Here is a 53161-nt window from a genome sequence, read left to right as displayed (position 1 = left end):
GCTGTATTAATGGTTATACCGCGCGCACGCTCTTCCGGTGCAGAATCAATTTGAGCATAACTCTTCGCTTCTCCACCAAACTTCTTCGTCAGTATCGTCGTAATTGCCGCAGTAAGCGTTGTCTTACCATGATCCACATGCCCTATCGTTCCAACATTTACATGTGGCTTAGACCGCTCAAATTTACTCTTTGCCATGTCTTGTTTCCCCTTTACGTGCTTTAACCATACAATCCATCATACTATGGAGCCCATGGCCAGAATTGAACTGGCGACCTCTCCCTTACCAAGGGAGTGCTCTACCACTGAGCTACATGGGCAAGCATATACACAAACAACCAATAACTATATAAATTAATACCACCCAAACCTGGAGCGGGTGAAGGGAATCGAACCCTCGTCGTAAGCTTGGAAGGCTTCTGCTCTACCATTGAGCTACACCCGCGCTACAAACCTTGTAAGAAAGCGCAAAATCGATCCGCCAAAGCAGAACATCCATTCCCTAAAGCCAATTTACTACCATACTATACTTCCTAACTTGGTGGAGGGGGAAGGATTCGAACCTTCGAAGGCAGAGCCGTCAGATTTACAGTCTGATCCCTTTGACCGCTCGGGAACCCCTCCGAACGAAACGGGGGATTATGAATATATTACCCCCATAAGTCAATCTTGTTTTATATTGAGGTAATATAAAAGGGCAATAATGTTTCAAAAATCACTTCTGCAAGCCAGAAATTCGCGACTTAACGAATTCTATCCCCAAAAAATCACACCTAAGTAAGTCGTATTCTTGGATCAACAAGCGTATAAGAAATATCGGTTAGGATCAGCCCCACAATATAAAGCATTGAGCCCAGAAAAACCATTGCCCTGACAATCGCGAAGTCCTGTGAATTAATCGCATCGATGGTATAACTGCCAAGTCCCGGAATACCGAAAAAAGATTCGACCAGCAAACTCCCCAGAAACAACAGAGGCACGACAACAACCGCGCCGGTTAGAATTGGAATTAATGCATTTTTGAGTACATGCCTGAATAAAACAATACGTTCCGATAACCCTTTTGCTCTAGCTGTACGCACATATTCTTTGTTCATCTCCTCTAAAAATATTGTACGATACCAACGAATGTGAGATCCAGCACTACTAATAACGCCAATCAAGACAGGCAACAACAAAAACTTTGTTGCGTCTAATCCAGTTCCATAACCCGATATTGGAACCCAATGCCATAATTTACTTACCAAAAACTGTCCAACAATAATATAAAATAAACTCGAAATCGACATCAGCGCCACACATATAACCACCCCCCAGAAATCGATATAAGTGGCACGAAAAAAAACTATCAGCAACGCAAAAGTAATATAAACAAGCAACCCTAATACAAATACAGGCAGCGCAATTGCAAGGCTTGGCATCATGCGTGACTTAATTTCTCGCGCAATATCCCGCCCATCATCCGAACGTCCAAATTCAAAAACAAACATTGAAATTGATTTCTCAAAGAAAATTGTATTCGTCAGTTTTTCCAGCTTCTCGACTTCGGAATTAAACAATAGAGGCTTATCGTAACCTCGCTCAACTTTCCATTTTTCAATTGCTTCTGGCGTAACATACTTAATACCCAATTGCATGCGCGCCATATCATCAGGTGTATTCACTACAAAAAATAACGTAAATGTAAGTAAATTGACCCCGATAAGTATCGGTATCGCATAAAACAAACGTCTAACAATATAACTTAGCATTATCAGTAGATTGCTGTGAATTTAGGCTTTACGTACTGCAGTACTACTTTCGTGACGACGGAACGCTCCTACAGCGGGAACAAAACTAATCATCAAAATAATTGGTATCAATGCAATAGGCCAAAATACCGGCTCATTCCATTCGCGACGCTTAGCCTCTCTTAAATTGGCATCAATTTTAAAATATTTGATATTATTATTTGATATTCTGTTTGGTTTAACATTCTGATACCAAGAATGATACAAACCATAATCTTTTGGATGATATCCCCACAACCAGGGCGCATCGTAACGCAATATCTCCACCATGCGATCTATAATCAGTTGTCGCTCCGGCCCATTCTCCATATTTTTCATCTGCTCAAACAACTGATTATATTCAGTATTGTCATAATTCACAGCATTCTCACCACTATTTCCGACCTTGCGTTGAGGTCCATATAGTAAAAACAAGAAATTCTCCGGATCAGGGTAGTCTGCATTCCAACCCCACTCGAAAATTTGTGCATTGCCTTTTCGAATCTTATCTTGAAAACGATTGTAATCTGTGCTCCTAACTACCAATTGTATATTTAATTTTTGGAATTGTTTCCGCATCCAATCAAGCTTTGATCTATCTTCAGAACTGCGCGCCGTCACATCAAAATACAGAATTAATGGCGCTCCCGTTTTTCGATCAATCCCATTTGGATATCCCGCCTCCGCAAGCAAAGCTTTTGCAGTTTGGATTGATTTTCTCTGCGGCTGACCACCAATCCAGTCATATACTATCGAGTTTATACCTTCTCGACCATCACGATAGCCTACAATACCCGGCGAGATCGGGCTTTGTGCGGGTATTCCTCGACCATTCGCAAAAATTGAAATAAATTCTTCATAATCAACAGCAATCGAAATCGCTTGCCGAAGCTTTCTAGCCGATTCACGCTCACGCTCATTCCTCCCCCCCACCACAGGATCCAACATATTAAAACCCATGTAGTAAGTTGACACCGCCACAGTTGTTTCCAACCTGATCCCTTGCTCTTCCATTTCTTCGGTAACTGTCGCCTCCCCTTGTCCGACTAGCTGAACCGCCTGATCAAAACTGTCTGAACCAATGCCGCTGGCATCATAATAACCTTGCATAAATTTATTCCATCTTGGAATACTTTCTTTTTCCCGGGTATAAATAACTTTGTCGATAAATGGCAATTTTTTTCCCGCATCCTTTAGTAATCCACTCTCATCATCTCCGAGCATACCCTTTGTCGGATAGTATTCGTCATGGAAGTTCGGATTTTTTTCTAATACCATGCGCAGATTGGGATCGTTTTCAGTGAGCATATATGGACCTGTACCAACAGGATACCAATCTAGTGTTATGTTTTTTTGCATTAATCCCAACTGCGAATAAAAACGATCTGCTTCCCAAGGAATCGGCGCAAAAAAAGGCATCGCCAACCAATAGAGAAATTGAGGATACTTCCCATGTATTTTTATGCGATAAGTATATTTATCGATTACTTGAACCCCCTCTAATCGATGCTTCCTCAAGTCTAAGTATTTTTCTCCCTCTGGTAAATTTAGTTCTGCATTTTTCAATGCAGCTGCATACTCCTTCAGTCCCACTATATAATCCGCCATGAGCCCATATATTGGAGAATGCAATCTTGGGTGAGCCAGACGCTTAACCTGATACACATAATCTTCAGCCTCCAACTCCCTAGTATCTGTATAAGCAAAATCGGATAGCTTAAATATCGATGCTAATGTTTGCTCGTTCAGTGCATGATATAACCAATTATCCTGCTCATCCATCACAAAAGCTGGATGAGGTTGATAGAAAATCTCAGGTTTAATCGAGATCTCATAAACACTATAAACAATATCATTAGAATGCGCCTCATCCGACAATTGGATACCTTCAGCGTCGAAATATTTCACTATGGGCATTTCTTCCGCAGTTGCTGGAATTAAAACAAAAGGCCTTTTCAAATAATGATATTGCAGTGGAGGTTCGTAAATCTGGGCAGTAAACTGGATTTCATTGGAACTGTAGGATTGCACTGGGTCAAGATGCTTTGGACGTTCAGTAAACACACTATAAAGAATATTCTCCCCTGTCTCCGAAGCGGCATAAGGATTATTCCAATTATTCTCACCACATGCAGTTAGTTGTACAGTAGTAACAATCAGTAACCAGAACTTAATTAATAAAAATTTCATTGCAAACCCGGCTTTCTAGAATCTGTTCAAAGTCAATAATGATACTCGCATCTTCAACTTATTCTTGTGTTTAACGCCACCTTACTCAACCCTTCGGCTATAATTTGTCAAAATGCTCAATTTTACAAGGAAAATTTATGGGATTTCTCGCCAATAAGCGTGTACTCATTACAGGACTACTCAGTAACCGCTCAATAGCTTACGGTATCGCGAAGGTCATGAAACGAGAAGGTGCGTCATTAGCCTTTACTTATCAAAGCGAAGAACTTCATGGGCGAGTTGAAAAGTTAGCCGCTGAGTTTGACAGCAGTTTACTATTTCCCTGCAATGTTGCAAGCGACGATGAAATCTCAATGTGCTTTGAGCAACTGCAAAAGCATTGGGATGGATTGGATTGTATTATCCATTCGATTGCCTTTGCACCCCGTGAAGCCCTAAGTGGAGATTACCTGGAAAGTGTTGATAGAGAGGCTTTTCGAATTGCACACGATATCAGCGCCTATAGTTTCTCAGCCCTTGCAAAAGCTGCTCAACCATTAATGCAAGATAGAAATGGCGCTCTTTTAACGCTAAGCTATTTAGGTGCTGTTCGTGTCATGCCCAACTACAATGTAATGGGGCTAGCCAAAGCCAGCCTTGAAGCGAATGTTCGCTTCATGGCTTCCAGCTTGGGCCCAAAAGGGATACGTGTTAATGCTATTTCTGCCGGACCCATTAGAACTCTGGCAGCCTCCGGTATCGGAAATTTTGGAAAATTATTAGGATATACTGAGAAGGTCGCTCCGCTCCGACGTAATGTCACTATCGAAGAAGTTGGCAATGTTGCCGCTTTCTTATGCAGTGACCTGGCCAGTGGCATTACCGGGGAAATCACTTATGTAGATGCAGGTTTTAATACAGTCGCATTTAATCTCGGCGATTAACCACAATTAGAGTACTAAAATAACAATCAAAAACTATTTTGTTTAATTTTGACTTCATACCGCTGCCTGATTGCAGTCAGATAAGACGACATTTCTTCTTGCGTTATCATCTGCTGCAATTGCTTAGTAAAATTTTCAAGCGTAGTTTTTTCATCTGGTACAGGCTCTATTACCCTGCTAATTTGTATTAAATTAAACCCGCCCTCTGGATTAACCACGCCGACATAAACAGGAAGCTCATCAACTTCTGCTCTAAAAATAGCCCGCAAAGCCTCATGATCTAATCCTTGCGGCTGCATATAAGAAATCGATTGCGTATCATCCCAAGCAATATCATCAAGAACCTCTCCCGCCTGTAATCGAGTAAGCTTTTCTCGTCCCTCTGCAACAGCCATTGATGCAGCCATCTCCCGCTTAAGTTTATCCACGATTTCATCTCTTACAACTGCCAATGACTGTGCAGTAGCCGGTCTATATTCAATAACACGAGCAGAAACGAATGTATCAGGATCTACTTCGATAGCTTCCGTATTACGGCCATTTGAAATGACATCATCTGAAAAAATTGCTTTCAGCATTTTTTCATTGGAAAGAATCTCGGGCTCTATTGAGTCTCTTGTAATCCAATCACTCTTTTCTATGGTTAACTCAAACTTTTCAGCCGCTGCTTGCAGACTTTCACCCTGCTCATAAACAACATTACTAAAGTCCTCGGCAATCTCACCAAAAACACTTTCTACCATTCCTATCTTAAGCGTATTCTCAATTTGCTCACGAACCTCCTCTAGATCTGGGTGCCTCTCTTCCTTGATTGCTGTTAATTTAATTATATGCAGACCAAAATCTGTTTCTACTATGTTGCTGATTTCATCCAGTTGCATCGAAAAAATTTTATTTTCAAAAGATTTAACCATGACACCACGGCCAAAGAAGCCAAGATCTCCTCCCCGCACTGCTGAACCGGGGTCATCTGAATGCTCTCTTGCAATTTCTGCAAACTGATCTGGATCCTGCTTAACCTGTTCCAAAATTTTCTCTGCCTTATCCCACGCTATTTGTTTTTCTTCCTCTGATGCGTCCGCAGACACACTGATTAATATATGACTAGCCTTGCGTTCCTCAGATTGACCAAACTCCGATTGATGCTCTGAAAAATAAGTATTGACCGCCTCATCACTCACGAATTCGTTTTTTGCTACAGCATCCAAAGATAAAACCAGATATTCAACTTTGGCTCGTTCCGGCAAATCAAAATCCGCTTTATGCTGTTCATAATAAGCAGAAATATCTTCTTCTCTAGGCACGGCCTGAGAGAGAAATTGGTCAGGTGCAATTTGTGATTGACTGATCTCACGCCGGACTTCACTCAGGTATTGCACTCTCTCAGCGATAGTGCTTGGCGTGATCGCATTTTCACTATATCCATCTAGTAGCTGTTGCAACAATAGTTCTTGGCGCACACGTGATTCAAATATCTCGGGGGTAAGACCTTGGTTACGCAACAATTCTTCGTATTGCTGCTTAGAAAATTTATTATTCTTTTGAAATGCCTGCACATCTTGAATTGTCTTTATTAACTGCGAGTCCAAAACAACAAAGCCATTTTTTACAGCTTCTTGCTGTAATAATCGCTGCTGAATCAGCCTTTCAAGCACAGAGTTTCTAACTTCAAAATTATCAAGCATCGCGCTATCGAAATTTGCGCCAAGCATACCCCGCAAGCGTTCATGATGATCACGTAGTGCTTGTTCATACTCGCGCCGGGAAATTTCGTCACCTTCGACGATTGCAACATAGCCTTCGCCACTATCGCTCCGATAAGATTCCACGCCCCAGAACATAAATGGCAGCACTGCCAAGCCCAGAATCACCTGAACGACACGTTTTTTTCGGTTAACTAGATCAAACACAATTAGAGTCTACGAAAATAATTTTAGTGGAAATAACCTTGGGAAATTTATAATTCATTACTGATTTTTTGGCGGAGTGGACGGGACTCGAACCCGCGACCCCCGGCGTGACAGGCCGGTATTCTAACCAACTGAACTACCACTCCCAAACTGGTCTATATTGATTGGTGGGTGCTGACGGGATCGAACCGCCGACATTCGCCTTGTAAGGGCGACGCTCTACCAGCTGAGCTAAGCACCCCAATCAGAAAGTGCGCTAGTTTACTGCATCTTTGAGTGCTTTACCAGCACTGAATTTAGGTACCTTAGCTGCTTTGATCTTAATGGCTGCGCCGGTACGAGGATTACGACCCGTACGCGCAGCTCTTGTACCTACTTTAAAAGTCCCAAATCCGACCAAAGTTACACTTTCATTCTTTTTAAGCGCTCCTTTTATTGCAGTTAATGCTCCATCCAATGCGCTTCCTGCCGAAGCTTTGGAAATTTTAGCCGAGTTTGCGATAGCTTCAATGAGTTCGGATTTGTTCATATAATTCCCCTTCTAAGTTAATGGTAATTAAATCACAAGCAAATACTGCAGTCGCACTTATATCAAGCCGTTAACGCCCGGTCAAGCAAATTCAGGCGTTCCCGTAACATCATTAATTTGATTGACCAATGTTACAAAAAACTACAATTTTTACATTAAGAGTATAAAAATACATACAAACAATGCGTTATATATAAAAACAGGAATCATTAATACCTCATCGAGTCAATTTAATATCAATAAATTTCTGATTTCTGTTCACGATTTAACAACACTTCCACAGCACTTCGCGCCGACACACCTTCATGTAAAATACTGCAAATTGCTTGTGTAATGGGCATTTCAATATTCAATCTCTTACCTAATTGCAGCACTGATAGTGCTGCATGCACACCCTCAGCTACATGTCCAAGCTCATTTAAAATATCATGCAATGTTTTCCCTGCAGCTAACATCAATCCTACTCGTCTGTTCCGTGATAGATCGCCAGTACTTGTCAAAATCAAATCACCCACACCCGCCAATCCGATAAAAGTCTCCATCTTTCCACCCAGGCTAAGCCCTAGCCTAGTTATTTCCATTAACCCTCGCGTGATTAATGCGGCACGTGCATTGTGGCCAAACCCAATACCATCAGAGATACCTGCCGCGATCGTAATTACATTCTTTATCGCGCCCCCGGTTTCCACGCCGACAATATCTCCACTGGTATAGATTCTCAATCTTGGGCTATGTAATTCTGCCGATATTCTGCTTGAAAACTCAGGTTCGTTAGAGGCAAATGTTAAAGCTGTCGGCAGTCCCTGTGCAACTTCTTCCGCAAAACTAGGTCCCGATAAAACCCCGCAATAAGAAAGTTTAACGCCATACTCTTCCTCAACGACTTGATGCGGCAGATAAGCGGTTCCTGTCTCTAAACCCTTACATCCCCAAATAAGCGGCACTCTGATATTGCTTGCAATGATAGTCCGTAAAGTTTCGCGTAAGCCTGCAATGGGAACGACAATCAAAGCGAGATCAACGCCATCGAGGGCTTCAGTAAGTTGCGAGGTAATCTTTAGCGATTTAGGTAACAAATATCCTGGCAAGAAAGATTGATTAAAGCGTCGCTTATCCATGTCAACTGCATGTTCTGGATCTTTCGTCCACAAATTTATTTGATGACGTGCAGAAAAACTAATTGCTAATGCGGAACCCCATGCACCCGCACCCAGTACTGCAATTTTCATGAACCCCAAACCTGACTGACTTTAACATAACCCATTGGACCGTCGCTATGCCGCACTTTCACCCATCCTTGGATTTCGGACTGCAGCCACTCCATAACGATATTCTCTTCAGCTTGAAATACTAATTCTGAGTTAACATCTGCGGACAAGTGAACATCAGCTAATGGTACTGTCACAATAACATAGCGTTGTTGATTCAAATCTTTCTTCTGAACCCAAGCAAGCCCCCCGCTACTATCACGAACTTTTGCCCATCCATCGACATCCACCACTACTTCAACTGGGAGATGGCGCCCTGCCACAAATAATTTATCAGCTTGTAACGACGGTGCATCATACATAACAATGGCATTTTCAGCTATCGAGAAAAACTCCATCTCAGCCATCACATAGCCTGGAAGCAAATACAAAATACTCATCACTGCAATCAGTATTTTGCATTTCAGTCTAGGCACTGAATTCTGCAATTTTCTTTTCATTGTAGGATTACGTTCAAACTTCAAGATTATTATCAATTTAGTGTGTACTAGGTTCCGTTTTTTTTTGCTGATAGATCGCTTCAAAATTTACCGGATTGAGAATTACCGGTGGGAAACCGGATCTAGTCACAATATCCGACACTACCTCACGCAAATAGGGAAAAAGAATATTGGGACACCCGATCCCCAGAACGGGTTCTATTTCCTCATTTGGAATATTTTGAATACGAAAAATACCGGCCTGTTGCGTCTCAATCAAAAACATTATCTTATCTTTAATCTTAGCGGTAACTGTTACCGTTAGCAGCACTTCGTACAATCCTGTATCAATACTTTGATGTTTAGTTCCAAGTTGCAAATTAATCTCGGGCGTATCTCTTTCCAGAAAGATATTAGGTGCATTTGGAATCTCCAGAGATAAATCCTTTACATAAATTTTTTCTATAGCAAAAACTGGTTGCGGCTGCTCACTCATATTTAATATCCGGTGGTGAATAAAAGTTAAATTCCATTTACATTATAAATCGCAATTAAACACTCTAATTCTGCGATCAAGTTGCCAGTAATGCTGCTAATTCCCCCTTACGATCAAGTTGCGTTAAATCATCGTAACCTCCCACGTACCGCTCTCCGATATAAATCTGAGGAACAGTACGGCGACCGGTTTTATCCATCATCTCAACACGCTGGTCAGGCTCTAAATCAATACGAATTTTCTCAATCTCATCAACACCTCTTGAACGCAATAAGCTTTCGGCCATTTTACAATAAGGACAAAAACCTGATGTATACATAATTACTCTGGGCATATGACTCTCTAACGCTTGGCGATAGGCAAACCAGCACGTTTCCATGCATCAATGCCACCCATTAGATTAATTACCTGAGAAAAACCATTTTTCTTCAAAACCACACTGGGATTATTCGATCGAATACCAGCCCGGTATATCACAAGAATAGGTTTTTCCTTAAACTTCTGTAGTTCTGTCCAGCGCTCCGCAATTTTCTCAGCTGGAATATGTTTAGAGTTTGGCAAATGGCCCGCTGTATACTCGCTGTCATCACGGACATCTAGCACTAACGCATCCTGGTAATTGATTAATTGAACCGCGACTCGCGTATCAACCTCTTTTATGCCCCGCTGTGTAAGCATAGGCCACAACAACAGTGATCCACTGACTAATGCTGTAATAACAAAGAGCAAATTCTCCAATCTCAGCAGAAAATGATCTTGAAATATTGATAATTCCATATAAATTTTATTCTAGTATTAAATAATGATTTTATCAGAAACTAAAAAACTACGGGGTTCCTTTATCCTCCTGCAAAGAGCAAATACTTTATCTTGATAATATCCTGATAAAGCACTGACTGAATAATCGGAAAATTAAATCTGATTAAGTTTGTGTAACAGACATGGAAACAGTATGCGCAATACATAGCAGCTGCGCTGCCTGAACCAAGATCATTTACTGACAAACACTGCAACTTCAAACTTTAGGGCGAATTATCCGCTCATCCAATAACTCAATCCAGTGTTTCACAGGTGTTAATGTACCGTTTTTCAGGTGCATCAAACACCCAATATTCGCAGTAGCAACCTGATCCGGTTTTCCGGACTCAAGCGCAATGATTTTATTTTTCAAGAGTTGTTGTGAAAGCTCCGGCTGCAAAATTGAGTACGTGCCTGCTGAACCACAACATAGATGCGCATTGGGAACAACGGTTAAATCAAAACCAGCAAGCATCAGTATTTTCTCCACTACACCACGAATTTTCATGCCATGCTGCAGGGTACAAGGAGAATGGAAAGATAATTTTGACTGATTCAGCTCTAATCGCGATTGGACCAATTGTTGCAGACTCTCGATTTCAACCAATAGCACTTCACTAATATCTTTGGTCAGAGCTGAAATATTTTCAGCTTTTTCTGCATAATCCGGATCATGACTTAATAAATGCCCATATTCTTTGACCGTTACACCACACCCACTCGCAGTCATCACAATCGCCTCGATTCCTTCTTGCTCAAGCAAAGGCCACCAAGCATCTATATTGCGCCGCATATAGTTAAGCCCATCCTGCTGGTCATTCAAATGGAAGGTGACTGCGCCACAACATCCTGCATTTTCAGCCTTGATCAATGTTATGCCCAGGCTGTTTAGCACACGTGCAGTAGCGGCATTAATATTAGGCGCCAATGACGGTTGCACGCAACCGTCAAGCACCAGCATTTTGCGCGCATGCCGCTCTGCAGGCCACGCACTGGCAGGATCAGGCTTAACCGGAATTTTTCTTTTGAGTTTCTGCGGCAAGAATGGGCGCACGACCTGACCCACTTTGAAAAACGTATTGAATAGCAATGGATTAGGCAAAATTTTCCGCAGTGTATACCGCAAAACTTCTGATCCAAGATCACGCTTTACCTGTTTCTCAACAATGCCTCGACTGATATCCACTAAGGCACCATAACGCACCCCTGATGGGCAAGTCGTTTCACAGGCACGGCATGTAAGGCATCGATCCAGATGCAATTGCGTTTTTTGCGTGACCGACTGCCCTTCCAGCATCTGTTTCATCAGATAAATACGACCGCGCGGACTATCCAGCTCATCACCCAGAATCTGATAGGTAGGGCAAGTCGCCAAACAAAAACCGCAATGCACGCAACTACGCAAAATGGCATCCGCTTCCTGCCCCTGCGGTGAGTTTTTTATAAAATCAGCAAGCTTGGTTTGCATTTAAAACTCTGAATAAAACCGGCCGGGATTAAAAATTCCCGATGGATCAAATTTTTCTTTCAGCAAGCGATGAATTTCCAGCATAGCCGGATCCAACGGATGAAACACAGCATTGCGCAACGCATTGCTACGAAACAAAGTAACATGGCCACTCGCATTTTTAGCTGTTTTACGAATTATTTCCTGGCCCACACTTGCATCACAAAGCAACCACCGTAAGCCGCCACACCACTCCAGTAATTGTTTTCCGGGCAGTAATATAGGCGCTGTTGTTGATTTGATCGATAAACGCCATAGAAGCTTATCTGATTGAAAAAAATCATGCGACTGCTCGCGTACCGATTGCCAGAAATCCTTACCTCCTGCTAACTCTTCGCCTCCCAATTTTATCTGCGCTGCACGCACTGCTGATTCAGCACCAGATAACCTGAGAAACAACACGCCCTCAACATAACAAGTTGCTGAAATCGGCAGCGGCTTACTAGCCCATTGATTCATTTTCTCGATCGCTGCAGCTTCATCCATGGGCATCTGTATCGTAATTTCAAATGGTGGTTTTGGTAAGACCTTCAGCGAAACTTCCAGCAACACACCTAAAGTGCCCATAGCTCCCACCATCAACCGGGAAACATCATAACCCGCGACATTTTTCATTACTTGTCCGCCAAAACGCAAATCCCTACCTTTTCCGTCGAGCAATCGCGTACCCAACACAAAATCACGCGCCGCGCCAGCAGCAACACGACGTGGACCTGATAAACCCGTCGCAATGCACCCACCCAAAGTCGCATCTGCACCAAAATGTGGCGGCTCGAATGGCAACATTTGCCCGTGCTGCGCCAGCAAAGCCTCCAGATCCGCCAAGCGTGTACCTGCGCACGCTGTAATCACCAACTCAGTCGGTTCGTAATCAATAATGCCGTGATACGCCGTCGTATCTAACAAGATATCTTTTTGCCCGAATGAGGAATTACCATAAAAATGCTTGGTGCCACCACCGCGTATTTGCAATGGGGATTTATTCTCTGCCGCAGCACAAATTACTGCGCTATATTGATCAATAATAACTTGCTGCATAGGCTCTAAAATCGCGGCAATTCCGCAAATTTTTCCTCGCCTCGATGCACATGCATCGCGCCCAATTCCGCACAACGATGTAAAGTAGGAACCGCTTTACCGGGATTCAGCAATCCCGTTGGATCAAATGCCGCCTTCACCGCATGAAACATTGCCAACTCACCCGTGCCAAATTGGATACACATCTGATTGATTTTCTCCATTCCCACGCCATGTTCCCCGGTAATTGTACCCCCTGCACGAATACACATCTCCAGTATCTTTCCGCCAAACTCTTCGGTCCTTTCCAATTCACCCGGCTGATTGGCATCGTATAAAATCAAGGGGTGTAAGTTACCATCCCCAGCATGAAACACATTCATGCAGCGCAACCCATATTCCAGGGATAACTTCTCAATGCCGCGCAGCACATCGGCCAGTCGTTTTCGCGGAATCGTTCCATCCATGCAGTAATAATCCGGCGAAACCCTACCGGCAGCGGGAAATGCTGCTTTCCGTCCAGCCCAAAACCTAAGGCGCTCTGCTTCATTGCGCGAGGTGCTGATTTTGGTTGCTCCGCTTTGCTGCATAATGGAATAAATTTGCTTGATCTCATCTGCCACTTCTTCATCGCTGCCATCAGATTCGCACAGCAAAATTGCCGCCGCATCCAAGTCATAGCCCGCTTGTAAAAATTCTTCCACTGCATGAATAGTAATTTTATCCATCATTTCCATACCGGCGGGAATAATGCCTGCAGCGATGACATTCGCCACCGCATTACCTGCCTTGAGTACATCATCAAATGCTGCCATCACCAACTGTGCCTTCTCCGGCATTGGAATCAGTTTCACGGTAATTTCCGTGATTATGCCCAGCATACCTTCACTACCGGTCATTAACGCGAGCAAATCATACCCCGCACTATCCAAACTCTCGCCGCCTATTTCCAGACACTCGCCATCAATCGTCAAAACCCGTAGTTTGACAATGTTGTGCACTGTTAAGCCATATTTCAAGCAGTGCACGCCACCCGAATTCTCTGCCACGTTACCGCCAATCGAGCAAGCAATCTGCGATGAAGGATCGGGTGCATAATATAAGCCATACATCGCCACTGCCTCACTAATCGCCAGATTTCTGACTCCAGGCTGCACACGCGCCATACGCGCCAACGAATCAATCGCGATAATTTGGTTCAGCTTAGCTAATGACAGCAAAACGCCTTGCACATGCGGCAGTGCACCTCCTGACAAACCAGTACCTGCACCGCGTGCCACGACAGGAATGCTCGTAGCATGGCAAAGCTGCAAAATTTTGACGATCTGCTCTTCCGTGTGCGGCAACACAACCACCAGCGGCAATTGCCGATACGCTGATAAGCCATCGCATTCATATGGCCTCAAATCTTCGGTTTCGTATAGCACCGCCTCATGCGGCAAAATCGCATGCAGTTTATTGACAAGTTCGTGTAGGGTCATGAAGTTAATTATTCCAGATGCTTCCGAATTTCGTGATCAGCCAGTTTTTCCAGTATTTTCACAATAGCGGAATTATCCCATTTTGCGCCGCCATGCGCGAGGCAAGCAGAAAATAATTCACGCACGGTTGCGGTATTCGGCAAACTCACACCCAAAGCGGACGCGCTTTCCAATGCAATATTTAAATCTTTTTGATGTAATTCAATGCGAAAACCGGGCTCAAAGCACCGGTTAATCATACGCTCCCCATGCACTTCCAACACACGCGAAGCTGCAAAACCACCTAGCAACGCCTGCCGAACTTTCTCCGGATCCACTCCTGCCTTGGATGCGAACAACAACGCCTCAGCCACAGCTTCGATCGCTGAAGATACGACGATTTGATTGGCAATTTTACACACCTGGCCCGCACCGTTTTCGCCTACAAGAGTCACGCTCTTTCCCATCAACGCAAGAATAGGTTTTACTTTCTCGAATACCGTCACGCTTGAGCCTACCATGATCGTCAGTGTCGCATTTTGCGCCCCGACATCACCGCCGGATACTGGTGCGTCCATATAATCATGTCCCAGGCCGTTGATACGTGCTGCAAATTTACGCGTTTCCAATGGCGAAATCGAACTCATATCTACAATTATCTTGGCCTGATCCGAACACAATTCAAGTCCCTCGACAATGCCATTTTCACCAAATAAAACCTTCTCCACATCAGGCGTATCTGGCAGCATAGTGATAACAATATCCGCATGCTGCGCCACTTCTTTGTGTGACAAACACTCCCCGCCACCCAAACCAATCAGGTCTGCAGGCACCCCGCTGCGCGAGTGCAAAAACAAGCTATGTCCACCCTCAATTAAATGTCTGGCCATAGGCTTCCCCATGATACCCAGACCGATAAAACCGATATTTGCCATAAAAAATTTAAACCGGATTTAAAAAAGTTAAATGGAAGAAGCTAATTACACCATACTTAGCCACTTTTTAGAAACCAATCACGCGGACAACTGCAGCGGCTCCGTTAACCCAATTTGGTTAACTAATCACCCATCAATTGCTGACAGATGAAGGGAAGAGCGTGGGAAACGCAATCAGGTCGGCACAATGACATACCCTCCTTTCCCAAAGAGATAGGGAAAATAATCCTGAGCCTTGCAGTCTATCATAATTCCAAATATCGAAAGCCCGGCTTTACGCGCTTCCAGGATCGCTCGCCGGGTATCTTCAATACCGTAACGGCCCTCATAATAATCCAGATCATTGGGTTTACCATCGCTTAATAAGAACATCAGACGATGGCGCTCAGGACGTTTGCTCAGAAGTTGACAGTTATGGCGCAATGCGGCTCCCATACGTGTGTAGTATAGCCAGGACGCAACGATGCGATGCGATGCGATGCGACGCAATATCTGACTATTAAAATCTTTGATGACTGAGACACGGACATGATGTTTTTTTCGCGAAGTAAAAGTATAAATTGCGAAGGTATCTTTACAAGTAGCAAGACCCGACGCCAATGTTACCAAAGCCTCCTTTTCGATATCCAGGATGCGTCGGTTATTCACCCAGCTATCGGTGGAAAGCGACACATCCACCAATATGGCAACAGCCAAATCGCGTGTCTGCTGGCGCGATTTTAAATAGATTTGATCAGAGCTATTTCCATTAGCAAAAAAATCACATTTCGTCCGCACCAGTGCGTCGATATCCAATTCAACCCCATCCAATTGGTTACGCAAAATCTCACGCTTGGGCGCAACGCTTCAAACTGGCGCTGGATTTTACGAAAAAGGCGCCTGGCTTGAGGATCGGGCACCAATAGGTTAATCCATATAATGCAAAAGAATAACAACCCTTTATCTAGCGTCTTTACGTATTCTTGTAAAGACAAATAAGTGATCTTCATTGAGAAAGACAAAAAAATAAGTACATGGTCAAATTTGCCATTTAGCTATTAAAAAGCCGCTTTATTATCACAAAGCAATCGTCGGCTTTGCTATATGCTCCTCTGCGTGAAAGAAAATATACATTCCTATTATTCAAGTATTGTTAGGGTTCTAGCAATAGCATCGAATAACCAAGAATCATGCGCTGCAATTGATTATTCCGGAGGAATCTATGGGAAGCATCTGTCTTGGCCGCCAGCCCATTCTAGATCGTAATCGCAATCTAGTGGCATTTGAATTACTGTTTAGGGAGGAAGGTGCTGAAGAAGCAGCTAATGTCATTAATGACTTGTCGGCATCCGCAAACGTTATCGTGAATGCCTATGGGAAGTTCGGAATCCACAACGTGCTGGGTCATCAGCGTGGCTTTATTAACGCAGATCCTGACCTCATCTTGAGTGACATTATTAGCTTACTGCCCAGTAAGCATATCGTATTAGAAGTGAAGGAATTCGCATCCATTACACCGGAGTTTCTACAGCGCTGTAAGGAACTGAAGCAAAAAGGGTATCAGTTTGCACTCGACAATATTGTGGCTATCAACCTTCAAGTTGAGCTGCTGTTACCGTTGGTCAGTGTCGTCAAAGTCGACGTTCTAGCTCTGACCAAAGATCAGCTCACCCAGCTGGTTAATCAGCTCAATCTTTGGCCTGTCTTACTCCTAGCGCTCAAAGTTGAAAACCAAGAACAGGAAACACATTGCAGGCAATTAGGTTTCCAAATGTTTCAAGGCTACTATTTTGCTAAACCTGAAGTTATGTCGGCCAAGCGTGCTGATACTGGCAGGGTTTCATTATTAAAATTGTTAGCTTTGGTGATGCGCGATAATGATCAAGATAGCGATATAAACGAAATTGAGAAGGAATTTAAAAATCAACCGAGCTTAAGTTATAACCTGTTGCGTATGGTGAATTCAAGTAACGAAGGTTTACCACTCATAATTAATTCTATTAAACAAGCCGTTCAGTTAATGGGACGCAAGCAGTTACAAAAATGGATACAGCTTTTACTTTACACCTCCAGCCAATCACCGGATACGGACAGTATCTCTGATGAAATCACACAAACTGCCGTAACACGCGGGAAATTGATGGAATTAATTGCAACGGCTGAACGTCCTCATGATAAGAACCATCAGGAACGTGCCTATATGGTCGGCATTTTGTCGCTTCTCGACGAACTACTTGGCATTGAAATGCAACAAGTCGTCAACAAATTAGGAATTTCTGATGACACAAGTCAAGCCTTATTAACTCGCCACGGGCGTTTGGGTCAGGCATTAAAATTAATCGAAGCCAAAGAAAAAGGTGAAATAACCTCTATTCACTCCCTATTATCCGAACTCGGTTTTCTCAGTCTGGATGACTTCTCAGATATTGAAATGCAAGCAATAAAATGGGTTAGTCGTTCAGAAGAAACCATGAGTTAATATATGCTTGTATGCAATATTACGCTTAACAGCCCGCGACAAGCCCACGATAAATTCTTTCCATCACACCATTATTGTATTCCTGAACTACAATCTGTGCGTTAAATAGAGCCATGAGCTCGGCTATCGTAATAGCAAGCAGTAAAAACACACCTAAAATAACCGCAGGCGTGAATAGCAAAATACCCCCCAGCAGAAAAATACTGAAATTGACTAAACCCCGAAACCACTTACCCAGATAAAAATGATGCAATCCGGCGATGAATAAAAAATTAAGCGTAGCGTAAGTATCTGGATCTTTCAGATCCTTCTCGACTTGCTGGAAAAATTGCAATCGTTTGTCATCCGGTAATTCGCGCACCAGCTTCCTAATACGCTCTTCCTCCTCCTGAATCGCCTGCTTCGTTCTCATCGCACTAGCGTGCCAACGTAATGATCACCGCTTCGCGCTTCCAGAACAGCAAGAACCGTTTCTGCTCAACAAACTGGAACACCAGCGTCCAACCATCGGCTGCCTCTTTATTCAACGTCGTTTCCAGTTGTTTGATCGGAATACCGGATGCGCCCAAGAAAATTGTTCCGACCCCGCCTTCTGTTACGTGTAACACTTTGTATTCCTTATAAGCCATTATTCGATTTCCTTTGATTTATACAATAATATTTTTAGTACCATCCTTCCAAACGCCATCCGCGCATAACAAACAGCGGAACGAATGCGGGCGGAATAAACAACCGGTCTTCTGCATTGGGAATGCGGAAATAATGCTGCGCTTGCAAGATGAAATCGTCATCGCGACTCAAATCAATCACGGCGCGATGGGGTAACTCGCGCCGTCCCAGATAGCGCACTTCAAACGCTTCGAAGCGCAGTGGATTGGCTGGATTAAAAACACCCATTCCATTCGCGCGTGCCTGACGCACAAAATCGCGGGTACGCCTTAAATCGGAACTAGCTTCAGCTGTTCTCCTTGCCATACCCGGCGAAAAAACAGCCTCCAACAACGATTCTTTCCGGAATGGAGCAATATTCGGCCAGATAAAATACGGGAGTGCCGCGCCGCTTTCCAGTTGCCGTTCGTTGTACGAATGTGGCCGTGGCCCAGGAATATTAGCGTTGGGTTGGTTGCGATTGATAAAAGCCAGAAAACGCCCGTAAGAATCAAATACCTCGAAGGAAAAAGAAAGGAAGTATCCAAACGTATCCGGGGTTTGCCCCAGTGTATCCATATCCGTTTGTACCTGCGCAATCAACGTCTGCTCAGCGTTGTCACCGTGGAAGCGATGATTAATGCCAGCACCCGGACCGATACGAGTACGCAAGTGAGCTATAAGATCAGCATCGAGGTTATAAGGATCAAACTGGGGTAGAAAAGGATCCGTCAGATAAGCGTCCCATTCCTCTGAATCAAGGCGACGATGTGCTTGTGAGCCCGGTAGTTGAAAATTCTTTTCCGGTGTGTCCACACCGAGAAAACGCATCGATCCGCTCCCGGAAAAATGAAAACCAATCGTATCACCATCTGCAATGGAAGCATCCAGCGATTGCGGATTACCACTCGCCGCGCGACGAATAGAACCAACAGCACGGATATTACTGTTTATATCAAAGAAAACATCAGCCATAACCGCTCCCTCTGCAGATCAACAGAATTAAGTTTCTGAAACAGCTTTTCTTGTTAAGACCACCAACGAACTGACATTTCATCATAACATAGCGCGTTAGATCTACCATAGAGCCCGTTGCTCGTGGGCTGGAGTGAGCCTGCGAACCCCCAATAGGTTTTAAGAGAAAAACAGGAATTCAATTCCCTGAAAGCTTTTCCATCCTTAATGTCGCTTAATTTTTCCGCAATTCCCCTATGTTCTTATACAATACAGAAAGATCCGTACAATAATTATTTTAGGAAAAAAGGATAAAAAATGTGCCAGACATCTGACGAACAAGAAAACCTAAGCCTGCAAAAAAATCAGCAAAGACGTTCATTTCTAAAAATGGCCGTGGCATCCTCGCTGGGACTGGGAATTACAGCAACGGATAGGGTAATGGCCACATCGGGCGTTATTAAGACGTCACCTCAACCTGAAAATGTACTAACACCGGAAGCAGCCTTAGAGAGATTGATGGCAGGTAATGAACGTTATGTTACGGGTCTATCCACTCCATTGAATTTTAAACTTGAACGTGCCGCTTTGGTCAGCGGCCAAAACCCCTATGCCAGCATATTAAGCTGCTCTGATTCAAGAGTGAGCCCTGAGTTCTGCTTTGATGAACAACGGGGGGATTTGTTTGTCGCGCGCGTAGCTGGGAATTATTTAACGACAGATTTTGTGGCCACACTCGAGTATGCTACCTTTGTTTTGCATACCCCTCTAATTATGGTGCTTGGCCATGAAAGCTGCGGCGCAATCCAGGCTGCTATCGATGCCGTAGATAATAGTGCCCAATTTCCTGGACATATTCAATCTATAGCCAGTGCAATAGCACCGGCGGTAAGAGCAATTGACAAGCAATCGAAAAACCGCATTGACGATGTCGTCAAAATGAATGTCATACAAAATGTGCAAGAATTGAAAAAACAAACACCCCTTCTAAATCGATTGGTAGCGGAGAAAAAGCTTCTTGTGGTTGGTGGCGTATACAACCTAAAAACAGGCAAGGTCGATATGGTTGCTTGAGTTTGCATTTGCACAACTGTTACAGTCGCAAAAAGCCTCAAAAATTTACGGCTAATACGACCGGGTCCGAAGTGCCTGCAACTCATTTATCAATCGTTTTTTTCACTCCCAAATCACCATTTTGAAACGTTCTTTGACAATGCCAAAATAATTGCATTTCCAATCGCTTTGCGCAAAAAAGTCCAAGTGGTGCCACTGATCTTTCAGTTTCAGGATACTGGCAGCGGCATCGTCCCAATCAATGGCGGCAAGCTTAGGCTCCAGCTGCCATTTGTGCGTTTCGACTTCATCAAAGTCAAAGCCATCATACTCCCAGTGCAATACTTCAAATACATTGCCGGCACGATCCACATAGTCCATGCTGAAATCCAATCCCCACTTGGGGCGCATTTTGATGATTTTGTAAACGAGTGGATTTGTTTGCGCCCATCGCTCGAGTTGTTCCAGCGCTGCACCGGCATAACCTTTACGCTCAAACAGCAAACTGTGGTTCAACACAGCCCCCTCTACTCGTTCCGGTTGCGTGAACCAGTGTGCTTTTAATGCACGCCGATGCTCCCGATGCGGTTTGGCGGGTGTCAAATTAACTTCTGCATAACGTTGCTCCAACTCAGTTAAGTCATAACCGTTCTGATCAAAAAGCGCAAGCTCATGGGCTGTCGGCGGATTCAAATTTTCCAGTGGTCGATCCCAATAACCCTTGGAGGCAAACTGATTGCTGGTTAAATCTAAGTAATTCATCGGATATATACAAAATTATTGTTGATTGGTCATCATTAGAAAACTTCTGTTATGCTTCGATGCACGGCTTGCCATACAATTCCCGTAACTCATCTTTGACCTTTTCCAGAACTCCCCGCTGCTGCGCGGATAAATGCTTTCCCACCCGGTTGATATAAAAATTCAACGTGGTCATCGCCGACACGAACGGCGCAACCTTGCGTCTCTGACTATTGTCGGCTGATCGTTTGAGCGACAATGCATTTTGTACGGATCATCCCATGAAAAAACACCGGGTTCGAGACCCAGTGCATTGCTGGTTTCGGTGACTTGTTTTGACCAGTGATGGAAAGTCTCTGGAAGCATGAAATTTATGGAAATATAGTTAATATATCTAAATCAATAACTTGTGATGAACCATTATAATTGACTACTATGATTCGCTCAAAACATAAAGGCTTAGTAATACTTTTAACAATATCAGCTTGATCTTCACTTTGCATATAATTTATATGATCGACTAACAGCAACCACCAGCGGTCATATTTAGAAAGATTAGGCATTATTTTAATTTCCTTTTCTTCGATGCAATGTCTAATCGCATCTGAACATATATTTACTACCCAGCCCCCAGCATCTAGATCGGATTCAATCCCAAGTTCTTACCCAAGCACAACTATCAGGAATTTCAATCATTTTTCTCTCACACTGGATATACAAGCCTATTATTCAATAGCTTTCCAATGTCACAATATCTAGAAAACTAGCAATTTTTTGTGTTTCCATTTTCAAATCAAACGGCAAAACTCCCAACAACGAGCTATCCAGCTGCTGTTCCAATGTCGCAATATTTTGCTCCAAAACTAGCATCTGCGGATCGATGCAATTAGCCACCCACCCCGCCAAGGTCAAACCAGCAGCCCGTATAGCTTGCGCCGTCAGCAATGCATGATTCAAGCAGCCCAGCCGCATGCCGACTACCAGTATCACCGGAAGATTCAATGTTTGAGCCAGATCCGCGCCATTTTTCTGTTGATTGATCGGCACCAGAAACCCACCCGCGCCTTCAACGATGACGATGTCTGCTTTGCTGCTGAGTTGCTGATAAAACCGATGAATTAGCGTCAAATCGATTTCCATACCCACCTGTTGTGCAGCAATGTGCGGAGAAACTGGCGCATCAAACGCATACGGATTGATTTGCTGCCGGGTAACGCTTATGTTGCTGGCGGCCAGCAATTGTTCGACATCCAACCACTTTCCATTTTCACTACCTGCGGCAACCGGTTTCATACCAACGACTTTCTTTCCTTGTGCGGCAAACGCGAGCAACAGAGCACAACTGACGGTGGTTTTTCCGATTCCGGTATCGGTGCCGGTGACAAAAAATCCAATCCCCATGACTAAGGAATTAAGCCGAGCTGTCGGCGCGTTTCCGGTGTCAGCACCGAGTGGCGATCAAATGGCCGCCAGGCGTGACCGTAGATCACTTCAAACGTAGCGGGCAGTTTGCCGTCGCGGCGCAGTTTTTCGTAGGCGTTGATGGCTTGTTCCCACTTGTTTTTGCCCATCAATCCCTGATGCCTTCCGAGCAACACGTTATGTGCGCCGATGGCTTTTAAATCGCGCATCACGCTAATGACATCAGAATACGTCAGGGTGATATATTCCATGTCCATCACCGGCGTTGAAAATCCGTTGTGTACCAGTAGATCGCCGATGTCGTGCATGTCGATGAAGCGGTTAACGTGACTGAAAGTATCGGCTTGCGCAAAAGACTGACGCAATTCCTTCAGCGTATCCGGACCAAAGGTGCTGAACATCAGCAAACCATCGGTGCGCAGAATGCGATGCATCTCAGCAAACGTGCGTTCCAGATCATTACACCACTGAAATGCGAGATTCGACCATACCATGCCAACGCTCTCATTTTTAATCGGCATTTGTTCGATATCGGCGCACACGTAGTCGGTATGTTGTTGCTGCAGCGGTAACACGCGTTGCCACCAGGTAGTATTGGGACGTGCGTGTGATAGCATCGTCCAGGCAATATCCACTGCGATCAATTGGCTTTTCGGATAGCGCTTGGCCAGTTGCTGGCTGCCATAGCCGGTGCCGCTGCCGGCATCGAGGATGACATCGGGTCGGTATTTGATATATTCCAGGCGCGACAGCATGCGGTTGCTGATTTCACGTTGCAGAACTGCCGCCTGATCGTAGCTGCGGGCGGCACGCCCAAACGCAGCGCGTAGCTGTTTCTTATCAAGTGTGTATTCGGAATTCATTGAGGCAAGTCACAAATTGTTCAGGATAGGATAAAAACGGCGCATGTCCGCAGTGCGCAAATATCACTTGCTGCGATTGCGGCAACTGTTGATGCATCCAATCGGCAGCGGCAGGATGAGTAATCACATCATTCTCACCATGCAATAATAAAACTGGTTGCTGAATCGCAGCGATAAGATCACGCAAATCACTCTGCTGCAAAATCTGCAATCCTTTCTCCAATACGCTGGCATCTGGCTCGGCGCGCTGAAAGATTTGCTTGCGCAGTTGCGACAGAATCTTGCTCGCATCGCGGTCACCACTCATCTGCAAAGTCAGAAATCGGTTAATTGTCGTAGCATAATTGAGTTTCAGATTTTCCAGGAAAAGTTGCAGCAATTTACGCTCCATGCCCAATTCCCAATCGTCACTTTTGGCAAAACACGGCGTGGTGGAAATCAGAACCAGTTTTTGCACCCGTTGCGATTCACGCAACGCCAATTCCATCGCGACCTGCCCACCCAATGACCAGCCACCCAGTATGCAGCGTTCAGGCAGAATTTCCGCAACCATCTCGACCCAATGATTCAATGTTCCCGGCTCACACGCAGGGCTAAGTCCATGCCCTGGCAAATCCACCAGATGCAAACGGAACTGTTGCGCCAGTTGATCCTGAACACCGCTCCAGATACCGCTATGCATCGCCCAGCCATGCAACAACACCAGATCGGGACCATGCCCCATGGATTCAATGTGCAGCTGCGTCATGCTTGCAATGCGATTTCTTGCAACGCTTCTGTCAAGCGCAAGACATCCTGCGGCTGATGTGCAGTGGACAACGAAATGCGCAATCGCGCCGTACCTTGCGGAACCGTCGGCGGACGAATTGCTGGCACCAGGATTCCTCGCTCGCGCAGGCGCTGACTGATGCGCACTGCTTCAGCACTTTCCCCGATCAGCAAAGGCTGGATCGGCGTACTGGAAGGCAGCAACTTCCATGGTAGCGATTGCAGCGTTTCTCTCAATTGCGCAATATTTTGTGCTAACGCATCCCGCCGCCATTCATCCTGTTGAATTAATCTTAGACTGGTTATGAGTGCTTGTGCTAACAAGGGCGGCGTCGCCGTAGTGTAAATATAACTGCGTGCGGATTGAATCAGAGTTTCGATGACTTCTGCTTGCGCCGCGACAAAAGCACCAAATACGCCTGCAGCCTTTCCTAAGGTCGCCATATAGATAATATTGGGCGAATGGATGCTGGCACAATCCGGCAAAAACAAGCTGCCGCGCCCCTGCCTGCCCAGCACGCCAAAACCGTGTGCATCGTCCAGCAATAATACTGCATGATATTTCTCGCACAGAGCTATCAGTTCAGAAATGGGTGCAATGTCCCCTTCCATACTGAATACTGCGTCCGAGATCACGAGCTTACGTCGTGCGCTGCTATCAGACAATCGCTGCTCCAATAACGCAAGATCGACATGCGAGTAGCGGATAAACTCAGCGCGCGATAACAAAGCTGCGTCATTCAATGATGCATGGTTCAGTTTATCGGCGAATATAGCATCTTCTCGTCCAATCAATGCTGTAACAACACCGATATTGGCCATGTAACCGGTAGAAAACAGCAATGCTTGCGCAAACCCGGTAAATTCGGCCAACTCTTCTTCAAGCGCATGATGTGCAGAAGAGTGGCCGTTGATCATGTGCGAAGCGCTTGCGCCGACACCATAACGCCGCGCACCCTTACAAGCTGATTCAATCAAATCCAGATGATTGGCCAGCCCCAGGTAGTCATTACTGCAAAAAGCCAGGTAATCACGCCCATCCATAGTGATATGACTTGATTGTGGGCTTTCGAGAATTCTCCGTTGTCGCAGCAAGCCTTGCTGTTCGCGCTTGTGTAACTCCTCAGCCAAGTCGGGAAACATCTACGGCAGTGCGTGAAGCCCCAACTTTTCCATCATCACTTGATCGCGGTCGGTCTCGGGATTTCCCGTCGTCAACAACTTATCGCCATAGAAAATGGAATTGGCCCCCGCCAGAAAACATAATGCCTGAACAGCCTCGGACATCTCCTGTCGTCCAGCAGATAAACGCACCATGGCTCTCGGCATGGTAATCCGCGCAGCAGCGATGGTACGAACAAATTCGAGTGGATCTAGCGCCGCAGTACCATACAGCGGCGTACCTTTGACTTGCACCAAATGATTGATCGGAACCGATTCGGGGTACGGATTCATGTTGGCCAGTTGCGCGATCAATCCGGCACGCGAACGGCGTGTTTCGCCCATGCCGACAATGCCGCCACAACATACATTGATTCCAGCATCGCGGACTTGCTGCAATGTGTTCAAACGATCCTGATACTGCCGCGTGGTGATGATTTCTTCGTAGTATTCAGGTGCTGTATCAAGGTTATGATTATAATAATCCAGTCCTGCATCCCCCAATTGTTGGGCTTGTCCGGGTTTTAACAAACCCAGTGTGGCGCAAGTTTCCATGCCCAATGATTTGACTGCACGCACCATTTCAGTCATTTTTTCGATATCGCGCTGCTTCGGGCCACGCCAAGCGGCACCCATACAAAACCGCGACGCACCTTTGTCTTTTGCTGCTGCCGCAGCAGATACCACTTCATCCACCGATAGCATGTCCTGGTTTTCAACTTCGGTATGATAGCGCGCCGCCTGCGGACAATAGCCGCAATCTTCCGGGCAGCCCCCCGTCTTCACGGAAATCAGCGTAGATAATTGCACGCCATTTGGATCATGGTATTGGCGATGCGCGGTTTGTGCTCTAAAAATCAAATTGTTAAAAGGCGCATTCAACAATGCCTCAATTTCTGCCACATCCCAAAATTCAGAATCCTGCGATTCCTCGGTAATATTACTTGAGCTGTTTTCCGTTTCATTACTTGTAATAAGTGAATTCAAATTCATGCCGATTAACCTACCATTCTCTATAAGTAAAACACGATCTTCTATCATCAATACTACGGATGATCAAGGATTCAAGTGGCTCTGTCAATTTTTCCGTGATTCTTTGTTCATAACAGATCAGATATTATTTATTCTCATCATGACTCAAACAAACTGTGTGTTATGCGGCGTATCCACAAATCAAGATTTCTGCGAACCCTGTATTCTCGACCTGCCACAATTGCCAATCAACCATTGTCCTATTTGCCTGTGGCCAGTTCCTACCTCTGAAATATGTGGTGCTTGCCTGAATAAACCACCTGCGTTTACACGCACCATTGCAGCCCTCCGCTACTCCTTTCCTGTCGATGCGCTGATTCATGCTTTAAAATATCGAACCTATCTTTCCTTGGCATCGATCCTAGCCAACTTGCTCGTCAAGAAACTAAAGGCCACTAATACACTTCCAGATGTCATCATACCGATGCCTTTGCATCCCATCCGATTACGTGAGCGTGGATTTAATCAGGCGATGGAAATCAGTCGCTACATTTCGAAATCGATGGAGATCATTGTGTTACCTGATAGCTGCAGCCGGATTAAGCACACGCTACCGCAAACCGGATTACCCTGGAAAGACAGACAGAGAAATATTCGCAGTGCTTTTAATTGTAAAATAGACCTTTCCGGCAAGCATGTTGCGTTGGTAGATGATGTCATGACAACGGGAGCCACATTGAATGAGCTAGCCAAAGTATTACGTAAACACGGGGCAATTGAAATCAGCAACTGGGTAATAGCCCGAACTTTGCCCGAGAAAGGCCAAACAGGCTCGCATCCATTATGGATATGCAAATAATCGCACACTATGTACAACATTATTCTCTATCAACCCGAGATTCCGCCCAATACAGGTAACATTATCCGTCTGTGCGCGAATACCGGCATACAATTGCATCTTGTCAAGCCTTTAGGATTCCCCCTCAAAGATAAGCAATTATTGCGCGCAGGCCTCGATTATCATGAATTCGCTCAAATCAGAGTACATGACAATTGGGTAGATTGCTGCCAGAGCCTGCAAAGCCATCGAATGTTTGCAATCACCACCAAAGGAAAGCAGCGATATGACAAAGTAGCCTACGCAGCAGGAGATACCTTTCTATTTGGCACAGAAAGTTGCGGGTTGCCCCCGCATATTATGGACACTTTCCCGGAACAACACCGCATTCGGTTACCGATGGTAGCCACCAGCCGCAGTCTAAATTTATCTAATGCTGTCGCCATTATTGCTTATGAAGCATGGCGTCAGGCTGGCTTCTCTATGGGAAACTAAGCTATTGTAGATTCAAGCTATCGTTCAAAATACGCGGAGTCACAAAAATCAACAATTCGCGTTTATTGTCGACCCTGGTTGTATTGCGAAAAACGTGACCGAGCACAGGAATATCGCCCAACATCGGCACTTTATTGACTACTCGATTCTCAGTTCGATCAAAAATACCACCAATCACTACAGTTCCACCATTTTCCACCAATACTTTGGTGGTTACTTGCTTGGTATTAATTGACGGCGGGAGGAATTGATTGACAATCGCACCAATTTTGTCCTGATTAACATTTAACTCCATATCAATCTGACCATTATAGGTAATCAGGGGTTTGACTCTTAAACGAAGCGTTGCGTCCATAAAACGAATACTCGTAGCGCCACTGCTCGTGGCTTGTTGAAAGGGAATCCGATCACCTTGCTCAATAATTGCTTCTACGCCATGGGCTGTAACCACACGCGGACTGGCAATCACTCTACCTTTCTGATCTGTTTCCAACGCCGACAACTCAAGATTGATTAATCGATTATTATTAATCTTCATTAAGCTCAAACCCAATGCAGCCGGACCGCCCAACAATCCGGTGGCGGCAGCAGCAGGTAAATTCACATTCAGATTGTTGGCACCGCTCGTCCCGCCCCCAGCAGCCAGCGCACTTGAACCAGTTACATTACCCGAAACCCCCAATGTTTGATCGCCTAGGCCGCTCGCATTCTGTATCCCAAAACGCGCCCCTAAATTGCGGCTAAAATTATCTGTCGCTTCAACAATGCGCGCCTCAATCATAACTTGTCTTTCAAATACATCCAGCTTCTGGATGCGTTTTCTAACTTCATCTATTCTGGCTGGAATATCGGTAACCGTCACTGTATTACTAATCTCATCCATATTAATCGTACCACGCCGACTCATCATGCCTTCAAATGAAATTGAATTAACCCTACGATGATTCAGATGATAAGTTTCTGAACGTAACGGTTCCATCTCGGCTATTTGCATTTGCGCTTCCACATCAAGCAACTCTCTGTCTGCCATTTCTTTTCGCGGCGCCACGAAAATGACATTACCCACCTTACGTTTATCCAGCCCGTGTGCCTGCAAAACAATATCAAGCGCCTGATCCCAAGGCACATCTTTTAACCTTAACGTGAGATTCCCTCCCACCGAATCACTGGCGATAATATTCAAATTGGTGAAATCAGCGATTACTTGCAACACCGCCCTAACCTCCACATCTTGGAAATTAAGCGATAATCTTTCACCGGTATACCCACCATTTGCACGTCTCTTTTTCGCTTGCTCTTCTTCTTCTTCTGTCAGCGCCCTTACTTCCAGAACAAATCTTGTACCAGATTGGCGCGCCGAATGCTCCCAGCGTCCGCCAGATTTAACATGCATGCGAACATTATTACCTTTCTTGGACGTTTCAATAACCTGTACAGGCGTAGCAAAATCCATCACATCGAATCGTCTTCTAAGACTACCCGGTAGTAACGTATCAACAAATTCGACGAAAATATCATCGCCTTGTTGCTGTACATCGACGCTTGCCCCAGCTTTTGTCATATCAACCTCGATACGGCCTTCACCTTTTGCACCACGGCGAAAATCGATGTCTTGCAAGCTATTCATATGCGAATTAGAAGTTTCCTCGGCGAAACGCACAACAGCAGTAGATGTTCGATTCTCGGGTACAGTGAGCAGCTTGATTAATAGTATATTTTCCTGTGCTATGATTTCATGCCGCATTAACCTAGCCAAGTTTAATACCAGCCGTGTTCTATCGCCTACCTGAATGACATTTATGCTGCGCAAGTCTCCTTCAGAAGCTTCCTGCTCATTCCGCCCTAAGCCGTTGGAAACTTGATAAAAGTCGAAATAGATACGATTTGGATTGTCTAAAGCAACTCCCATTGGAAGCGACTGCAGCGGATGATCAAGAGCAATCTTTGCGATTACCTCGCTATTTTGGAAGGTAGAAATATCGATTGAACGGATACTATTATGGAGTGCCTCTGCTGTTGCCGTTTGCGGAGAAAAAATTACCATTGAAAAACAAATCAATATTGCAGTAAATACCATAGTAAGGCCATACCCTTTCATAGCTATTGTTAGCTTAATGGTTGTTACGTTGCTAATTTTTCAGCGTAAGTGCACTAGTTCTTTCAATCCATTCATTCACCCCATCTTGTACGATTTCTAATAGTTTAACCTCGGATTCTGTAATATAGCTGATTTTTCCAAAATTCGAACCTAGATAATTACCAACCTTTACACGGTATAGTGCCCCATCCGGTGATTTTATTACAGCAAAAATCATATCGTGTTGTTGCAATGAGCCAACCATAGATAAGTTCTCCAGCGGATAGGATTCCAAAAACTCTTTACGTCGATTCAAATCAGGTTGAATTTCACTTGTAAGCGCTTGCACTTGATTATTTTTGCGTGGCACAAAAGGACTTGGCATATCAAACGCCTGATAAGTAAAAAATTCATATGGAACAACCTCAGGCAACGGATCAATCTTACCTTGCAACCCTTCCCCCGAACTATGTATGAATGCTTCCAGATCGCTGTAATCATTTCTACTGCATGCAGTTATTAAGTTAAACCAAATTATAAGTAATACTAGCAGATATATGTTTCTAATCATAATTTATTTATCTCCGGCCTGCTTCAATACTTCTTCTTCATCCAGATAGCGAAATGTTTTTGCAACAGCATCCAATACTAGTTTCCCGTCATTACCAGGCAAAATGCTAACGTCATTTAACGTGACAATCCGTGACATTTGCGCAACATCACTGGCAAAGGCACCAATATCATGATAGCTGCCGGTTACCCGAATTGAGACTGGCAACTCAGCATAAAATGCATTAATCGTTTCCTGCCCATCTGGCTTAAACAATTCAAACTGCAATCCGCGCCCCAAGCCAGCTTGATTTATATCCACCAACAATGCTTCCATTTCTGATTTATCAGGAAGCTGTTTCAACAATGCACCAAGGGATTGCTCTATTTCTCTCAACTGTAAACGCAAAGCAGACAAATTGATGGCACTACTTTTTTTAGCTAAATAAGTATTTTTTAGCGTTTCTTCTTCAGCATGAATATTTTCCAGCGTTTCGATCTGATCCTGCCAAACCAGAAAATGCCCCGCCACGATAATCACAACAAATAATATTACCAGTGCAGCGATCTTAAATGCCGCTGGCCAATTTCCAGCATTATTAATATCAAGCTGACGTAATTCTATGAGTAAATTATTCATCATAGTATGTATGTTTTATTTTATCCGACAGAACTCAAAGTTGAGTCTTGCACATCACTGATGGATGCTTGTTTAAGTTTTATTTTCATATTGAACTCGTTTTGACGCACATTATTAATTGTCATCGCTTTGATTTCCACCAACAATGGTGACTCAAGCCAAGGTGAAGACTCAAGATTTCGCATCAACGTTGATACCCATGCGTTGGATTGCGCATATCCAACTAAAGTAATGTTGTGGCCTTCTTGTTTGATACTTTGCAGATATACACCATCAGGAAGTAGCCTCACCAATTGATCCAACAAATGAACAACCTCTGACCGACTGTTCTGTAAGGTCTCTACGATTTGTTTACGTGTTAGTAGCTCTTGTGTTTGATTCTTAATTTCTCGAATTTCTGCAATCTCTTTATCCAAAATCGCAATCTGCTCATTTAAGTATTGATTACGACTATTCTGAAATTCTATTTTTTCACTAATAATGTCATGAATACCCCAAACCACTATCAAACCTAAAAAACCAACCAAACCAGCCAACACTGCAATTTGCTGCTGTCGTGCTTTACGTTTAAGTTCACGATGAGGAAGTAAATTAATGCGTATCATGATGGATCAAAATTTCTTAAAGCAAGACCACAAGCAATTAAAAGAGTGGGCGCATCGAGATTCAGTTGCCGCGGAATAATACGGCTCGACAATTCCATAGTTGCAAAAGGATTCAAAACCAAAGTGCTTACTTGCGTACGTGCTGCAATAATTGCATCCAATCCGGGAATCACTGCGCTTCCACCCGCTATAAAAATATAATTCACTTCGGTATATTGCGTTGAGGTATAGAAAAACTGAATGGCACGCATCACTTCGATAGCCAATGTTTCGCAAAATGGTTGCAAAACATCCGCTTGATAGTTTTTAGGTAACTCTCCACTGCGCTTAGCCGCTTCAGACTCTTCCAGCGAGAGATTAAATTGATTATGAATTTCTTGTGTTAATTGATTGCCACCGAATGATTGATCTCGAGAATATATCGACTCCCCATTGAGTAGAACATTAATTTTCATGACAGTTGCGCCAATATCAACTAGTGCCATTACCTGGTCTTTACCTCCCCCCGGCAATTGATTCAGTGTCAATTCGAACGCTGCTTGTGCCGCATAAGGCTCCACGTCCATAACAGTGGCTTTCAAACCGGCGGATAGAGCTGCTGCCACACGATCTTCAACTTTTTCTTTACGCGACGCCGCAATTAGAACTTCAACTTCCTCCAAACTATCGGGAATTGATCTAGTGATTTGAAAATCAAGATCAACTTCATCTAATGGAAATGGAATATATTGACTCGCCTCATTCTCCACTTGAAAAATTAAATCATCTTCTCGCTGTCCCGCCGGGACAATTATTTTTTTAGTAATCACATCTGTTGCAGGCAATGCTAGCGCTACATTCTTATGGCGAGTTCCCAAACGCTTCCATCCACGTAGCAAACATTCACTCACTGCTTCCATATTCGCAATGCCACCATCTAGCATCGCATCTACCGGCAAAGATTCTATGACATAACGATCTATCCGATAAGTTTGGCTTCCCTTATCAACCTGTGATAACTCAACCATTTTTACCGATGAAGAACTGATGTCCACACCAATCAATGGAGGCGACTTCATTTTTAAGAAGCCTAGATCAATAGCTAAATTTTCCTTGAACATTGTCTGTTTAGCGGCGATACTCGCAAATTAAAAGTTGCCCTATTAGAGCTAGAATATGTAAAATTCCAACTGTCCGCATAAATTCCATGAAACTATTCGGCAGATTGAAGAAACTGGAATTAATTCTGACAGAATCTGGAAAATTCTATTCAAAGAAAAACACTAGATATACCCCCCCTTTCACTGGGTAAATTGACAACACCATTCTATGATAAACCCATATCTATTTTCATGTTAGCTCGTTGGTCATACTATTTCTTCCTTACATTTTCAGCATTAGGCTTGATTGGCATACTATTAGCAGGTTTTGCTGCGTTGGTTATCTACTCAAACCTGCCATCGCTGGAAACATTGACCGATTACCGTCCTAAAATTCCCCTAAGAATATACAGTGATGAAGGTTTATTAATCGGAGAGTTTGGTGCAGAGCGAAGAAATGTTGTAACTATTTCTCAAGTTCCAGAAAATCTAAAACAATCAATCCTTGCAGCAGAAGACGATCGTTTTTACGAACACGGTGGCGTCGATTATCTTGGTGTTCTACGAGCAGCCTATTCAAATTTCTCTGCAGGAAGCGTACGACAAGGTGCCAGCACCATAACAATGCAAGTGGCACGAAATTTTTTTCTGACGCGAGAAAAAACACTCACCAGAAAATTCAGTGAAACACTATTGGCATTTAAGATTGAGCGCAGCCTTACTAAAGACAAAATTTTAGAACTCTACATCAACCAAATCTATCTTGGACAGCGTAGCTATGGTTTTGCAGCAGCAGCACAAACATACTTCGGAAAATCTTTACAAGAAATTAATATTGCAGAAGCCGCCATGCTGGCAGGGCTTCCTAAAGCGCCTTCTAGCTATAATCCTATTAGTAATCCTAAGCGAGCTAAAAGCCGACAACTTTACGTTTTAGGAAGATTATATAAACTTAACTACATTTCTAGTAAAGAACTAAGCGAATTAACAAAACAATCTGTTCCAGTAAAAAAAAGATCGGCAGCCTTTGCAGTGCCAGCAGAATATGTTGCCGAAATGGTTCGTCAGGTAATCTTCGACCGATATCAGGAAGATGCATATAACAAAGGTATAAAAGTCTATACGACGATCCGTCAACTTGATCAAGAGTCTGCTTATCGAGCTCTACGAAAAAATGTAATTGAATACGATCGGCGCTGGGGTTATCGAGGCCCTGAAACATTTGTTGATTTACTGAAAAATGGAACGAACCAGGAAAAAACATTGAATGATGCATTAGATGAAGTTAATGACAGTGATGATATTTATGCAGCAATTGTATTAGCTGCAAAACCAAATGAAGTTCAGGCTTATCGTAAGGGCGGGGAAATCATAGAAATTACAGGTGATGGGCTTAAATTTGTACAAAAATCTCTTACTGACAAAAAAGAACCAGGAAAAAAATATATTATCCCTGGCGCACTAATCCGCATCCAGAAAGACCAAAAGGATTTATGGCACATCGTTCAGTTGCCTGAAGTTGAATCAGCACTTGTTTCAATTGACTCCAACGATGGCGCGGTGCGCGCCTTAGTCGGTGGTTTTGATTTCTATAAGAATCAGTTTAATCACGTCACCCAAGCATGGCGACAGCCTGGATCCAGCTTTAAACCGTTTATTTACTCTGCAGCTTTGGAAAAAGGCTTCACTCCAGCGACAATCATCAATGATGCACCACTTTCGTTTAGCGCAACTCAGACGGGAAGTCAGTCATGGGAACCGAAAAATTTCGATGGCAAATTTGAGGGACCAATACGCATGCGCACCGCCTTGGCCAAATCAAAAAACCTTGCATCTATTCGGATACTACAAGCCATTGGTATCAGCTACGCACAAGATTATATAACGCGATTTGGTTTTGATGCGGAACGCCATCCCCGCTATTTACCGATGGCACTTGGAGCAGGTTCAGTCACACCAATGCAAATGGCTGTAGGTTATGCCGTATTCGCAAATGGCGGATTTCGTGTTGCTCCATACTTTATAAAAAGTATTGAAGATGAAAAAGGCAACATCATTGAACAATTTCGCCCCATATCAGTATCAAGTGGTGCCAAGCGAGTCATTGATCCACGCAATGCATTTATTATGACCAGTATGATGCAAGATGTGATTAACCGTGGAACAGCTGTTAAAGCTAAACAGCTAGGACGAAGTGATCTCGCAGGAAAAACCGGCACTACTAGTAATTTTATAGATGCTTGGTTTTGCGGTTTTCAGAAAGACTTGGTCACTATTGCCTGGACAGGATATGACGAGCCCAAATCATTAGGCAACAATGAAACTGGAGGGCGTGTCGCATTACCACTCTGGATGGATTATATGGATCCAGTTTTGAAAGGCGTTCCAATAACCGAATACCGACCACCCAATGGAATTCAGGCAGCGAAAATTAATTCAGCGACAGGATTCAGAGATGATTATGGGGACATTACAGAATATTTCTTTAATGAATTGCTTCCGCCCATTATCGAAAATTCTATTGAGCTCCCATCTAAAGCAACAAAAGATGTCAAAGATCAATTATTTTAAGAAATAGAATAACAAATTAGGTGGATTCTAATTTCATATATTCCGGTCTTTCTTGAGCCACTCAGCCGCTTTGACAGCATAATAAGTTAAAATTCCATCTGCTCCCGCGCGTTTAAAAGAAAGCAATGATTCCAGCACGCAAGATTCTTCATTTAGCCATCCGTTAATCGCAGAAGCTTTGAGCATTGCATACTCACCACTGACTTGATAAACAAATGTAGGTGCACCGAACTGATCTTTCACGCGGCGGACGATATCTAAATAAGGCATCCCAGGTTTAATCATCACCATGTCGGCGCCTTCATCTAGATCTAATCCAACTTCCCATAAAGCCTCATCGGAATTTGCAGGATCCATTTGATAAGTATATTTGTTACCCGCACCTAGATTATCAGCTGATCCAACTGCGTCGCGAAATGGTCCATAAAAACTTGAAGCGTACTTAGCAGAATACGCCAAAATGCGTGTATGAATAAATTTTTGACTATCCAAACTAGCTCTAATTGCAGCAATGCGCCCATCCATCATATCTGAAGGTGCCACAATATCTGTCCCTGCTTGGGCATGAACCAATGCTTGTTGACAAAGAACATTTACTGTTTCATCGTTCATCACATAACCAGAATGGTCGATCAAGCCATCTTGGCCATGAATTGTATATGGATCCAAAGCAATATCGGTAATTACTCCTAATTCAGGAAAGCTTACCTTTAGTTGCTTCACTGCCCGAGGCACAAGTCCATCAGGATTATATGCTTCGCTTGCAGAAAGGTTCTTATGTTCAATATCAATAACTGGAAAAATAGCAACAGCTGGAATACCAAGTTGCACGCACTTCTCCGCCTGAATCATTAAAAGATCGATACTCTGTCTTACTATGCCAGGCATTGATTCGATATTTTCACTACGTTTCTTTCCATCTAAAATAAAAACTGGATAAATCAAATCTTCTGGTAGAAGATGGACCTCTCGCATCAAATTGCGGGAAAACATATCGCGACGCATTCGTCGCATTCTTCTTTGAGGAAAATGACTACTCTGAAACATAATAATAATTATGAAAAATTAAAAAATCATCTGGGAACTGACTTGAATATTGTCTGTCTCACAAGTGGACAATCTTGATCGTCCCCCTGCCTTTCCTCCCTGAGGCAGGGAAAGTGATATTAAGGCGGTTCCCCCGGTTTTACTCCCCTTTAACCGGGGTTTTTTATATTTAAACATAAGATAAGCAGTCGCTAATTTGTGAGTAACCATTTATTTATTATTGTCGTGGCATCAACAATGCCAATATTCGTTATGCTTGAGAATAATTGCACACTGCATTGTGGATAGAATTCTTTTATAAAAAAAACTACTTTTTGTAAAGTGATATTTGCTTGTAGCTTACTTAATTTATCAGCCTTTGTTAATAAAATATGAATTACTTTTCCTGTCGGTGAGAACCAATCAAGCATCTGAATATCCAGAGGTCTAAGAGGATGACGAATATCCATTATTAATATCAAACCCTTAAGTGATTCACGTGTCTGCAAATAATTACCTAATAAATTTTGCCAATGTTGTCGTATGTGCTCTGGAACCTTAGCGTAGCCATAACCAGGTAAGTCAACAAGAAACTGGTTTGATGTCAATTGAAAAAAATTTATTAGTTGTGTACGTCCTGGTGTTTTACTAACAAATGCTAAGCGGCTCCTATTGGTTAAAGCATTGATAGCACTTGATTTCCCAGCATTTGAGCGTCCAGCAAAAGCAATTTCAATGCCAGAATGCTTGGGTAAATCTCGAACTTCATGTGCAGAAGTATAAAAAGTTGCATTCAATAGTCGAGGCATATTCATAGCAAAAAGCTAGGGTCTGAACTTGTTAGAGTATCTTTAGCAACTATTATCAAGCCTTCCAGCACTAAATTATCAATAACCTTTATTGGAAGTTTGAAAAAAGGGATTAGCAACGAAGCACTACCACCACTTATGATGCAATTCACAGATGTTTGATTAGTACATGATAATAACAGATTGTACATCCGATCAACAGCACCTAATATGCCATGTATCAAACCACTTTGTACTGCATTTTCAGTACTTACAGGAAAATCTTCATAACTGCCCAACTCGATATTAGTAAGTTGGGTGCTTGATAGAAGACTTTTAGTCATTAAATTAAAACCAGGCAGTATGATTCCACCAAGGAATTTCCCGGATTCAGAAAGAACATCAATTGTTACTGCTGTTCCAGCATTAATTACTAAACATGGCTGCCTCTCGATTCTCCAAGCAGCGATTAAGGCTGCCCAACGGTCACTTCCTAAATGACTCGGATTAATATAGCCATTAATCACATTACATCTAGATTTATTTGAACTTAACCATTGTGGTTTCGAGGGCCAAAAAGAAATTAACTTACTTATTTGATTTTTAGTTTCACTTCGGGCAACATGAGAAATAATAATAAAAGATGGTGCAGGGAAATTTATGAATTCGCCTTCAAGTTTAGAAACTTCCTTGTAAAACACATTACCTTGCTTTAGCCAATGATCACCGCGATATAATCCCCATTTTATATTTGAATTTCCTGAGTCTATGGCAAGTATATAGGACATTAATTCTTAGTAAACTCGAGATCGCATCGAAATAATTCCTACATTAAATGACTTCTTTCCTCCAGATGTTAACAAACAGATAGCACCATCATCTGCTATTCCATCAACTATGCCTGTGATCGTCAAACCGTTTGGAAAGACTAGATCAACTTTACATCCTTCGTAAGAATGATAACTGATCCATTCTTTTTTAAAATATGCAAAGCCATAATATTCAAAATCTTTGAGAACGTTGTGTAGTTCTAATAATAACTCTCCAAATACTCGGTTGCGATCTATAAAACCACTAGTAACCTCTGACAGATCTGTAACTTTCTGATCAATCAAAGGCTTAATCGACTCAGATAGGTTAAAGTTAATTCCTATGCCTATTACCGCATACGATGGTCCACATATTTCACCACGAATTTCGATCAAAATACCAGCCAATTTATGATTATTGCATAGAATGTCATTTGGCCACTTGATGTTAATATTCTGAACAGAATAAGCTCTTAAGACCCTTAGAATTGCAATGCCAGTTACTAAACTTAAACCGGATAAATCAGACCCTCTTTTATAAAAGCGCCAACACATTGAAAACATGAGCCCATTACCAAAGCCACATTGCCAAATTCGCCCCTCGCGCCCTCGTCCACTAGTTTGAAATTCTGCTGCTACAACTGGGACTGTGCCTTTAGTTAATGTTTTTCGTTTTAATTGATTAAGAAGATAATTATTCGTAGAGTCAACAATATCGAATAATCTTAAATCGAATTTTTTTGATTCAACCGACATGTACTTAATAATTAATTCAGTATTCAACCAAGCAATTGGCTTATTTATCCGAATTATATTTCCATCAATATTTACCACATCAATACTATAATTTTTTAGTTGATAAACTAAGAAATAAATTGAAGTAAGTGAACATTTAAGCTGTTTTGCTAAAACACTCGCTGAATGATGCATACCGTCATTTAGCAAGACTAGCAAATAAAGCGCCCTTAAATTTACATACATATCTGCATGAAAATAAAAGGGCTCAGATTGTTAAGTATTTTTTTACAGATAAAATTAATTTATTAATTACTTTTATCTGTAATAGTAGATTTAGCCTCAACTTCATATACAGGCTTATCTAATAACTCTACCAATGCCATTGGAGCATTGTCTCCTTTTCTGTAACCATATCTAAGAATTCTTATATATCCACCAGGACGAGAGAGATAACGAGGCCCCAATTCAGAAAATATTTTTGTTACACTAGAACGATCCCGAAGTCTATCGAAAGCCAACCTCTTATTTGCAAGTGAAGGGGCTTTTCCTAAAGTAATCATAGGTTCAACATATCTTCTTAGTTCCTTTGCCTTTGGAAGCGTCGTTTTAATTACTTCATAACGTATCAGTGAATTACTCATATTACGAAACATAGCCTTTCTATGACTACTAGTTCGATTTAGCTTTCTCAAAGCATTATTGTGGCGCATGATTATTTTCCTTTGAAACACTATCAAGATTAGCCGGTGGCCAATTATCTAATTTCATTCCTAATGTAAGTTCTCTTGATGCTAAAACTTCTTTGATTTCATTAAGAGATTTTCTTCCCAAATTAGGTGTTCTAAGCAGCTCAGCTTCAGTTCTTTGAATTAAATCACCAATATAATATATATTTTCCACTTTTAAACAGTTAGCTGATCTCACCGTTAGCTCTAAATCATCAACCGGACGAAGTAATATAGGATCAATCTGTGGAGCTTGAGGTTTTTCTTTTGGTATAGGTGTACTTTCAAGGTCAGCAAAAACAGATAATTGCTGAACTAAAACTCGAGCAGCAAAACGTATTGCCTCCTCGGGCTCAACTGCTCCATTTGTTTCGATATCGACAATTAATTTATCTAGATCTGTTCGCTGTTCAACTCGCGCACTCTCAACTGAATAACTAACGCGCCTAATTGGGCTAAAAGATGCATCCAACAATATCGTCCCAATGCTATTTTTTTCATTAATTCCAATTTTTCTAATATTAGCAGGAGCATAGCCTCTTCCTTTCTCCACTTTAAGCTGCACATCAATTTTTCCGTCTGATGTCAGATGGGCAATCACATGTTCTGGATTAATAATTTCAACATCGTGGCTTAACTCAATATCTGCAGCTGTAACAATCCCTTTACCAGTTTTATTTAATGTAAGAACAACCTCATCATTATTATGTAATTTTAAAACAATACCTTTGATGTTCATTAGTATATCAACAACATCTTCTTGCACACCATCAAGTGCCGAGTATTCATGCAATACGCCAGCAATTCTAACTTCTGTTGGAGCATATCCAGTCATAGAAGACAATAATATCCGCCGTAAAGCATTGCCTAATGTATGACCATAACCTCGTTCAAAAGGCTCCATAACAACTTTTGCATGAAGCGGTGATATATTTTGAACATCAATAATTCTTGGCGTTAGCAAATCTGTACCTTGCATATTAATAATGTACCTCTAGATAAAGAAAATCAATACTATTATTGATTACTTAGAATACAACTCGACAACCAAAGATTCATTAATCGTCGCAGGTAGTTCAGATCGTTCAGGCTTCATTTTAAAGATTCCTTTCATAGCCTTTGTATCAACTTCGATCCAAGCTGGGAAAGTTCGACTATTCGCCATTTCAATAGCGTGTTTAATTCTCAATTGTTCTTTTGCAGCATTGACAATCTCAACAATATCTCCCGCCCTAACTCTATACGAAGGAATATTTACACGACTACCATTTACTAAAATACAATTATGTCGGACTATTTGTCTAGCCTCAGATCTTGATGCTCCAAATCCCATATGAAATGCGACATTATCAAGACGACTTTCAAGCAACTGAAGAAGATTATCACCGGTTATACCACGTTGTTTGTCAGCAATTTTATAAATATTCCTGAACTGCTTTTCCAATATTCCATATATCTTTCTTATTTTTTGCTTTTCCCGTAGCTGACCACCATAATCGGAAATTCTGCCTTTCTTCTGGCCATGTTGTCCCGGTGGATAATTTCTTCGCTCTATCGAACATTTGTCAGTAAAACATTTTTCTCCCTTTAAGAAAAGCTTTTCACCTTCGCGTCTACATTGCTTGCATTTAGGTTCAATATTTTTTGCCAAAGTTTATTCTCCTCAGATTCTTCGTTTTTTGGGAGGACGGCATCCATTATGCGGCACTGGCGTTACGTCTGAAATACTAGTTATTTTAAATCCCGCTGAATTCAAAGCTCTCACAGCTGAATCTCTTCCAGGGCCAGGGCCTTTCACTCTGACCTCTAAGTTTTTTACACCACAATCAATTGCTATCTTACTTGCATTTTCAGCAGCAATTTGTGCTGCAAATGGTGTACTCTTACGAGAACCCTTAAACCCTGCTCCTCCGGAGGTTGCCCACGATAAAGCATTGCCCTGTCTATCAGTAATTGTAACAATTGTATTGTTGAACGAAGCATGTATATGAGCTATACCTTCCGACACATTCTTCTTTATTTTTTTTCGCACTTTAGAAGTTGCTTTAACCATTTAACTACCTTATATACGTATTACATAAAAATTATCATCGAGCACGTATTGCTTTACGAGGCCCTTTTCTAGTCCTTGCATTAGTGCGGGTTCTCTGACCACGGACAGGAAGGCCACGTCGATGACGCAATCCACGATAACATCCAAGATCCATAAGTCTTTTTATATTCATTGAGATCTCTCGACGTAGATCTCCTTCAATTGTTAGTTTTGCAACTTGATCACGTATCAATTCTATCTGATCTTCTGATAAATCCTTAAGCTTGTGATCATTATCGACACCTATAGCTTTGCATATATTATTAGAACTTGTTCGACCAATTCCATATATAGAAGTTAATGCTATACCGATATGCTTATGGTTGGGAATATTAACACCAGCAATACGCGCCATTCAATTTCCTTGTTTATAAAAAAAACTAATTTAATTATCCTTGCCGTTGTTTGTGCCTGGGATCTTCACATATCACTCTAAGAACCCTATTACGCCGTATAATCTTACACTTTCTACATAATTTTTTTACGGATGCATTTACTTTCATATTTTCTAGTCCACAAAGGGTTTTACAAAAACACTATTTAGCTCTAAATGTAATTCTAGCCCTAGTAAGATCATAAGGCGTCAGGTCTACCGTTACTTTGTCGCCAGGTAAGATCCTTATATAATGCATTCGCATCTTACCAGAGATATGACCAAGAACAATATGACCATTTTCTAATTTAACTCGAAATGTCGCATTGGGGAGAGTTTCAAGTATCTCTCCTTGCATTTGTATTGTTTCTTCTTTAGCCATTAATTATTGTGTTAACCTTCTATTTAGCATTTAGCTTTCCAGTATTGGTTTTAAGATTAGTTTTCTTCAATAAACTGTCATATTGAGAAGACATCACATGAGATTGTACCTGTGACATAAAATCCATTGTAACTATCACTATAATTAAAAGAGATGTACCACCAAAATAAAATGGCACATTCCATTTGAGGATTAAAAACTCTGGTAATAAGCACACGAGTGTCACATATATTGAGCCAGCCAAAGTTAAACGAAGCATTATTCTTTCAATATATCTAGTAGTTTGCTCTCCAGGCCTAATACCAGGGACAAAAGCTCCACTTTTTTTAAGGTTGTCAGCTGTTTCCTTTGGATTAAAAACAAGTGCTGTATAAAAAAAACAAAAGAAAATAATCATTACAGCGTAAAGCATCACATAAATTGGTTGTCCAGGAGATAATGCAGCACTAATATCTTTTAATAGTAGCATTGACTCATTATTTGCAAACCATCCTGCCAGGGTTGCCGGAAATAAAATAATGCTTGATGCAAAAATAGGCGGTATCACTCCAGCCATGTTTATTTTTAAAGGTAAATGAGAGCTCTGGCCACCGTATATCTTTTGACCGACCTGACGTTTTGCATAATTCACCAAAATACGTCTCTGTCCTTTTTCAACAAATACGACAAACCACGTAACTAAAGCGGCGGCAATAAATATCCCCAGTGCAACAAGAAAATGCATAGATCCAGTACTAACTAAATCCAAGGTTCCACCTATGGCACTTGGCAAACCTGCTGCTATGCCAGCAAATATTATTAAAGAAATACCATTACCAATGCCACGCTCAGTTATTTGTTCACCCAGCCACATCAAAAAAATTGTTCCTGTTACCAACGTAATCACTGTAGTCAGCGTAAACATCCCACCAGGGTTAATTACCAATCCGCTTTGCGATTGAAGCGCAATTGAAATTCCATAACTTTGCACTAACGCAAGGGCAAGCGTTCCATATCTCGTATATTGGGTAATTTTTCTTCTACCACTTTCGCCCTCCTTCTTTAGTGCTTCTAGGTAAGGCACAGCAACAGTTCCAAGTTGCATAATAATAGAAGCTGAGATATAAGGCATTATACCCAGCGCAAATATCGAGAAACGTGAAAGTGCCCCACCTGAGAACATATTAAACATACCCAAGACGCCACTCTCCTGGGATTCAAACAGGTCTTTCAATACAGTTGAATCAATACCAGGCACAGGAACATGCGCTCCAATCCTATATACAATTAACGCTAATAACAAAAACCATAAACGTCGCTTTAAATCAGAAAATTTATCGACAGGCTTATTTAATGAACCTTTTATAGCCACTTTTATTCCTTATGCTTCTATAATATTTTTCCACCCGAAGCTTCTATCATCACTTTGGTTCCTTTACTAACATAAAACCCTTGCAACGAAATCGCTCTATCAATCTGATCTATACCATAAATTTTGACTTTTTTTACTTTATCAGAAACAATATTATATTTCTTTAATAGATCAAGACTGATCACTTCCTCAGAAAACATCTTTAAGTCTCTCACTCGCAAGCAAGAATAATCTTCTCTATTAAAAGGCGAAAAACCACGTTTTGGCAAACGCCGCTGAATTGGCATTTGCCCTCCTTCAAACCCTACTTTATGAAATCCTCCGGAACGTGATTTTTGTCCTTTGTGACCTCGACCGCAAGTTTTTCCAAAACCTGAACCCATACCCCGACCCACTCGAATTTTGTTCTTAGCAGAACCAATAGCAGGTTTTATCGAATTTAAAAACATATCAATCGCACTTAATTAAGTATTTAATTTTATTAATCATTCCAATAGTTTCAGGTGTTTTCTCTAGCACTGATGAGCTGTTAATTTTTTTTAAACCTAAACCTCTTATAGTTGCTTTATGAGATTGTTTCACGCCTATCAAACTTTTGACTAAGAATATTTTTATAGTATTTGGCGCTTTTTCTTTAACCATTATCTAATCCTAAAATTTCTTTAACCGTTTTCCCACGTTTTGCAGCTATACTTGCAGGTGTGCTCATGGAATTCAATCCCTTAATTGTTGCTCGCACGACATTATATGGATTCGTAGATCCAATACATTTAGCCAGAATATCCGTCATACCTATTACTTCAAAAATCGCGCGCATAGGTCCGCCAGCAATAATTCCCGTTCCTTCTGGTGCAGGCTGCATGTATACTTTAGCAGCACCATGAGAAGCAATTATTGGGTGATATATAGTACCGTTTTTTAATTTAATCTTAATCATCCTTCTACGTGCTTCATCCATAGCCTTCTGAACAGCAACCGGGACTTCACGTGACTTTCCTTTTCCCATCCCGACACTGCCATCGCCATCTCCTACAACAGTAAGTGCTGCAAAGCCTAAAATACGTCCACCCTTTACAACTTTGGTAACTCGATTGATAGCCACCATTTTCTCTCGTAAATCATCGCCACTATCTTCATTTCCTGTGTGTTTTACACCTGCTTTACCAATTTTTGCCATCTTAAATCCTTGATTAGAATTTTAATCCATTTTGGCGCGCAGATTCTGCTAGCGCCTTAATTCTTCCATGAAACTTATATCCAGATCTGTCAAAGGCTATATTAGTAATTCCACACTTCTTACCTTTCTCAGCGATTCTTTTTCCAATAAAGGACGCAGCCGTCACGGTGCTACCTGATAAAATTTCTTTTTTAACGTCGGGCTCTAAAGTAGACGCACAAGCTATGGTTTTATGCTGATTATCATCTATTAATTGCGCATATATATGTAAATTAGTTCTATGTACACATAATCTTATTGCGCCGATTTCTGCAATTTTATATCTAGTTTTTCTTGAGCGTCTTAATCGCCTATCTTTTAAATTTGCCATATTATTTCACTTATTTTTTCTTCGTTTCTTTGAGAACAATTTTCTCATCTGAATAACGAACACCTTTACCTTTATATGGTTCTGGTTTTCTATATGCCCGGATTTCAGCAGCTGTTTGCCCAACTACTTGTTTGCTCATTCCTTTAATAAGGATTTCTGTCTGCGTCGGGGTTTCAATCTTGATTCCATCAGGGATAATATAATCTATCGGATGTGAAAATCCCAAAGCCAAGTTAATTTTGTTCTGCCCTGCCTGAGCTCGATAGCCAACACCCACTAACTGTAATTTCTTTTCAAAACCGATGGTCACACCGTGAACCATATTAGCCACAAGGGACCTAACTGTCCCAGACATAGCGTTAGCATGCTTTGATTCATTTACTGATTTAATTCTAATTTCATTATCAACCACTTCTAGCACAACAACATTAGTTAATTTTTGATGCAAAGTTCCTAAAGGTCCTTTAATTGATATGTTACTATTTGTAGTGCTCACTTCAACATTGGATGGAATAGTTACGGGATTCTTACTAACACGAGACATTTAGTATCTCCTCTAAACAACATAGCATAATAATTCTCCACCAACTCCAAGCTGCTGCGCTTTTCTTTGAGTCATTACACCTTTAGATGTAGACATGATTGCAATTCCCAGTCCGTTCATAACATTAGGCAGATTCTTACTAGACTTATAAATTCTTAAACCGGGTTTGCTAACGCGTGTTATCCTTTCTATTACTCGATCACCCGAATGGTATTTTAGTTTGATTTCTAGATTTTTTTTGCTTCCCTGATCGGTGATATCAAAAGCTTCTATATATCCTTCATCTTCCAGAACGCTAGCTATTGCTTGTTTAATGCGTGAACTTGGCATTATTACTGAAGTCTTTTTTGCCATTTGCCCATTACGCATCCGGGTTAGCATGTCTGCTATAGGATCACTCATACTCATAATGTATTTACCCACCGATTAGTTACATTAATACAAAATTGATAATCTTTTACTATCAAGTAAAAATTATAAATCACCAGCTAGCTTTGATTATTCCTGGAATTTTACCACTCATCGCTATATCTCTTAACTTGCTTCTTCCTAGGCCAAATTTAGAGTAAACACCTCGTGGCCTGCCGGTTAATGCACACCTATTTCTTAGTCGAACTGGGCTAGAGTCTCTCGGCAATTTTTGTAATACCAGACGTGCTTCGCTACGCTCAGCATCACTAACAGCAGAATCATTTATTATTTTCTTTAAATTTATCCTTTGCTCAACATACTTCTGCACTATTTTATATCTTTTGATATTTCTATTAATAATAGCAAGCTTTGCCATTCTGATCTCAGTTTTTAAATGGAAAATTAAAGGCAGATAACAATGCCTTTGCTTCGGCATCACTTTTTGCTGTAGTTGTAATTGATATATTCATTCCACGCAAATTATCGATTTTATCATAATCAATCTCGGGAAAAATAATTTGTTCTTTTATACCCATATTATAGTTACCTCTGCCATCAAAAGATTTCCCAGAAATTCCTCTAAAATCTCTTATTCTGGGTATTGCGATGCTTATTAAGCGATCGAGAAACTCATACATTCTAACTCGTCGCAGTGTAACCATACATCCTATTGGATAATCCTGCCTTACCTTAAATGTTGCAATTGATTTCTTAGCTTTAGTAATCACGGGATGCTGACCAGATATTTTTTTCATGTCAGCTAATGCATTCTCTATTATTTTTTTGTCTATAGTCGCTTCACCTAATCCAATATTTAATGTTATTTTTGTTATGCATGGCACTTCCATTATCGAATTGTATTCGAATTGTTCCATCAGTTTCTTAGCAGCTACATTCCTATAATATTCTTGTAAGCGAGTCATACTTTAATCCACTTCCTTTTTACGGTTCTATCAAATCGCCACTAGATTTAAATATACGGACTTTATTATTTTCCGAAGTAAACTTAAATCCAACTCTGTCAGGTTTCTTTGAATTAAAATTATAAATTGCAACATTAGAAACGTGTATCGGCATTTCTTTTGCTATTATACCACCCGCACTACCTTTGGTTGGATTAGGTTTTTGATGTTTCTTAACTATATTTATTCCCTGAATGATTAAATAATCGATTCTTTCAATACGAAGAACAGTTCCTCTTTTGCCTTTATCTTTACCGGCAATGATAATCACATCATCACCCTTTTTTAATTTTTGCATATTACTCCCCTCCCATAGCTATAATACTTCTGGAGCTAGAGATACGATCTTCATAAAGTGTACATTTCGCAACTCTCGAGTTACTGGACCAAATATGCGTGTTCCAATCGGCTCAAATTTATTATTAAGCAAGACAGCTGCATTATCGTCGAACTTCAATAAAGATCCATCATTACGCCTTACGCCTTTCGCTGTTCTAACTACCACTGCATTATATACCTCACCTTTTTTTACTTTTCCTCTAGGTGCCGCATCTTTAACGCTAACCTTAATAATATCACCTATTCCCGCGTATTTCCGCTTTGATCCACCAAGTACCTTTATACACATAAGTGAACGAGCGCCAGTATTATCTGCTACGCGCAATATTGATTGCATTTGGATCATTTTCTATTCGCTTTTCGTTATAATTTATTTCATGCACTGATAAAATATTATTTTATATAGCCTAGATCAGAGCAATTCAATTAAAATTCTTACCGCAACTAATATGAAATAAACTTTGATATCACATAGCCTAAATACCACATAAATATCTCATTTATTCAGTGTCCTCTATATTTTATCAATTACTTTCCAATTTTTGGTTTTAGATAAAGGACGGCATTCTTCTAATAGAACTGTATCACCTATCGCATACTGATTAATCTCATCGTGGGCATGATATTTCTTAGTTCTTGTAATAAACTTCCCATATAGTGGATGTATCAATCTACGTTCCACCATTACGGTTACAGTTTTATCCATCTTATTACTAATAACTTTACCACTTATAGTACGTGTACGGCTTAATTTATCGCTCTTCATGATTATTTTGTCGCTGGGTTATAAATGTTTTTACTCTGGCAATATCTCTTTTTATCATTCTTAACTTGTTAGTATTTGACAACTGTTGTGTTGCCAATTGCATTCTTAACCCAAATTGCGCTTTTAATAAAGAAATTAGCTCCAAATTTAATTCCGATAGTTGTTTATTTTTCAATTCGACTGACTTCATCACTATCCACCAATTTGTCTTATAGTAAATGTTGTTCTAATTGGAAGCTTTGCTGCAGCTAGTCGGAAAGCTTCTTTTGCCAATTCCTCTGTCACTCCATCCATTTCATACAACATTTTTCCCGGCTGTATTTCTGCTACATAATATTCTGGATTTCCCTTTCCATTCCCCATTCTAACTTCAGCTGGTTTTTGCGAAATTGGTTTATCAGGAAAAATCCTGATCCAAATCCGCCCTCCTCTTTTGATATGTCTAGTCATCGCTCTGCGGGCTGCTTCAATTTGACGCGATGTTAGTCGTCCTCTTCCTATTGCTTTTAGGCCAAACTCACCAAAGCTAACTTTAGCTCCACGGGTTGCGATTCCAGTATTTCTTCCTTTCTGCTGCTTTCTATATTTAGTTCTAGCTGGTTGAAGCATTCATTTCTCCACAATTCATTTTTTATCCACTTCCGCAATCTGCTCAGTGTGGGTCGAACTATCTTCTAAACCTGAATCTTTATTACTGTTTATTTCTTTTTCTGAAGCTGAGGAATTTATGAATGATAAAGAAGAACGCTTATTGTGCCTTTTTTTTTCATTTTCAGAATTTTGATTCGTAGATGAGTGAATCATTTGATCACTTTTACCAAGTAATTCACCTTTAAAAATCCATACTTTTATCCCTATGATTCCATAAGTTGTTTTAGCTTCTGATGTTCCATAATCAATATCAGCCCTTAAGGTATGAAGCGGAACTCTTCCTTCTCTATACCACTCAGTACGAGCAATCTCAATCCCATTTAATCTGCCAGAGCTCATAATTTTTATTCCTTGAGCACCAAGTCTCATAGCATTTTGCATTGCCCGTTTCATTGCTCTTCGAAACATTATTCTTTTTTCTAACTGTTGCGCGATATTATCCGCTATTAATTGCGCATCAATTTCTGGTTTTCTAATTTCCTCTATATTTACATGAACAGGAACGCCCATTCTTTTTTGTAACTCTCCACGCAATACTTCAATATCCTCACCTTTTTTGCCTATAACGACGCCTGGTCGAGAACTAAAAATTGTAATTCTAGCATTCTTTGAAGGTCTTTCTATCAAAATCTTACCTACTGATGCATTTCTAAGTCTATTTGCAAGAAAAGTGCGAACCTTTATATCTTCATTAAGCATAGCCGCAAAATTACTACTATTCGCATACCATCTCGACAGCCAATTTTTTTGCACAGACAGCCTAAAACCAGTCGGATTTATTTTTTGACCCATATCAGTTAGTGCCTTTATTAGTATAACCACTACCATCACCCAAAGTCAGTGATATGTGGCAAGTTTGTTTCACAATTCTATTTCCACGACCTTTAGCACGAGCGCTAGTTCTCTTCATAGATGCACCTTGATCAACAATTATTGACGAGATTATAAGTTCATCAATATCGGCACCATCATTGTGTTCAGCATTAGCTATTGCAGACCCTAGCAGCTTATGTATTATTTCCGCACCCTTTTTTGGACTAAATATTAATATGTTCAATGCTCTGTCCACAGTCAAGCCCCTTACTTGATCAGCAACAAGACGACATTTCTGAGCTGAGATTCTTGCACCACGTAATTTAGCAATTGTTTCCATTTTTATTTTTTAGCGCTTCGTAACAACTTTCTTGTCACCTGCATGCCCTTTAAAAGTACGTGTTAAAGAAAATTCCCCAAACTTATGACCCACCATATTTTCGGTAACATATATCGGTATGTGCTGTTTTCCATTATGTACCGCTACGGTTAATCCAATAAAATCAGGCAATATTGTTGATCGCCTCGACCATGTTTTAATAGGCCGCTTATCATTTGTATTTCGCGCTTTATCTATTTTTAGAACTAAATGAGCATCAACGAATGGCCCTTTTTTTACTGAGCGTGGCATTTAATCACCCTTTTTTTGAATAGCGATGACGAACTATCATCACATTTGTTCTTTTATTTTTGCGAGTTCTATATCCCTTGGCTGGGGTACCCCAAGGACTTACTGGATGCCTCCCCGCTGATGTTCTACCTTCACCGCCACCATGAGGATGATCTACGGGATTCATTGCCACACCACGTACAGTCGGTCTAACTCCGCGCCATCTTACTGCGCCCGCCTTACCAATGGATCTTAAACCATGCTCTGCATTTCCTACTTCACCGATAGTAGCACGGCAATCTATATGAACTTTACGCACCTCACCTGATCGCAGTTTAATTTGCGCGTAATTACCTTCTCTGGCTTGTAGTTGAACAAAAGAACCTGCTGATCTAGCTAATTGAGCTCCTTTACCAGGCAACAATTCAACACAATGAACTATTGTTCCTATTGGTATATTACGTAGTGCAACAGCATCACCAAGCTTAATTTGTGCTAAATTTCCACTACCAATTTTCATTCCTACTGCCAACCCTTTTGGTGCAATTATGTATTTTCTTTCCCCATCGGCATAACATACCAAAGCGATATTAGCTGATCTGTTTGGATCATATTCAATGCGTTCTATAGTAGCTGTGACATCATCTTTATTGCGTTTAAAATCCATTAATCTATAATGTTGCTTATGGCCTCCACCCCGGTGCCGTGTGGTGATATGCCCGTGATGATTACGGCCCGCAGTTTTGGACTGCTTTTCAAGTAAACTCTTATGAGGCTTTCCTTTGTGTAATTCTTTATTTACCAGTTTGACAACAGATCTTCGCCCAGGCGATGTTGGTTTTAATTTTACAAGCGCCATCACTTAGCCTCTACGTTCGAAAAATTTGTAAAATTCAACTCTTGCCCGCTTTTAATCCTCACGATAGCCTTTTTCCAATCAGATCTTTTCCCCATAAAACGCCCAAACCGCTTTTGTTTTCCCTTTACATTAATCGTTTGGACTTTTTCTACTTCAACTTTTTGCTCTTTCCATAGCAACTCCACAGCTCTTTTAATTTCTAGCTTAGTAGCGTCCGTCACTACACGAAACATAGTTTGATTATTTTTCTCGCCTAAATAGGTTGCTTTTTCTGAAATATGAGGCGCCAATATAATTTTTAATAGCCGATCTTGATTGATATTTGCACTATTCATGAAAGAAGCTCCTCTATTTTTTTCAAACTATCGCTCGTGATAAGTGTTTTTTTAAATTTCAGAAGACTGACTGGATCTATATTGTGTACTTCAACAACAGAAATATTAGGAATATTTCGCGATGACAAATAAAGATTACTATCAATTTCATTCGTAATAATCATCACATTACTCAATTCGAGAACTTCTAATTTCTCCGACAATGCTTTAGTTTTATACGAATCAACACTAAATGATTCAATTACAAATAACCTATTATCACGAATTAGCTGTGAGAATATAGAACTAATTCCGGCACGATACATTTTTTTATTCAATTTCTTTTTAAAACTTTCCTCAGAACTGTTGGGAAAGATTTTACCGCCACCGCGCCATATAGGACTCGAAGCCATACCAGCACGAGCTCTGCCCGTACCTTTTTGTCGCCATGGTTTCCGAGTTGACTTTGCGATATCCGATCTACCTTTTTGTGCCCGAGTTGCAGAACGTGCATTAGATAAATATGATGTCACAACCTGATGAACGAGCGCTTCGTTATAATCTCTCTTAAAAAGCTCATCAGAAACAGTTATGCTTCCTGTTTTCTGATTTTTATTATCGATAAGCCCAATTTCCATTACTTATTCACCCTACTGTTTATATTTTATCTTTATGAATTCACTTTTTTTCTTTTACGCTTGACCGAATTATTAAATATCCACCTTTCGATCCTGGAACCGCACCCTTAACTAACAGCAAATTTCTTTCGCTATCAATTCTTAATATTTCAATATTTTGTGTAGTTCTTCTCACATTACCCATATGCGCAGCCATACGCTTACCTGGAAAAATACGCCCCGGATCTTGGGCCATACCAATTGAACCTGGTTTATTATGTGCTTTCGAATTGCCATGACTTGCTCTATTGGAAGAAAAGTGGTGTAACTTGATTGCCCCTGCAAAGCCCTTTCCTATCGTAACTCCAGATATATCAACTTTTTGCCCTACTTTAAATATATCGTTCCTAACCTCCATACCATTCTGGAATTGATCAAGAATAGAATCATTATTTACCCTAAACTCTCTGACAATGCTCCCAACCACCACACCAGCTTTAGCACAATGACCGGCTGTCGATTTATTCACTCTTGATATCTTTTTCTGACCAAATGATATCTGAGCAGCACAATAACCATCAGAAGATGTTTTCTTTATTTGAGTTATACGATTATTTGTAACATCAATTACTGTAACTGGAAAAGCATCTCCATTCTCCGCGAATATTCGCATCATACCGATCTTACGGCCAATTAATCCTAAACTCATTCTATCTCTCTTTTCAGGAGTGTTCTTTATTTAATTACTTAATCTTAAGAAGATATTAATTTTTATTTACAGTTTTATCTCTACATCGACACCAGCAGGCAAGTCCAATTTCATCAATGCGTCCACTGTCTTATCTGTCGGATCTATTATATCCATTAACCTTAAATGCGTTCTAATTTCAAACTGATCACGCGAAGTCTTGTTCACATGAGGCGAGCGCAGCACATCAAATCGTTCGATTTTGGTTGGCAATGGAATCGGTCCCTTTACTACCGCTCCTGTCCTTTTTGCTGTTTCAACAATTTCTATAGCTGATTTATCTATCAAACGATAATCGAAGGCTTTAAGGCGAATTCTAATTTTTTGATTCTGCATATACTCGTTCCTGAATTAACAAATTCAATAATCAAACCACACTATATATTGAACTTATTTTTTTTACCTTCTCAATCACTCAACAATCTTAGCAACAACGCCAGCACCAACAGTTCTACCACCTTCTCGGATCGCAAAACGCAATCCATCTTCCATCGCAATAGGCGCTATCAAATTTACCGTCACTGAAACATTGTCTCCAGGCATCACCATCTCTGTTCCCGCAGGCAATTCTATCGCTCCGGT

General features: G+C 41.6%; 69 protein-coding genes, 5 tRNA genes and 2 pseudogenes. 6 read left to right on the top strand and 70 right to left on the bottom strand.

Annotated features, from left to right (window positions below):
- The 6 genes from Q0C11_RS03270 to Q0C11_RS03245 form a co-directional block, all read right to left on the bottom strand.
- A partial coding sequence (locus tag Q0C11_RS03270) for a GTP-binding protein (protein ID WP_293005695.1) occupies positions 1-197 on the bottom strand: 197 nt, incomplete at its 3' end.
- 47 nt (positions 198-244) lie between these two features.
- Positions 245-319: transfer RNA gene (locus Q0C11_RS03265), tRNA-Thr, on the bottom strand.
- Positions 320-370: 51 nt separating this feature from the next.
- A tRNA-Gly gene (locus Q0C11_RS03260) sits at positions 371-444 on the bottom strand.
- Between the two features lie 94 nt (positions 445-538).
- Positions 539-623 (bottom strand) — tRNA-Tyr (locus tag Q0C11_RS03255).
- Positions 624-772: 149 nt separating this feature from the next.
- Entirely contained in the window at positions 773-1750 is a 978-nt protein-coding gene (locus Q0C11_RS03250; protein WP_293005693.1) for an ABC transporter permease, read from the bottom strand.
- Positions 1751-1771: 21 nt separating this feature from the next.
- A complete protein-coding gene (locus Q0C11_RS03245; protein WP_293005691.1) occupies positions 1772-3958 on the bottom strand; it encodes an ABC transporter substrate-binding protein in 2187 nt (728 codons plus the stop codon).
- A gap of 137 nt (positions 3959-4095) precedes the next feature.
- Between Q0C11_RS03245 and Q0C11_RS03240 the strand changes: the two genes are divergently transcribed.
- Positions 4096-4881, top strand: a complete 786-nt coding sequence (locus tag Q0C11_RS03240) for an SDR family oxidoreductase (protein ID WP_293005690.1) — start codon at positions 4096-4098, stop codon at positions 4879-4881.
- Between the two features lie 26 nt (positions 4882-4907).
- Here Q0C11_RS03240 and Q0C11_RS03235 read toward each other — a convergent pair whose 3' ends face one another.
- The 14 genes from Q0C11_RS03235 to Q0C11_RS03170 all read right to left on the bottom strand — a co-directional run bounded on the left by Q0C11_RS03235 (position 4908) and on the right by Q0C11_RS03170 (position 16042).
- Positions 4908-6791, bottom strand: coding sequence for a SurA N-terminal domain-containing protein (locus Q0C11_RS03235; RefSeq protein ID WP_293005688.1), 1884 nt, complete (start codon positions 6789-6791; stop codon positions 4908-4910).
- Between the two features lie 69 nt (positions 6792-6860).
- Positions 6861-6937: transfer RNA gene (locus Q0C11_RS03230), tRNA-Asp, on the bottom strand.
- Positions 6938-6956: 19 nt separating this feature from the next.
- Positions 6957-7032 (bottom strand) — tRNA-Val (locus Q0C11_RS03225).
- Positions 7033-7047: 15 nt separating this feature from the next.
- Complete coding sequence (locus Q0C11_RS03220) at positions 7048-7320, bottom strand: HU family DNA-binding protein (RefSeq protein ID WP_293005686.1); 273 nt, start codon at positions 7318-7320, stop codon at positions 7048-7050.
- 236 nt (positions 7321-7556) lie between these two features.
- Positions 7557-8549, bottom strand: a complete 993-nt coding sequence (locus Q0C11_RS03215) for an NAD(P)H-dependent glycerol-3-phosphate dehydrogenase (RefSeq protein ID WP_293005684.1) — start codon at positions 8547-8549, stop codon at positions 7557-7559.
- Positions 8546-9004, bottom strand: a complete 459-nt coding sequence (locus tag Q0C11_RS03210) for an SH3 domain-containing protein (protein ID WP_293005682.1) — start codon at positions 9002-9004, stop codon at positions 8546-8548. Before Q0C11_RS03210 ends, Q0C11_RS03215 begins: the two co-directional genes overlap by 4 nt.
- A gap of 61 nt (positions 9005-9065) precedes the next feature.
- Positions 9066-9503: a protein-export chaperone SecB gene (gene secB / locus Q0C11_RS03205; RefSeq protein WP_293005680.1), complete on the bottom strand. Its 438-nt coding sequence runs from the start codon at positions 9501-9503 to the stop codon at positions 9066-9068.
- A gap of 76 nt (positions 9504-9579) precedes the next feature.
- The gene (grxC, locus tag Q0C11_RS03200) at positions 9580-9837 is read right to left on the bottom strand and encodes a glutaredoxin 3 (RefSeq protein ID WP_293005678.1); all 258 of its coding nucleotides are present in this window, start codon (positions 9835-9837) and stop codon (positions 9580-9582) included.
- 8 nt (positions 9838-9845) lie between these two features.
- Positions 9846-10280: a rhodanese-like domain-containing protein gene (locus Q0C11_RS03195; RefSeq protein WP_293005676.1), complete on the bottom strand. Its 435-nt coding sequence runs from the start codon at positions 10278-10280 to the stop codon at positions 9846-9848.
- 238 nt (positions 10281-10518) lie between these two features.
- Entirely contained in the window at positions 10519-11769 is a 1251-nt protein-coding gene (glcF, locus tag Q0C11_RS03190; RefSeq protein WP_293005674.1) for a glycolate oxidase subunit GlcF, read from the bottom strand.
- A complete protein-coding gene (glcE, locus tag Q0C11_RS03185; protein ID WP_293005673.1) occupies positions 11770-12846 on the bottom strand; it encodes a glycolate oxidase subunit GlcE in 1077 nt (358 codons plus the stop codon).
- A 5-nt stretch (positions 12847-12851) separates the two neighbouring features.
- Positions 12852-14306, bottom strand: coding sequence for an FAD-linked oxidase C-terminal domain-containing protein (locus Q0C11_RS03180; protein WP_293005671.1), 1455 nt, complete (start codon positions 14304-14306; stop codon positions 12852-12854).
- Positions 14307-14314: 8 nt separating this feature from the next.
- A complete protein-coding gene (locus Q0C11_RS03175) occupies positions 14315-15220 on the bottom strand; it encodes a 2-hydroxy-3-oxopropionate reductase (RefSeq protein ID WP_293005669.1) in 906 nt (301 codons plus the stop codon).
- A 174-nt stretch (positions 15221-15394) separates the two neighbouring features.
- The gene (locus Q0C11_RS03170) at positions 15395-16042 is read right to left on the bottom strand and encodes a nitric oxide reductase activation protein NorD (RefSeq protein WP_293005668.1); all 648 of its coding nucleotides are present in this window, start codon (positions 16040-16042) and stop codon (positions 15395-15397) included.
- Between the two features lie 379 nt (positions 16043-16421).
- Here Q0C11_RS03170 and Q0C11_RS03165 point away from each other — a divergent pair, with 379 nt between their 5' ends.
- Positions 16422-17678: an EAL and HDOD domain-containing protein gene (locus tag Q0C11_RS03165; protein ID WP_293005666.1), complete on the top strand. Its 1257-nt coding sequence runs from the start codon at positions 16422-16424 to the stop codon at positions 17676-17678.
- A gap of 25 nt (positions 17679-17703) precedes the next feature.
- On the opposite strand, the gene Q0C11_RS03160 is transcribed toward Q0C11_RS03165, so the two are convergent.
- The 3 genes from Q0C11_RS03160 to Q0C11_RS03150 are packed head-to-tail and all read right to left on the bottom strand — an operon-like array spanning position 17704 to position 19301.
- Positions 17704-18090 carry a TM2 domain-containing protein gene (locus Q0C11_RS03160; protein WP_293005664.1) on the bottom strand — a complete coding sequence of 129 codons (387 nt, stop codon included), beginning with the start codon at positions 18088-18090 and terminating at the stop codon, positions 17704-17706.
- 4 nt (positions 18091-18094) lie between these two features.
- Positions 18095-18307 (bottom strand): DUF4177 domain-containing protein, encoded by a 213-nt coding sequence (locus Q0C11_RS03155; protein WP_293005662.1) that lies wholly within the window; start codon positions 18305-18307, stop codon positions 18095-18097.
- A gap of 34 nt (positions 18308-18341) precedes the next feature.
- On the bottom strand, positions 18342-19301 hold the full coding sequence (locus tag Q0C11_RS03150) for a hypothetical protein (protein WP_293005660.1): 960 nt from the start codon (positions 19299-19301) through the stop codon (positions 18342-18344).
- Between the two features lie 297 nt (positions 19302-19598).
- Between Q0C11_RS03150 and Q0C11_RS03145 the strand changes: the two genes are divergently transcribed.
- On the top strand, positions 19599-20354 hold the full coding sequence (locus Q0C11_RS03145; RefSeq protein WP_293005658.1) for a carbonic anhydrase: 756 nt from the start codon (positions 19599-19601) through the stop codon (positions 20352-20354).
- Between the two features lie 102 nt (positions 20355-20456).
- On the opposite strand, the gene Q0C11_RS03140 is transcribed toward Q0C11_RS03145, so the two are convergent.
- The 8 genes and pseudogenes from Q0C11_RS03140 to bioB form a co-directional block, all read right to left on the bottom strand.
- On the bottom strand, positions 20457-21095 hold the full coding sequence (locus Q0C11_RS03140) for a hypothetical protein (RefSeq protein ID WP_293005656.1): 639 nt from the start codon (positions 21093-21095) through the stop codon (positions 20457-20459).
- A 49-nt stretch (positions 21096-21144) separates the two neighbouring features.
- A pseudogene (locus Q0C11_RS03135) lies at positions 21145-21440 on the bottom strand (DUF3175 domain-containing protein).
- A gap of 5 nt (positions 21441-21445) precedes the next feature.
- Entirely contained in the window at positions 21446-21637 is a 192-nt protein-coding gene (locus Q0C11_RS03130; RefSeq protein ID WP_293005654.1) for a hypothetical protein, read from the bottom strand.
- 166 nt (positions 21638-21803) lie between these two features.
- A complete protein-coding gene (gene bioD / locus Q0C11_RS03125) occupies positions 21804-22475 on the bottom strand; it encodes a dethiobiotin synthase (protein ID WP_293005652.1) in 672 nt (223 codons plus the stop codon).
- A 2-nt stretch (positions 22476-22477) separates the two neighbouring features.
- Complete coding sequence (bioC, locus tag Q0C11_RS03120; protein WP_293005650.1) at positions 22478-23359, bottom strand: malonyl-ACP O-methyltransferase BioC; 882 nt, start codon at positions 23357-23359, stop codon at positions 22478-22480.
- Positions 23337-24107: a pimeloyl-ACP methyl ester esterase BioH gene (bioH, locus tag Q0C11_RS03115; protein ID WP_293005648.1), complete on the bottom strand. Its 771-nt coding sequence runs from the start codon at positions 24105-24107 to the stop codon at positions 23337-23339. Before bioH ends, bioC begins: the two co-directional genes overlap by 23 nt.
- Positions 24104-25270 (bottom strand): 8-amino-7-oxononanoate synthase, encoded by a 1167-nt coding sequence (gene bioF / locus Q0C11_RS03110; protein WP_293005646.1) that lies wholly within the window; start codon positions 25268-25270, stop codon positions 24104-24106. Before bioF ends, bioH begins: the two co-directional genes overlap by 4 nt.
- Complete coding sequence (gene bioB, locus Q0C11_RS03105; protein ID WP_293005644.1) at positions 25271-26281, bottom strand: biotin synthase BioB; 1011 nt, start codon at positions 26279-26281, stop codon at positions 25271-25273.
- Positions 26282-26420: 139 nt separating this feature from the next.
- Between bioB and Q0C11_RS03100 the strand changes: the two genes are divergently transcribed.
- Together Q0C11_RS03100 and trmL are read left to right on the top strand one after the other, a co-directional pair.
- Complete coding sequence (locus tag Q0C11_RS03100; protein ID WP_293005642.1) at positions 26421-27119, top strand: ComF family protein; 699 nt, start codon at positions 26421-26423, stop codon at positions 27117-27119.
- A 9-nt stretch (positions 27120-27128) separates the two neighbouring features.
- Positions 27129-27593, top strand: a complete 465-nt coding sequence (trmL, locus tag Q0C11_RS03095) for a tRNA (uridine(34)/cytosine(34)/5-carboxymethylaminomethyluridine(34)-2'-O)-methyltransferase TrmL (protein ID WP_293005641.1) — start codon at positions 27129-27131, stop codon at positions 27591-27593.
- Between the two features lies 1 nt (position 27594).
- On the opposite strand, the gene Q0C11_RS03090 is transcribed toward trmL, so the two are convergent.
- Genes Q0C11_RS03090 through Q0C11_RS03070 form a run of 5 tightly spaced genes read right to left on the bottom strand, consistent with a single transcriptional unit; the run spans position 27595 to position 32564 of the window.
- A complete protein-coding gene (locus Q0C11_RS03090) occupies positions 27595-29691 on the bottom strand; it encodes a type IV pilus secretin PilQ (RefSeq protein WP_293005639.1) in 2097 nt (698 codons plus the stop codon).
- Positions 29692-29722: 31 nt separating this feature from the next.
- Entirely contained in the window at positions 29723-30241 is a 519-nt protein-coding gene (locus Q0C11_RS03085; protein ID WP_293005638.1) for a pilus assembly protein PilP, read from the bottom strand.
- A gap of 3 nt (positions 30242-30244) precedes the next feature.
- Entirely contained in the window at positions 30245-30859 is a 615-nt protein-coding gene (locus tag Q0C11_RS03080) for a type 4a pilus biogenesis protein PilO (protein ID WP_293005701.1), read from the bottom strand.
- Positions 30860-30879: 20 nt separating this feature from the next.
- Positions 30880-31464, bottom strand: a complete 585-nt coding sequence (locus Q0C11_RS03075; RefSeq protein ID WP_293005636.1) for a PilN domain-containing protein — start codon at positions 31462-31464, stop codon at positions 30880-30882.
- Complete coding sequence (locus tag Q0C11_RS03070; RefSeq protein WP_293005634.1) at positions 31461-32564, bottom strand: pilus assembly protein PilM; 1104 nt, start codon at positions 32562-32564, stop codon at positions 31461-31463. The genes Q0C11_RS03075 and Q0C11_RS03070 overlap by 4 nt, the downstream gene beginning before the upstream one ends.
- Positions 32565-32795: 231 nt before the next feature.
- Here Q0C11_RS03070 and Q0C11_RS03065 point away from each other — a divergent pair, with 231 nt between their 5' ends.
- Positions 32796-35114, top strand: a complete 2319-nt coding sequence (locus Q0C11_RS03065) for a penicillin-binding protein 1A (protein WP_293005699.1) — start codon at positions 32796-32798, stop codon at positions 35112-35114.
- A 33-nt stretch (positions 35115-35147) separates the two neighbouring features.
- Here the strand turns inward: Q0C11_RS03065 and hemB are convergent, their stop codons facing one another.
- From hemB to tuf, 34 genes and pseudogenes are all read right to left on the bottom strand, one after another.
- Complete coding sequence (gene hemB, locus Q0C11_RS03060) at positions 35148-36161, bottom strand: porphobilinogen synthase (RefSeq protein WP_293005632.1); 1014 nt, start codon at positions 36159-36161, stop codon at positions 35148-35150.
- Positions 36162-36352: 191 nt separating this feature from the next.
- Positions 36353-36949: a ribosome biogenesis GTP-binding protein YihA/YsxC gene (gene yihA / locus Q0C11_RS03055; RefSeq protein WP_293005697.1), complete on the bottom strand. Its 597-nt coding sequence runs from the start codon at positions 36947-36949 to the stop codon at positions 36353-36355.
- Positions 36950-36951: 2 nt separating this feature from the next.
- The gene (locus tag Q0C11_RS03050; protein ID WP_293005630.1) at positions 36952-37716 is read right to left on the bottom strand and encodes a type III pantothenate kinase; all 765 of its coding nucleotides are present in this window, start codon (positions 37714-37716) and stop codon (positions 36952-36954) included.
- A gap of 6 nt (positions 37717-37722) precedes the next feature.
- Positions 37723-38718: a biotin--[acetyl-CoA-carboxylase] ligase gene (locus tag Q0C11_RS03045; RefSeq protein WP_293005628.1), complete on the bottom strand. Its 996-nt coding sequence runs from the start codon at positions 38716-38718 to the stop codon at positions 37723-37725.
- A 62-nt stretch (positions 38719-38780) separates the two neighbouring features.
- The gene (rplQ, locus tag Q0C11_RS03040; RefSeq protein ID WP_293005627.1) at positions 38781-39185 is read right to left on the bottom strand and encodes a 50S ribosomal protein L17; all 405 of its coding nucleotides are present in this window, start codon (positions 39183-39185) and stop codon (positions 38781-38783) included.
- Positions 39172-40179, bottom strand: a complete 1008-nt coding sequence (gene rpoA, locus Q0C11_RS03035; protein ID WP_293005626.1) for a DNA-directed RNA polymerase subunit alpha — start codon at positions 40177-40179, stop codon at positions 39172-39174. Before rpoA ends, rplQ begins: the two co-directional genes overlap by 14 nt.
- 45 nt (positions 40180-40224) lie before the next feature.
- On the bottom strand, positions 40225-40851 hold the full coding sequence (gene rpsD / locus Q0C11_RS03030) for a 30S ribosomal protein S4 (protein WP_293005625.1): 627 nt from the start codon (positions 40849-40851) through the stop codon (positions 40225-40227).
- A gap of 12 nt (positions 40852-40863) precedes the next feature.
- A complete protein-coding gene (rpsK, locus tag Q0C11_RS03025; protein ID WP_293005623.1) occupies positions 40864-41253 on the bottom strand; it encodes a 30S ribosomal protein S11 in 390 nt (129 codons plus the stop codon).
- A 34-nt stretch (positions 41254-41287) separates the two neighbouring features.
- Complete coding sequence (gene rpsM, locus Q0C11_RS03020) at positions 41288-41647, bottom strand: 30S ribosomal protein S13 (RefSeq protein ID WP_293005621.1); 360 nt, start codon at positions 41645-41647, stop codon at positions 41288-41290.
- 34 nt (positions 41648-41681) lie between these two features.
- A complete protein-coding gene (gene rpmJ / locus Q0C11_RS03015) occupies positions 41682-41795 on the bottom strand; it encodes a 50S ribosomal protein L36 (protein WP_293005620.1) in 114 nt (37 codons plus the stop codon).
- Between the two features lie 33 nt (positions 41796-41828).
- Positions 41829-42047, bottom strand: a complete 219-nt coding sequence (infA, locus tag Q0C11_RS03010; RefSeq protein ID WP_013647126.1) for a translation initiation factor IF-1 — start codon at positions 42045-42047, stop codon at positions 41829-41831.
- Positions 42048-42066: 19 nt separating this feature from the next.
- Positions 42067-43398, bottom strand: coding sequence for a preprotein translocase subunit SecY (gene secY / locus Q0C11_RS03005; protein WP_293005618.1), 1332 nt, complete (start codon positions 43396-43398; stop codon positions 42067-42069).
- A 17-nt stretch (positions 43399-43415) separates the two neighbouring features.
- Positions 43416-43847, bottom strand: a complete 432-nt coding sequence (rplO, locus tag Q0C11_RS03000; RefSeq protein ID WP_293005617.1) for a 50S ribosomal protein L15 — start codon at positions 43845-43847, stop codon at positions 43416-43418.
- A 1-nt stretch (position 43848) separates the two neighbouring features.
- Positions 43849-44040, bottom strand: coding sequence for a 50S ribosomal protein L30 (rpmD, locus tag Q0C11_RS02995; protein WP_293005616.1), 192 nt, complete (start codon positions 44038-44040; stop codon positions 43849-43851).
- Positions 44033-44575 (bottom strand): 30S ribosomal protein S5, encoded by a 543-nt coding sequence (gene rpsE / locus Q0C11_RS02990; RefSeq protein ID WP_293005615.1) that lies wholly within the window; start codon positions 44573-44575, stop codon positions 44033-44035. Before rpsE ends, rpmD begins: the two co-directional genes overlap by 8 nt.
- Positions 44576-44588: 13 nt before the next feature.
- The gene (gene rplR / locus Q0C11_RS02985) at positions 44589-44945 is read right to left on the bottom strand and encodes a 50S ribosomal protein L18 (RefSeq protein ID WP_293005614.1); all 357 of its coding nucleotides are present in this window, start codon (positions 44943-44945) and stop codon (positions 44589-44591) included.
- A 10-nt stretch (positions 44946-44955) separates the two neighbouring features.
- On the bottom strand, positions 44956-45489 hold the full coding sequence (gene rplF, locus Q0C11_RS02980; RefSeq protein ID WP_293005612.1) for a 50S ribosomal protein L6: 534 nt from the start codon (positions 45487-45489) through the stop codon (positions 44956-44958).
- Positions 45490-45501: 12 nt separating this feature from the next.
- Entirely contained in the window at positions 45502-45897 is a 396-nt protein-coding gene (gene rpsH / locus Q0C11_RS02975) for a 30S ribosomal protein S8 (protein ID WP_293005610.1), read from the bottom strand.
- A 73-nt stretch (positions 45898-45970) separates the two neighbouring features.
- The gene (gene rpsN / locus Q0C11_RS02970) at positions 45971-46276 is read right to left on the bottom strand and encodes a 30S ribosomal protein S14 (RefSeq protein WP_293005608.1); all 306 of its coding nucleotides are present in this window, start codon (positions 46274-46276) and stop codon (positions 45971-45973) included.
- 7 nt (positions 46277-46283) lie between these two features.
- Positions 46284-46823, bottom strand: a complete 540-nt coding sequence (gene rplE / locus Q0C11_RS02965; RefSeq protein ID WP_293005606.1) for a 50S ribosomal protein L5 — start codon at positions 46821-46823, stop codon at positions 46284-46286.
- Positions 46824-46842: 19 nt separating this feature from the next.
- Complete coding sequence (gene rplX, locus Q0C11_RS02960) at positions 46843-47160, bottom strand: 50S ribosomal protein L24 (protein ID WP_293005604.1); 318 nt, start codon at positions 47158-47160, stop codon at positions 46843-46845.
- Positions 47161-47178: 18 nt separating this feature from the next.
- On the bottom strand, positions 47179-47547 hold the full coding sequence (gene rplN / locus Q0C11_RS02955) for a 50S ribosomal protein L14 (protein ID WP_292921636.1): 369 nt from the start codon (positions 47545-47547) through the stop codon (positions 47179-47181).
- 168 nt (positions 47548-47715) lie between these two features.
- Positions 47716-47967, bottom strand: a complete 252-nt coding sequence (gene rpsQ, locus Q0C11_RS02950; protein WP_293005602.1) for a 30S ribosomal protein S17 — start codon at positions 47965-47967, stop codon at positions 47716-47718.
- Positions 47954-48157: a 50S ribosomal protein L29 gene (gene rpmC, locus Q0C11_RS02945; RefSeq protein ID WP_293005600.1), complete on the bottom strand. Its 204-nt coding sequence runs from the start codon at positions 48155-48157 to the stop codon at positions 47954-47956. The genes rpsQ and rpmC overlap by 14 nt, the downstream gene beginning before the upstream one ends.
- Positions 48158-48159: 2 nt before the next feature.
- On the bottom strand, positions 48160-48576 hold the full coding sequence (rplP, locus tag Q0C11_RS02940; RefSeq protein ID WP_293005598.1) for a 50S ribosomal protein L16: 417 nt from the start codon (positions 48574-48576) through the stop codon (positions 48160-48162).
- A gap of 15 nt (positions 48577-48591) precedes the next feature.
- Positions 48592-49410, bottom strand: a complete 819-nt coding sequence (rpsC, locus tag Q0C11_RS02935; RefSeq protein ID WP_293005596.1) for a 30S ribosomal protein S3 — start codon at positions 49408-49410, stop codon at positions 48592-48594.
- Position 49411: 1 nt separating this feature from the next.
- Positions 49412-49771 (bottom strand): 50S ribosomal protein L22, encoded by a 360-nt coding sequence (gene rplV, locus Q0C11_RS02930; protein WP_293005594.1) that lies wholly within the window; start codon positions 49769-49771, stop codon positions 49412-49414.
- Between the two features lie 9 nt (positions 49772-49780).
- On the bottom strand, positions 49781-50062 hold the full coding sequence (gene rpsS / locus Q0C11_RS02925; protein ID WP_293005592.1) for a 30S ribosomal protein S19: 282 nt from the start codon (positions 50060-50062) through the stop codon (positions 49781-49783).
- A gap of 4 nt (positions 50063-50066) precedes the next feature.
- Positions 50067-50900: a 50S ribosomal protein L2 gene (gene rplB, locus Q0C11_RS02920; RefSeq protein WP_293005590.1), complete on the bottom strand. Its 834-nt coding sequence runs from the start codon at positions 50898-50900 to the stop codon at positions 50067-50069.
- A complete protein-coding gene (rplW, locus tag Q0C11_RS02915) occupies positions 50900-51235 on the bottom strand; it encodes a 50S ribosomal protein L23 (protein WP_293005588.1) in 336 nt (111 codons plus the stop codon). The genes rplB and rplW overlap by 1 nt, the downstream gene beginning before the upstream one ends.
- Positions 51232-51852, bottom strand: coding sequence for a 50S ribosomal protein L4 (gene rplD / locus Q0C11_RS02910; RefSeq protein ID WP_293005586.1), 621 nt, complete (start codon positions 51850-51852; stop codon positions 51232-51234). The genes rplW and rplD overlap by 4 nt, the downstream gene beginning before the upstream one ends.
- 40 nt (positions 51853-51892) lie before the next feature.
- Positions 51893-52540: a 50S ribosomal protein L3 gene (gene rplC, locus Q0C11_RS02905; protein WP_293005584.1), complete on the bottom strand. Its 648-nt coding sequence runs from the start codon at positions 52538-52540 to the stop codon at positions 51893-51895.
- A 66-nt stretch (positions 52541-52606) separates the two neighbouring features.
- Positions 52607-52915 carry a 30S ribosomal protein S10 gene (gene rpsJ / locus Q0C11_RS02900; protein ID WP_013647104.1) on the bottom strand — a complete coding sequence of 103 codons (309 nt, stop codon included), beginning with the start codon at positions 52913-52915 and terminating at the stop codon, positions 52607-52609.
- A gap of 75 nt (positions 52916-52990) precedes the next feature.
- Positions 52991-53161: pseudogene (tuf, locus tag Q0C11_RS02895) on the bottom strand (elongation factor Tu); the annotation flags it as partial.

The organism is Nitrosomonas sp., from assembly GCF_022842015.1.
GTDB lineage: Bacteria > Pseudomonadota > Gammaproteobacteria > Burkholderiales > Nitrosomonadaceae > Nitrosomonas.
Note: the sequence above shows the minus strand (reverse complement) of the source record. Positions and strands in the feature narration are given on the sequence as shown.

Coding starts and splice junctions, on each gene's coding strand:
- Q0C11_RS03250 (WP_293005693.1), bottom strand. CDS start 1,750: ATGCTAAGTTATATTGTTAGACGTTTGTTTTATGCGATACCGATACTT.
- Q0C11_RS03245 (WP_293005691.1), bottom strand. CDS start 3,958: ATGAAATTTTTATTAATTAAGTTCTGGTTACTGATTGTTACTACTGTA.
- Q0C11_RS03240 (WP_293005690.1), top strand. CDS start 4,096: ATGGGATTTCTCGCCAATAAGCGTGTACTCATTACAGGACTACTCAGT.
- Q0C11_RS03220 (WP_293005686.1), bottom strand. CDS start 7,320: ATGAACAAATCCGAACTCATTGAAGCTATCGCAAACTCGGCTAAAATT.
- Q0C11_RS03215 (WP_293005684.1), bottom strand. CDS start 8,549: ATGAAAATTGCAGTACTGGGTGCGGGTGCATGGGGTTCCGCATTAGCA.
- secB (WP_293005680.1), bottom strand. CDS start 9,503: ATGAGTGAGCAGCCGCAACCAGTTTTTGCTATAGAAAAAATTTATGTA.
- grxC (WP_293005678.1), bottom strand. CDS start 9,837: ATGCCCAGAGTAATTATGTATACATCAGGTTTTTGTCCTTATTGTAAA.
- Q0C11_RS03195 (WP_293005676.1), bottom strand. CDS start 10,280: ATGGAATTATCAATATTTCAAGATCATTTTCTGCTGAGATTGGAGAAT.
- glcF (WP_293005674.1), bottom strand. CDS start 11,769: ATGCAAACCAAGCTTGCTGATTTTATAAAAAACTCACCGCAGGGGCAG.
- glcE (WP_293005673.1), bottom strand. CDS start 12,846: ATGCAGCAAGTTATTATTGATCAATATAGCGCAGTAATTTGTGCTGCG.
- Q0C11_RS03180 (WP_293005671.1), bottom strand. CDS start 14,306: ATGACCCTACACGAACTTGTCAATAAACTGCATGCGATTTTGCCGCAT.
- Q0C11_RS03175 (WP_293005669.1), bottom strand. CDS start 15,220: ATGGCAAATATCGGTTTTATCGGTCTGGGTATCATGGGGAAGCCTATG.
- Q0C11_RS03165 (WP_293005666.1), top strand. CDS start 16,422: ATGGGAAGCATCTGTCTTGGCCGCCAGCCCATTCTAGATCGTAATCGC.
- Q0C11_RS03160 (WP_293005664.1), bottom strand. CDS start 18,090: ATGAGAACGAAGCAGGCGATTCAGGAGGAGGAAGAGCGTATTAGGAAG.
- Q0C11_RS03155 (WP_293005662.1), bottom strand. CDS start 18,307: ATGGCTTATAAGGAATACAAAGTGTTACACGTAACAGAAGGCGGGGTC.
- Q0C11_RS03150 (WP_293005660.1), bottom strand. CDS start 19,301: ATGGCTGATGTTTTCTTTGATATAAACAGTAATATCCGTGCTGTTGGT.
- Q0C11_RS03145 (WP_293005658.1), top strand. CDS start 19,599: ATGTGCCAGACATCTGACGAACAAGAAAACCTAAGCCTGCAAAAAAAT.
- Q0C11_RS03140 (WP_293005656.1), bottom strand. CDS start 21,095: ATGAATTACTTAGATTTAACCAGCAATCAGTTTGCCTCCAAGGGTTAT.
- Q0C11_RS03130 (WP_293005654.1), bottom strand. CDS start 21,637: ATGCCTAATCTTTCTAAATATGACCGCTGGTGGTTGCTGTTAGTCGAT.
- bioD (WP_293005652.1), bottom strand. CDS start 22,475: ATGGGGATTGGATTTTTTGTCACCGGCACCGATACCGGAATCGGAAAA.
- bioC (WP_293005650.1), bottom strand. CDS start 23,359: ATGAATTCCGAATACACACTTGATAAGAAACAGCTACGCGCTGCGTTT.
- bioH (WP_293005648.1), bottom strand. CDS start 24,107: ATGACGCAGCTGCACATTGAATCCATGGGGCATGGTCCCGATCTGGTG.
- bioF (WP_293005646.1), bottom strand. CDS start 25,270: ATGTTTCCCGACTTGGCTGAGGAGTTACACAAGCGCGAACAGCAAGGC.
- bioB (WP_293005644.1), bottom strand. CDS start 26,281: ATGAATTTGAATTCACTTATTACAAGTAATGAAACGGAAAACAGCTCA.
- Q0C11_RS03100 (WP_293005642.1), top strand. CDS start 26,421: ATGACTCAAACAAACTGTGTGTTATGCGGCGTATCCACAAATCAAGAT.
- trmL (WP_293005641.1), top strand. CDS start 27,129: ATGTACAACATTATTCTCTATCAACCCGAGATTCCGCCCAATACAGGT.
- Q0C11_RS03090 (WP_293005639.1), bottom strand. CDS start 29,691: ATGAAAGGGTATGGCCTTACTATGGTATTTACTGCAATATTGATTTGT.
- Q0C11_RS03085 (WP_293005638.1), bottom strand. CDS start 30,241: ATGATTAGAAACATATATCTGCTAGTATTACTTATAATTTGGTTTAAC.
- Q0C11_RS03080 (WP_293005701.1), bottom strand. CDS start 30,859: ATGAATAATTTACTCATAGAATTACGTCAGCTTGATATTAATAATGCT.
- Q0C11_RS03075 (WP_293005636.1), bottom strand. CDS start 31,464: ATGATACGCATTAATTTACTTCCTCATCGTGAACTTAAACGTAAAGCA.
- Q0C11_RS03070 (WP_293005634.1), bottom strand. CDS start 32,564: ATGTTCAAGGAAAATTTAGCTATTGATCTAGGCTTCTTAAAAATGAAG.
- Q0C11_RS03065 (WP_293005699.1), top strand. CDS start 32,796: ATGTTAGCTCGTTGGTCATACTATTTCTTCCTTACATTTTCAGCATTA.
- hemB (WP_293005632.1), bottom strand. CDS start 36,161: ATGTTTCAGAGTAGTCATTTTCCTCAAAGAAGAATGCGACGAATGCGT.
- yihA (WP_293005697.1), bottom strand. CDS start 36,949: ATGCCTCGACTATTGAATGCAACTTTTTATACTTCTGCACATGAAGTT.
- Q0C11_RS03050 (WP_293005630.1), bottom strand. CDS start 37,716: ATGTCCTATATACTTGCCATAGACTCAGGAAATTCAAATATAAAATGG.
- Q0C11_RS03045 (WP_293005628.1), bottom strand. CDS start 38,718: ATGTATGTAAATTTAAGGGCGCTTTATTTGCTAGTCTTGCTAAATGAC.
- rplQ (WP_293005627.1), bottom strand. CDS start 39,185: ATGCGCCACAATAATGCTTTGAGAAAGCTAAATCGAACTAGTAGTCAT.
- rpoA (WP_293005626.1), bottom strand. CDS start 40,179: ATGCAAGGTACAGATTTGCTAACGCCAAGAATTATTGATGTTCAAAAT.
- rpsK (WP_293005623.1), bottom strand. CDS start 41,253: ATGGTTAAAGCAACTTCTAAAGTGCGAAAAAAAATAAAGAAGAATGTG.
- rpsM (WP_293005621.1), bottom strand. CDS start 41,647: ATGGCGCGTATTGCTGGTGTTAATATTCCCAACCATAAGCATATCGGT.
- rpmJ (WP_293005620.1), bottom strand. CDS start 41,795: ATGAAAGTAAATGCATCCGTAAAAAAATTATGTAGAAAGTGTAAGATT.
- infA (WP_013647126.1), bottom strand. CDS start 42,047: ATGGCTAAAGAAGAAACAATACAAATGCAAGGAGAGATACTTGAAACT.
- rplO (WP_293005617.1), bottom strand. CDS start 43,847: ATGTTTTTAAATTCGATAAAACCTGCTATTGGTTCTGCTAAGAACAAA.
- rpmD (WP_293005616.1), bottom strand. CDS start 44,040: ATGGTTAAAGAAAAAGCGCCAAATACTATAAAAATATTCTTAGTCAAA.
- rpsE (WP_293005615.1), bottom strand. CDS start 44,575: ATGGCAAAAATTGGTAAAGCAGGTGTAAAACACACAGGAAATGAAGAT.
- rplR (WP_293005614.1), bottom strand. CDS start 44,945: ATGGCAAATTTAAAAGATAGGCGATTAAGACGCTCAAGAAAAACTAGA.
- rplF (WP_293005612.1), bottom strand. CDS start 45,489: ATGTCTCGTGTTAGTAAGAATCCCGTAACTATTCCATCCAATGTTGAA.
- rpsH (WP_293005610.1), bottom strand. CDS start 45,897: ATGAGTATGAGTGATCCTATAGCAGACATGCTAACCCGGATGCGTAAT.
- rpsN (WP_293005608.1), bottom strand. CDS start 46,276: ATGGCAAAGCTTGCTATTATTAATAGAAATATCAAAAGATATAAAATA.
- rplE (WP_293005606.1), bottom strand. CDS start 46,823: ATGACTCGCTTACAAGAATATTATAGGAATGTAGCTGCTAAGAAACTG.
- rplX (WP_293005604.1), bottom strand. CDS start 47,160: ATGCAAAAATTAAAAAAGGGTGATGATGTGATTATCATTGCCGGTAAA.
- rplN (WP_292921636.1), bottom strand. CDS start 47,547: ATGATCCAAATGCAATCAATATTGCGCGTAGCAGATAATACTGGCGCT.
- rpsQ (WP_293005602.1), bottom strand. CDS start 47,967: ATGAAGAGCGATAAATTAAGCCGTACACGTACTATAAGTGGTAAAGTT.
- rpmC (WP_293005600.1), bottom strand. CDS start 48,157: ATGAAGTCAGTCGAATTGAAAAATAAACAACTATCGGAATTAAATTTG.
- rplP (WP_293005598.1), bottom strand. CDS start 48,576: ATGCTTCAACCAGCTAGAACTAAATATAGAAAGCAGCAGAAAGGAAGA.
- rpsC (WP_293005596.1), bottom strand. CDS start 49,410: ATGGGTCAAAAAATAAATCCGACTGGTTTTAGGCTGTCTGTGCAAAAA.
- rplV (WP_293005594.1), bottom strand. CDS start 49,771: ATGGAAACAATTGCTAAATTACGTGGTGCAAGAATCTCAGCTCAGAAA.
- rpsS (WP_293005592.1), bottom strand. CDS start 50,062: ATGCCACGCTCAGTAAAAAAAGGGCCATTCGTTGATGCTCATTTAGTT.
- rplB (WP_293005590.1), bottom strand. CDS start 50,900: ATGGCGCTTGTAAAATTAAAACCAACATCGCCTGGGCGAAGATCTGTT.
- rplW (WP_293005588.1), bottom strand. CDS start 51,235: ATGAATAGTGCAAATATCAATCAAGATCGGCTATTAAAAATTATATTG.
- rplD (WP_293005586.1), bottom strand. CDS start 51,852: ATGGAAATTGGGCTTATCGATAATAAAAATCAGAAAACAGGAAGCATA.
- rplC (WP_293005584.1), bottom strand. CDS start 52,540: ATGAGTTTAGGATTAATTGGCCGTAAGATCGGTATGATGCGAATATTC.
- rpsJ (WP_013647104.1), bottom strand. CDS start 52,915: ATGCAGAATCAAAAAATTAGAATTCGCCTTAAAGCCTTCGATTATCGT.